Source organism: Leptospira perolatii, assembly GCF_002811875.1.
GTDB classification, from domain to species: domain Bacteria; phylum Spirochaetota; class Leptospiria; order Leptospirales; family Leptospiraceae; genus Leptospira_B; species Leptospira_B perolatii.
In genome coordinates this window covers 57,672-115,342 of sequence record NZ_NPDZ01000010.1, presented here as the reverse complement: position 1 = coordinate 115,342, position 57,671 = coordinate 57,672, and the positions used below count along the sequence as shown (strand labels likewise).

Annotated in this window: 53 protein-coding genes and 1 pseudogene (2 of these 54 cut by a window edge); 8 read left to right on the top strand and 46 right to left on the bottom strand. The window is 43.4% G+C overall.

The features are described 5' to 3' along the window. The 20 genes and pseudogenes from CH373_RS14785 to dapA form a co-directional block, all read right to left on the bottom strand. A pseudogene (locus CH373_RS14785) lies at nucleotides 1-760 on the bottom strand (CHASE2 domain-containing protein); its annotated part reaches 1,406 nt to the left of the window's first position; the annotation flags it as partial. Nucleotides 761-1,057: 297 nt separating this feature from the next. Further along, complete coding sequence (trpA, locus tag CH373_RS14780; RefSeq protein WP_100714257.1) at nucleotides 1,058-1,873, bottom strand: tryptophan synthase subunit alpha; 816 nt, start codon at nucleotides 1,871-1,873, stop codon at nucleotides 1,058-1,060. After that, the gene (gene trpB / locus CH373_RS14775) at nucleotides 1,870-3,084 is read right to left on the bottom strand and encodes a tryptophan synthase subunit beta (protein WP_100714258.1); all 1,215 of its coding nucleotides are present in this window, start codon (nucleotides 3,082-3,084) and stop codon (nucleotides 1,870-1,872) included. Before trpB ends, trpA begins: the two co-directional genes overlap by 4 nt. Nucleotides 3,085-3,093: 9 nt before the next feature. Then, nucleotides 3,094-4,839, bottom strand: coding sequence for a proline--tRNA ligase (locus tag CH373_RS14770; protein ID WP_100714259.1), 1,746 nt, complete (start codon nucleotides 4,837-4,839; stop codon nucleotides 3,094-3,096). A 9-nt stretch (nucleotides 4,840-4,848) separates the two neighbouring features. After that, nucleotides 4,849-6,546, bottom strand: a complete 1,698-nt coding sequence (locus CH373_RS14765) for a site-2 protease family protein (RefSeq protein ID WP_100714260.1) — start codon at nucleotides 6,544-6,546, stop codon at nucleotides 4,849-4,851. Beyond that, on the bottom strand, nucleotides 6,540-7,709 hold the full coding sequence (gene dxr, locus CH373_RS14760; RefSeq protein ID WP_100714261.1) for a 1-deoxy-D-xylulose-5-phosphate reductoisomerase: 1,170 nt from the start codon (nucleotides 7,707-7,709) through the stop codon (nucleotides 6,540-6,542). The genes CH373_RS14765 and dxr overlap by 7 nt, the downstream gene beginning before the upstream one ends. 7 nt (nucleotides 7,710-7,716) lie before the next feature. After that, nucleotides 7,717-8,631 carry a phosphatidate cytidylyltransferase gene (locus CH373_RS14755; protein WP_100714262.1) on the bottom strand — a complete coding sequence of 305 codons (915 nt, stop codon included), beginning with the start codon at nucleotides 8,629-8,631 and terminating at the stop codon, nucleotides 7,717-7,719. Next, nucleotides 8,624-9,349: an isoprenyl transferase gene (locus CH373_RS14750; RefSeq protein ID WP_100714263.1), complete on the bottom strand. Its 726-nt coding sequence runs from the start codon at nucleotides 9,347-9,349 to the stop codon at nucleotides 8,624-8,626. The genes CH373_RS14755 and CH373_RS14750 overlap by 8 nt, the downstream gene beginning before the upstream one ends. 1 nt (nucleotide 9,350) lies before the next feature. Beyond that, on the bottom strand, nucleotides 9,351-9,908 hold the full coding sequence (frr, locus tag CH373_RS14745; protein WP_100714264.1) for a ribosome recycling factor: 558 nt from the start codon (nucleotides 9,906-9,908) through the stop codon (nucleotides 9,351-9,353). Continuing rightward, entirely contained in the window at nucleotides 9,898-10,647 is a 750-nt protein-coding gene (pyrH, locus tag CH373_RS14740; RefSeq protein ID WP_100714265.1) for a UMP kinase, read from the bottom strand. Before pyrH ends, frr begins: the two co-directional genes overlap by 11 nt. Before the next feature lie 3 nt (nucleotides 10,648-10,650). After that, nucleotides 10,651-11,250 (bottom strand): translation elongation factor Ts, encoded by a 600-nt coding sequence (tsf, locus tag CH373_RS14735; protein WP_100714266.1) that lies wholly within the window; start codon nucleotides 11,248-11,250, stop codon nucleotides 10,651-10,653. A gap of 11 nt (nucleotides 11,251-11,261) precedes the next feature. Beyond that, nucleotides 11,262-12,179, bottom strand: coding sequence for a 30S ribosomal protein S2 (rpsB, locus tag CH373_RS14730; protein ID WP_100714267.1), 918 nt, complete (start codon nucleotides 12,177-12,179; stop codon nucleotides 11,262-11,264). A gap of 7 nt (nucleotides 12,180-12,186) precedes the next feature. Then, nucleotides 12,187-12,447: a hypothetical protein gene (locus tag CH373_RS14725; RefSeq protein WP_100714268.1), complete on the bottom strand. Its 261-nt coding sequence runs from the start codon at nucleotides 12,445-12,447 to the stop codon at nucleotides 12,187-12,189. A 22-nt stretch (nucleotides 12,448-12,469) separates the two neighbouring features. Continuing rightward, nucleotides 12,470-12,853 (bottom strand): bactofilin family protein, encoded by a 384-nt coding sequence (locus CH373_RS14720; RefSeq protein ID WP_100714269.1) that lies wholly within the window; start codon nucleotides 12,851-12,853, stop codon nucleotides 12,470-12,472. 10 nt (nucleotides 12,854-12,863) lie between these two features. Next, nucleotides 12,864-13,085: a tetratricopeptide repeat protein gene (locus tag CH373_RS14715; RefSeq protein ID WP_100714270.1), complete on the bottom strand. Its 222-nt coding sequence runs from the start codon at nucleotides 13,083-13,085 to the stop codon at nucleotides 12,864-12,866. A 4-nt stretch (nucleotides 13,086-13,089) separates the two neighbouring features. Continuing rightward, nucleotides 13,090-13,470, bottom strand: coding sequence for a holo-ACP synthase (acpS, locus tag CH373_RS14710; protein WP_100714271.1), 381 nt, complete (start codon nucleotides 13,468-13,470; stop codon nucleotides 13,090-13,092). After that, a complete protein-coding gene (locus CH373_RS14705; RefSeq protein ID WP_100714272.1) occupies nucleotides 13,467-14,513 on the bottom strand; it encodes a CdaR family protein in 1,047 nt (348 codons plus the stop codon). Before CH373_RS14705 ends, acpS begins: the two co-directional genes overlap by 4 nt. After that, on the bottom strand, nucleotides 14,506-15,342 hold the full coding sequence (gene cdaA / locus CH373_RS14700) for a diadenylate cyclase CdaA (RefSeq protein WP_100714273.1): 837 nt from the start codon (nucleotides 15,340-15,342) through the stop codon (nucleotides 14,506-14,508). Before cdaA ends, CH373_RS14705 begins: the two co-directional genes overlap by 8 nt. Before the next feature lie 11 nt (nucleotides 15,343-15,353). Continuing rightward, nucleotides 15,354-16,166 carry a 4-hydroxy-tetrahydrodipicolinate reductase gene (gene dapB / locus CH373_RS14695; protein ID WP_423789791.1) on the bottom strand — a complete coding sequence of 271 codons (813 nt, stop codon included), beginning with the start codon at nucleotides 16,164-16,166 and terminating at the stop codon, nucleotides 15,354-15,356. Between the two features lie 7 nt (nucleotides 16,167-16,173). After that, nucleotides 16,174-17,058, bottom strand: a complete 885-nt coding sequence (dapA, locus tag CH373_RS14690; RefSeq protein WP_100714350.1) for a 4-hydroxy-tetrahydrodipicolinate synthase — start codon at nucleotides 17,056-17,058, stop codon at nucleotides 16,174-16,176. A gap of 153 nt (nucleotides 17,059-17,211) precedes the next feature. On the opposite strand from dapA, the gene CH373_RS14685 reads away from it, so the two are divergent. Continuing rightward, entirely contained in the window at nucleotides 17,212-18,198 is a 987-nt protein-coding gene (locus CH373_RS14685; RefSeq protein ID WP_100714275.1) for an MraY family glycosyltransferase, read from the top strand. Here CH373_RS14685 and srpA read toward each other — a convergent pair. The 9 genes from srpA to CH373_RS14640 form a co-directional block, all read right to left on the bottom strand. Beyond that, nucleotides 18,192-19,286 carry a sigma factor sigX-regulated lipoprotein SrpA gene (gene srpA, locus CH373_RS14680; protein WP_100714276.1) on the bottom strand — a complete coding sequence of 365 codons (1,095 nt, stop codon included), beginning with the start codon at nucleotides 19,284-19,286 and terminating at the stop codon, nucleotides 18,192-18,194. The two genes, CH373_RS14685 and srpA, sit on opposite strands and share 7 nt — an antisense overlap. Nucleotides 19,287-19,424: 138 nt before the next feature. Continuing rightward, complete coding sequence (locus CH373_RS14675) at nucleotides 19,425-20,606, bottom strand: MFS transporter (protein ID WP_100714277.1); 1,182 nt, start codon at nucleotides 20,604-20,606, stop codon at nucleotides 19,425-19,427. 186 nt (nucleotides 20,607-20,792) lie between these two features. Continuing rightward, nucleotides 20,793-21,293 (bottom strand): tetratricopeptide repeat protein, encoded by a 501-nt coding sequence (locus CH373_RS14670; RefSeq protein WP_165778846.1) that lies wholly within the window; start codon nucleotides 21,291-21,293, stop codon nucleotides 20,793-20,795. A gap of 65 nt (nucleotides 21,294-21,358) precedes the next feature. Then, a complete protein-coding gene (locus tag CH373_RS14665) occupies nucleotides 21,359-21,826 on the bottom strand; it encodes a hypothetical protein (RefSeq protein ID WP_100714278.1) in 468 nt (155 codons plus the stop codon). After that, entirely contained in the window at nucleotides 21,823-22,803 is a 981-nt protein-coding gene (locus tag CH373_RS14660; RefSeq protein ID WP_100714279.1) for a PdxA family dehydrogenase, read from the bottom strand. The genes CH373_RS14665 and CH373_RS14660 overlap by 4 nt, the downstream gene beginning before the upstream one ends. 9 nt (nucleotides 22,804-22,812) lie before the next feature. Continuing rightward, entirely contained in the window at nucleotides 22,813-23,253 is a 441-nt protein-coding gene (locus CH373_RS14655; RefSeq protein ID WP_100714280.1) for a bactofilin family protein, read from the bottom strand. Nucleotides 23,254-23,420: 167 nt separating this feature from the next. Continuing rightward, nucleotides 23,421-24,230 (bottom strand): alpha/beta hydrolase, encoded by an 810-nt coding sequence (locus tag CH373_RS14650; RefSeq protein ID WP_100714281.1) that lies wholly within the window; start codon nucleotides 24,228-24,230, stop codon nucleotides 23,421-23,423. 227 nt (nucleotides 24,231-24,457) lie between these two features. Next, complete coding sequence (locus CH373_RS14645) at nucleotides 24,458-25,231, bottom strand: hypothetical protein (protein WP_100714352.1); 774 nt, start codon at nucleotides 25,229-25,231, stop codon at nucleotides 24,458-24,460. Between the two features lie 59 nt (nucleotides 25,232-25,290). Then, a complete protein-coding gene (locus CH373_RS14640) occupies nucleotides 25,291-26,592 on the bottom strand; it encodes a tetratricopeptide repeat protein (RefSeq protein WP_100714282.1) in 1,302 nt (433 codons plus the stop codon). Between the two features lie 59 nt (nucleotides 26,593-26,651). On the opposite strand from CH373_RS14640, the gene CH373_RS14635 reads away from it, so the two are divergent. The 6 genes from CH373_RS14635 (at nucleotide 26,652) to CH373_RS14610 (ending at nucleotide 34,374) form a co-directional block, all read left to right on the top strand. Further along, nucleotides 26,652-28,907 carry a transglycosylase SLT domain-containing protein gene (locus CH373_RS14635; RefSeq protein WP_100714283.1) on the top strand — a complete coding sequence of 752 codons (2,256 nt, stop codon included), beginning with the start codon at nucleotides 26,652-26,654 and terminating at the stop codon, nucleotides 28,905-28,907. A 107-nt stretch (nucleotides 28,908-29,014) separates the two neighbouring features. Continuing rightward, nucleotides 29,015-30,304 (top strand): citrate synthase, encoded by a 1,290-nt coding sequence (locus CH373_RS14630; RefSeq protein ID WP_100714284.1) that lies wholly within the window; start codon nucleotides 29,015-29,017, stop codon nucleotides 30,302-30,304. Then, on the top strand, nucleotides 30,283-31,596 hold the full coding sequence (locus CH373_RS14625; RefSeq protein WP_423789819.1) for a class I SAM-dependent rRNA methyltransferase: 1,314 nt from the start codon (nucleotides 30,283-30,285) through the stop codon (nucleotides 31,594-31,596). Before CH373_RS14630 ends, CH373_RS14625 begins: the two co-directional genes overlap by 22 nt. Continuing rightward, entirely contained in the window at nucleotides 31,559-32,449 is an 891-nt protein-coding gene (locus CH373_RS14620; protein ID WP_100714286.1) for a class I SAM-dependent methyltransferase, read from the top strand. The genes CH373_RS14625 and CH373_RS14620 overlap by 38 nt, the downstream gene beginning before the upstream one ends. 2 nt (nucleotides 32,450-32,451) lie before the next feature. Continuing rightward, nucleotides 32,452-33,255 carry a TrmH family RNA methyltransferase gene (locus CH373_RS14615; RefSeq protein ID WP_100714353.1) on the top strand — a complete coding sequence of 268 codons (804 nt, stop codon included), beginning with the start codon at nucleotides 32,452-32,454 and terminating at the stop codon, nucleotides 33,253-33,255. 3 nt (nucleotides 33,256-33,258) lie between these two features. Further along, the gene (locus CH373_RS14610) at nucleotides 33,259-34,374 is read left to right on the top strand and encodes a glycosyltransferase family protein (RefSeq protein WP_100714287.1); all 1,116 of its coding nucleotides are present in this window, start codon (nucleotides 33,259-33,261) and stop codon (nucleotides 34,372-34,374) included. Here the strand turns inward: CH373_RS14610 and CH373_RS14605 are convergent. The 8 genes from CH373_RS14605 to CH373_RS14570 all read right to left on the bottom strand — a co-directional run bounded on the left by CH373_RS14605 (nucleotide 34,369) and on the right by CH373_RS14570 (nucleotide 47,424). Then, nucleotides 34,369-34,941, bottom strand: coding sequence for an SLATT domain-containing protein (locus CH373_RS14605; RefSeq protein WP_100714288.1), 573 nt, complete (start codon nucleotides 34,939-34,941; stop codon nucleotides 34,369-34,371). The two genes, CH373_RS14610 and CH373_RS14605, sit on opposite strands and share 6 nt — an antisense overlap. Nucleotides 34,942-35,347: 406 nt before the next feature. Further along, entirely contained in the window at nucleotides 35,348-37,525 is a 2,178-nt protein-coding gene (mdoH, locus tag CH373_RS14600; protein WP_100714289.1) for a glucans biosynthesis glucosyltransferase MdoH, read from the bottom strand. Next, on the bottom strand, nucleotides 37,522-37,911 hold the full coding sequence (locus CH373_RS14595) for a hypothetical protein (protein ID WP_100714290.1): 390 nt from the start codon (nucleotides 37,909-37,911) through the stop codon (nucleotides 37,522-37,524). The genes mdoH and CH373_RS14595 overlap by 4 nt, the downstream gene beginning before the upstream one ends. Nucleotides 37,912-37,935: 24 nt before the next feature. Continuing rightward, nucleotides 37,936-39,540 (bottom strand): OpgD/OpgG family glucan biosynthesis protein, encoded by a 1,605-nt coding sequence (locus tag CH373_RS14590; RefSeq protein ID WP_100714291.1) that lies wholly within the window; start codon nucleotides 39,538-39,540, stop codon nucleotides 37,936-37,938. Nucleotides 39,541-39,702: 162 nt separating this feature from the next. Then, nucleotides 39,703-44,193 (bottom strand): glutamate synthase large subunit, encoded by a 4,491-nt coding sequence (gltB, locus tag CH373_RS14585; RefSeq protein ID WP_100714292.1) that lies wholly within the window; start codon nucleotides 44,191-44,193, stop codon nucleotides 39,703-39,705. A gap of 233 nt (nucleotides 44,194-44,426) precedes the next feature. Further along, entirely contained in the window at nucleotides 44,427-45,722 is a 1,296-nt protein-coding gene (locus CH373_RS14580) for a hypothetical protein (protein WP_100714293.1), read from the bottom strand. A 193-nt stretch (nucleotides 45,723-45,915) separates the two neighbouring features. Further along, nucleotides 45,916-46,236: a hypothetical protein gene (locus tag CH373_RS14575; RefSeq protein ID WP_100714294.1), complete on the bottom strand. Its 321-nt coding sequence runs from the start codon at nucleotides 46,234-46,236 to the stop codon at nucleotides 45,916-45,918. Between the two features lie 282 nt (nucleotides 46,237-46,518). Further along, on the bottom strand, nucleotides 46,519-47,424 hold the full coding sequence (locus tag CH373_RS14570; RefSeq protein ID WP_243393413.1) for a hypothetical protein: 906 nt from the start codon (nucleotides 47,422-47,424) through the stop codon (nucleotides 46,519-46,521). Between the two features lie 465 nt (nucleotides 47,425-47,889). On the opposite strand from CH373_RS14570, the gene ispG reads away from it, so the two are divergent. Then, a complete protein-coding gene (gene ispG, locus CH373_RS14560; protein WP_100714296.1) occupies nucleotides 47,890-49,893 on the top strand; it encodes a (E)-4-hydroxy-3-methylbut-2-enyl-diphosphate synthase in 2,004 nt (667 codons plus the stop codon). On the opposite strand, the gene CH373_RS14555 is transcribed toward ispG, so the two are convergent. The 9 genes from CH373_RS14555 to CH373_RS14515 all read right to left on the bottom strand — a co-directional run. After that, nucleotides 49,890-50,237, bottom strand: coding sequence for a hypothetical protein (locus CH373_RS14555; protein ID WP_100714297.1), 348 nt, complete (start codon nucleotides 50,235-50,237; stop codon nucleotides 49,890-49,892). The genes ispG and CH373_RS14555 overlap by 4 nt on opposite strands. Before the next feature lie 268 nt (nucleotides 50,238-50,505). Then, entirely contained in the window at nucleotides 50,506-50,697 is a 192-nt protein-coding gene (locus tag CH373_RS14550; protein WP_100714298.1) for a hypothetical protein, read from the bottom strand. Beyond that, nucleotides 50,681-51,478, bottom strand: a complete 798-nt coding sequence (locus tag CH373_RS14545; RefSeq protein ID WP_100714299.1) for a pentapeptide repeat-containing protein — start codon at nucleotides 51,476-51,478, stop codon at nucleotides 50,681-50,683. The genes CH373_RS14550 and CH373_RS14545 overlap by 17 nt, the downstream gene beginning before the upstream one ends. Nucleotides 51,479-51,537: 59 nt before the next feature. Further along, nucleotides 51,538-51,738, bottom strand: coding sequence for a 50S ribosomal protein L31 (rpmE, locus tag CH373_RS14540; protein WP_100714300.1), 201 nt, complete (start codon nucleotides 51,736-51,738; stop codon nucleotides 51,538-51,540). 21 nt (nucleotides 51,739-51,759) lie between these two features. Then, entirely contained in the window at nucleotides 51,760-53,169 is a 1,410-nt protein-coding gene (rho, locus tag CH373_RS14535; RefSeq protein ID WP_100714301.1) for a transcription termination factor Rho, read from the bottom strand. Between the two features lie 228 nt (nucleotides 53,170-53,397). After that, the gene (locus CH373_RS14530) at nucleotides 53,398-54,567 is read right to left on the bottom strand and encodes a helix-turn-helix domain-containing protein (RefSeq protein ID WP_100714302.1); all 1,170 of its coding nucleotides are present in this window, start codon (nucleotides 54,565-54,567) and stop codon (nucleotides 53,398-53,400) included. Between the two features lie 138 nt (nucleotides 54,568-54,705). After that, nucleotides 54,706-55,410 carry a PROCN domain protein gene (locus CH373_RS14525; RefSeq protein ID WP_243393411.1) on the bottom strand — a complete coding sequence of 235 codons (705 nt, stop codon included), beginning with the start codon at nucleotides 55,408-55,410 and terminating at the stop codon, nucleotides 54,706-54,708. Then, complete coding sequence (locus CH373_RS14520) at nucleotides 55,385-56,434, bottom strand: adhesin OmpL37 family surface protein (protein ID WP_243393410.1); 1,050 nt, start codon at nucleotides 56,432-56,434, stop codon at nucleotides 55,385-55,387. Before CH373_RS14520 ends, CH373_RS14525 begins: the two co-directional genes overlap by 26 nt. Before the next feature lie 164 nt (nucleotides 56,435-56,598). After that, nucleotides 56,599-57,671 carry the 3' portion of an LL-diaminopimelate aminotransferase gene (locus CH373_RS14515; protein ID WP_100714304.1) on the bottom strand. It continues 157 nt past the right edge of the window, so 1,073 of the gene's 1,230 nt are visible here — the last part of the coding sequence; its start codon lies beyond the right edge, outside the window; the stop codon is at nucleotides 56,599-56,601.

Here is a 57,671-nt window from a genome sequence, read left to right as displayed (position 1 = left end):
CTAGGTCTATGGATGGATAATATTCGGTTTCTTTGTACGGACCTGAGTTGTACAGTTTTGCGACGATTGGCATTCTGCGGTTTAAGCCGCTTTCGTCTTTTTTAATATTTGCAAATCCGAGTCCGGAGGATTTGTCTCCTACTGGCTCAATCGGAGGCTGAGGAAATTTCAACCAGCTCTGTCCGACATCTCCCGAATCCTGGACATTTTCTAATTTAAACTTTCTTAAAATATCGATTCGACTTTCTAGATTGATAATCGCGGATTTAGACTCGAGACTAGTCTCCATCGGGTAGTCGAACATTACCCGCGGATTACCAGTAAGCGCTTTTGCCATTTCGTCGGTCTGACCCGGTTTGTAATCCACAAAGAAAATGTCGAACATAAGGTGATTAGTAGTGGATTTGAACTTTTCAATCACACTTGCATAATATTTCCAAGGCAAAGGCCACTGACCTTCCAACTGCTCTAACGTATTGGTAGTGATTCCTATGATCTGAATGTCACGTCTTGCGTCTTCCGGAGGATTGTATTTGATATATTCGATCGTGCCTTCGTCCGATTCCTTTTCGCTCTTAGTGATCCCTCCTTTTACGAGGTTGAATCTCCATGAAACCGATGATTCTTCGAGATCCGAGGCAGGAGTAAATATTACATATAAATCAATTACGATCAGCGAAACTACGAATGCCAACCATAGACTACCTACTTCTTGCTTTTTCTTGACCGCTATCTTTTCCAGGAACTTGTAAAAGAAGTAAGCGGACTCGAAGATGAGAAATCCACCTACGAGTACAAAAGTAAACGCTAGCGTGGAAGTGGGATAGAGGGCATAGTAGATATAACAGGGAACTCCAAGAACAACGGATACGATGCCTAACCAATCCTGCCAAGTCAGCTTTAAAGGGGTCTTGGATTCGCTCATTTTTTCCTCCGGTCGAACTGGGAGGATTCTCCATACCGTTTCGGATCCGTCAATTTTCTTCCCATTTCTTTGGAAAGAAAATGCGAGGTTTCCGTTGTTCTACACTAGTTCGCAAAAAAGGAAAAAAAGAAATTAACCTGCTTGTTGTTCGAATCCTCGAAGAGAGCGAGAAACAGAAAGGGCGTACTCTTTTAATTTTACTTTGCACTTTTCCGGTTCCGAGCCGTTCTGTTCTATAATTCTCTGGACCGCGGACCCGATGATAATTCCATCCGCAAACGAAGAGATTTCTGCCGCTTGTTCGGGCGTAGAAATTCCAAATCCGGCGCAAACAGGGAGAGAAAATAATTTCTGCGCAGTCTGAATCCTTTTTTCCAATCCATCGGATAAAGTTGTTCTCTCGCCTGTCACCCCATAGGAAGTCACATAGTAGATAAAACCACTCGCAAAATCTCGGATTCCCTTCATCCTTGCAGCAGGAGTTGCAGGAGTGACCAAATGGATCAGATCAATTCCTCTTCGATTCAGCTCTTTCGTAAGTCCTTCAGTTTCTGGGGTATCGTATGGAAGGTCAGGGAGAATCAAACCCTGCACACCCGAAGCTTTGGCCCTCTCCCCGAATCTTTCGAATCCGTAATGAAAGATCGGATTAAAATAAGTAAGATAGACTAATGGAATATGAGGATACTTCGCGTGAATTTTTGCGGTCACATCCAAAATCTTGTCCATGGAAAAAGGATGAACTAACGCGCGCTTGAAGGCCTGCTGGATGACCGGTCCATCCGCCACAGGATCCGAAAACGGAATTCCGAGTTCTAAAATTCCGGCACCGCCCTCGATCAATGCACTCGCCCAGTCTACACAGGAATCGTAATCAGGATCTCCCAAAGAAATGTAAGGAATAAAAATACTTTTATCTTTTGAAAATGCACTTCCAATCGCGCTCAATGAATCCCTCCGTCTGAGAGTCCTGTAAGTCTAGCTACTTCGGCTACGTCCTTGTCTCCCCTTCCGGACAAACAAATCAAAAGATCCCTCTTTTTTCCTAAATCCTTGGCGAGAGATTTTGCAAAATGAAATGCGTGAGCAGTTTCTAAAGCTGGGATAATTCCTTCAATTCTGCACACTTCTAGAAAAGCATCCAGAGCGGCTTGGTCAGAAACCGTTTCATACTTTACTCTTCCCGAAGAATGAAAATACGCATGCTCGGGACCTACGCCCGGATAGTCTAAGCCGGCACTGACCGAATGTGCCGGAACTACTTGCCCGCCTTCATCTTGTATGACGAGAGTTTTGGTCCCATGCAAAAATCCGGGTTTTCCAAAAAGCATCGTAGCAGAGTGTTCGCCTGGAAGGTTTCCTTTTCCACCGGCTTCGACTCCGTACAATTTTACTTTTTTATCCTTTAGAAATCCGTAAAACATTCCCATCGCGTTCGAACCACCGCCTACGCAAGCGACGACCGCATCGGGTAATTTGTTATTTCTTTTTTTGAACTGCTTTTTGGATTCCTCTCCGATCACCGCCTGAAAGTCCCTTACAATCGTAGGGAACGGATGCGGCCCGATTACGGAACCAACAATATAATGAGTATTAGAAACATTTAATGCCCAGTCCCTCATCGCTTCGGAGGTCGCGTCCTTCAGTGTAGCGGTTCCGGAGGAAACTCCTACTACCCTTGCGCCTAACATCTGCATGCGGATCTCGTTTAATTTCTGACGTCTAAGATCCTCTTCCCCCATAAAAACCACGGTTTCAAAACCGAAGAGAGCTCCCACCGTGGCAGTTGCGACTCCGTGTTGGCCCGCTCCGGTTTCGGCGATGATTCTGCGCTTTCCCATTTCTTTTGCGATTAGCGCTTGTCCGATCGTATTATTGATCTTATGCGATCCGGTATGATTCAGATCTTCTCTTTTGAGCCAGATTCTTGCTCCGCCCCAAGCAGAAGTGAGCCTTTCTGCGTAGGTCAGCAAGGAAGGACGACCTATATAGTTCTTTCTGTAATACTCTAGTTCTTTTTGAAACTTTTTGTTTTTCTTAAGTCGGAGGTAGGTTTTTTCTAAATCCAAAAGCGCTTCGGTCAGAATCTCCGGAGCATATCTCCCCCCGAAATCACCGAAGTAACCTTCTTTTTCCGTAAAGCTGTGTTCCTTGACCATGATACCTTCCTAGGAGTTTTGCTCCTCTAGTAATTCTTGGAACAATTCTTGGCGAAGAGTTTCCACTCTGGAAATTAAATCGTCAAATCCCGAAAACGGCACAATTTCTTCTTTATCCTTCTTACGATTGTAGATCGAAATTTCTCCAGATTCGAAGAACTTTTTTCCGACAGTGATCCGAATCGGAAACCCGATGAGTTCAGAGTCCTTGAATTTGAACCCAGGACCTAGATCTCTGTCATCCCAAAAGACTTCGAATCCCTCATTTTTGAGTGCATCATAAAATTCTAAAGCTTTGGTTTCCTGCTCTTCGCCTTTTGCAATCGTGACCAAGGAAATTTCAAAGGGTGCGATGCTGATCGGCCAATAAATTCCTTTGTCATCGTTACATTGTTCGATCACGGTGGCCATGGTGCGATTGACCCCGATCCCGTAGCATCCCATGGTCAGAGTCTTAGCCTTTCCTTGTCGATCTAAAACTTGGATCTGGAAAGCTTTGGTATATTTATCGCCTAACTTAAAAATATGACCTACTTCTATTCCCTTTTCTGCCTTTAAGGGCTTGTTACAGTTCGGACAAGGATCTCCTTCTCTGGTCAAAGCGACATCGATGGATTTAAATTCCATTTTCAGATCTCTGCTCGGCATATAACCTTGGATATGCGCTCCGTCCTTTCCGGCACCCACTACGTAGGGACTGTCCTTACGAATCGAAGTATCGAGTACAATCTGGAATGGAGATTTGACATCCGAAGGTCCGATATAACCCGGAACTAAACCAGCCGCTTGCAAATCGGACTCAGGAACCATTTCTAGATCTGTCCACTTGAGAGCGCTCTTCAGTTTATTTTCATTCAGATCCAGATCTCCCCTCAGGAAAACGAGTAGAGATTCTTTTCCGTTCTTGACTGCGACTGCTTTGATCGTGTCCTCGGGACGAACTCCCATAAACTCCGCGACCTCATCGATCGCTTTTTTATTCGGTGTCGGAACTTCCTTTTTTTCACTCGGACCTTTCGGAAAGGAATCGTTCTGCAAGATGAACGGAGTTTTTTCACTGTTGGAATTATATCCGCAGGAAGAACACAAAAGCAGTGTTTCTTCTCCAATGGGAGAAACGACCATAAACTCTTCCGAGGCAGAACCTCCCATAGCACCGGAGTCCGCCTGTACTGGGATAGTTTTTAAACCGCATCTTTGAAAGATCTTTCGGTAGGCGGTCCTCATTTCCTGATAGGTTTGTTCCAGAGACTCGTCATCCAAATGAAAGGAATATGCATCTTTCATAATGAACTCTCTGGATCGGATCACGCCGAATCTAGGACGAATCTCGTCCCTAAACTTTGTATGAATTTGATACACGTTGACCGGAAGATCCTTGTAGGATTTCAACATAGGTTTTACTAAAACTGAAAATGATTCTTCGTGCGTAGGTCCGAGTGAATAATGCTGTTCATGACGGTCTGAAATCCGAAACATTTCTTTTCCCATGACTGACCAACGGCCTGACTGTTCCCAAAACTCGGACGGGGTCAGGATCGGAAGCTCAAACTCCAAGGCTCCAGTCGCATCCATTTCTACTCGAACGATGTTTTCGATTTTTTTCAGGATTCTAAGTCCGAGGGGCAAAAAGAAATACAAACCGGAAGAAGATTTTCGGATCAGACCGGCTCTGATCATCAGGCGATGAGACGCAACTACCGCGTCTGCTGGATTTTCTTTTTCTGTAGGAAGAATATATTTGGATGCTCTCATGTACTAACGCTATCGGAGGATATCGTGATAGGTGACGTAGAGCCCAAGTCCCAAAAGAAAAAAGAATCCGATTCTAAGAATTCCTTCCATGACCCTCTGAGGAAGAGGCCTTCCTGCCACCGCTTCGTATGCAAAAAATACGATATGTCCACCGTCGGCCACAGGAATTGGAAGTAAATTCATAATCATTAGAGCAATGGAAATGTTCGCAACAAACTCAAGATAGTCGAAGATTCCGGAACCCATAAAGTAGTTGGATGCTTTTACAATTCCTACCGGTCCAGCGAGGCTGTCCTTTACTTTCAAAATTCCGGTCAGTAGCATTCCGAGACCTTTCAAAGTGGCAGACACAAGCTTACCTATATCCGAGCCAGCTTGTACAAATGCCTCAAAAACGGAAAGTTTGCGGTTCATCCTTTCTTCGTTTACGTACATGCTCGCACGAAAACCCAAAAGTCCGATATTTTTGATATGAGGAGTTCCTTCCCAGGAATCTTCTCCCAACCGTATTTTAACTCTGGATCCGATTTTGCCTCGGATAGATTCCAAGAATTCGTCAAAGCTTGAGAAAGATTTTCCGTCGAGTCTCAGGTTCATCAGCTTGAGCTTGACTTCCGGGTCATAACTTAGAATAGAGCGGGAGCTAAGTTTCAGATCGGGGTACTTTTGGTCCTGCAAATCTCGGAGCTCCACCACAAATGCAGGAAGAACCGGCATGTTAACCTCTGTCTTTTCCCTCGACCAAGGATTGAGGAGAGGATACGTTTTTCTCTCGATCTCAAGTTTTACATTCTGCTTTTGGAATCTGCCCAGAGTTTCCTGCAATTGAGGAACAGTGTGCACCTCGTTTCCGTTTACAGAGAGAATTCTGTCCCCATCGTTCAGATAATCCAGGGCTCTGGATTGTAAAAGCGCGGCCCTTTCCTTGGCTTCTTGTCGGACCAGAACTTCCGGAGGCAAATCATTGCCTTCTGCGATCTTCTCCATTCGTTCTTTGTAATATTTGTCGGCTTCTTTGTTCTTATCCAGTTTGGAAGAGAACCAGTGGCCGACTCGATCAGAAAGATCAAAATCGGCTTCTACCCATCGATCTCCGGCGACGTCCATCCCGAGTCTCAAAAACTGAGGATTCGGATATACTGTAAAATGGTGCTTTTCCCCATTTCTATCTGCTTGGATCTGCACCGGTCCTTCTTTGGACAATCCGATTTGAGTAAATACTTCTTGAGCAGATTCTGTCTCTGCTCCGTTTACGGAAAGAATTCTGTCTCCGCTTCGTAAGCCAGCTTGGTACGCCGGAGAAATTTCATTGTAAGCAGGTTCTAAGTAAATTCGATTTCCGATCGGAGTATGTCCGAATAAATAGAGTCCGAAAAATATAGCAAAGCCCAAGAGCAAGTTGAAGAGCGGTCCTCCGATGACAGGGACCATTCTCTTGAGAGGCGGAGTCGAAAGAAATTCTCCTTTCTCTCCTTTTACATTGTTACCGTACTCGTCTCCTTTGAAAAGTACGTAGCCTCCGATGGGCAAACCGGTGACTTGAAAAGTTGTCTCTCCGATTTTCTTTTTCCAGATTCCTTTTCCATATCCAATAGAGAAAACCCTGGCTTGCACTCCGACTAACCAGCCCATTACTAGGTGGCCTAATTCATGAATAAAAATACAAAGGGCGAGCATAAACACCGCCCCGAAAATAAGGGTTAGCATAACGGTAGTACCTTCTTGTTTCGGGAATTTCTAATGAATTCCCTGGCATTGAAATCTGCTTTCAGATAACCTTCCAATTCGACCGGGTAAGTCACTTCGACGGATTCAAGAGCAGATCGGATCAATTCTGGAATATCAATAAATCGGACCTCTTTTTGCAAAAAGAGTTCCACGGCTACTTCGTTCGCCGCATTAAAAATCGAAGGTGCAGTTCCTCCGACTTTACCTGCCTCGTATGCGAGAGCCAAACCAGGATAACGTTCTGGATCCACATCCATGAACTCTAATTTTCCCCAATCGGTCGCCGGATAATATCTTAGCACTTTCGGAACCGTTTCCGGATAAAATAAAGAGTGAGCCACAGGAAAAATCATGTCTGGATAAGATGAATATACAAAACTAGCGCCATCTTTTGTTTCTACGATTCCGTGCGCGATACTCTGAGGATGGATTGTAACTCCGATTTTTTCGTAAGGAAATCCGAACAGGTAGTGAGCTTCGATCACTTCCAGGCCCTTGTTGATCATTCCGGCAGAATCTACGGTGATTTTCGGACCCATATTCCAAGTAGGATGCTTTAAAGTCTGTTCCACGGTGACCTTAGACAATTCTTCCAAGGGCAACGTTCGGAACGGACCTCCGGAGGCGGTCAAAAGTATCCTTTCTACCGAATCCTTTTTTACCGAAGACAAAAGTTGGTAGATCGCATTGTGCTCAGAATCTACAGGAACCAAAATAGAATTAGAATTTTCTAATAGATGATTAATATAAGGGCCGCAGGTAACTAGAGTTTCCTTGTTTGCGATTCCGATCTTCTTTCCCGCTTTGATAGCTTCTACGGTGGGCAAAACTCCTGCGGCACCTACCAGTGCAGTCACAACAGTCTCTATCTCCGGGATTTTTACCAATTCGCAAAGCGAAGATGCCCCATAGAGCACGGAAGTATTTTTGTATTTGGAACCTAGTTTCGTACGGTCGGCAAATTCAGAAGTGATACACAGGAATTCCGGTTGGAACTCCTCCACAACTTTCATTGCCTTTTCTAAATTCGAATGAACGCTGAATGAATGAAGATGAAACTCTTCGGGAAAGGCGCGGAGCACCTTCAATGTGGACTCGCCCACCGATCCTGAGGCACCAAGGATGCAGACGTTCCTAGCCATACTAGTGTTAGACTGCGAAGCCCAACGCTCCTTTGATCTGTAGATAGAAGTATAAGATCGGAACCGTAAGCAAAAGAGAGTCCGCACGATCCAATATTCCACCGTGACCCGGAATCAGATTCCCGGAATCTTTAACTTTTGCATCACGCTTCATTGCCGATTCCAACAAATCCCCGACGGTTCCGACCAGAGAAACCACTGCAGAAATGAGCAACACCTCCATTCCTGTGACCGGAGGCACAAAAGAAGTCGTTTTTTCCCAGATAAAGTTCAGCAAGAATACGGATCCTGCTGCAACGACGATCCCGGAAAAATATCCTTCCCAAGTTTTTTTAGGAGAAATCGCAAGTCCTGCGGGATTTCTTCCGAACCATCTTCCTCCGAAATAACCGCCTACATCCGTCATGAAAGTCGCGACCGAAACCAGAAAAATATAATAAATCCCCTGGTTCATTCCTAATAGCAGCATCAAATGCCCCAAAGGAATCGCGGAATAAAACACTCCGATAAATGTCGAGGACACAGAGAAAATAGCCCCATCCAAAGGTCTTCTTGTGATCTGCAAAACGAAACTACATAAGAAAAGCGTAATCAATGAAAAGGTAATCGCGTCAAAAGGTGGTACGAATAAAGAAATATTCTTATCGAAGAATGAAGGAGGTAAAAATTTGTTCTGTGACGCGATGAAACGGAAATAATAGAGGGAAAGTATGACCAAAAAGAAAAAGATCCCAGTACCTTTGAAAGGTCTTCCATTCGGTCCTCGATCGGCCAACCGGTAGAATTCGCTAATCCCAATAATTCCACCGATTGCCAAGATGAAATAAGTTTGAAGATAGTAGAAATCTTTGTAAAAGATCATAAACAGATACAATGCCACAAGCACTGCTGCCGAAAGGATCCGTTTCGTTGTTTCACCCATTCTCCAAACCTCCGAACTTTCTCGTACGTTTTTTGAACCAGTCCAAAGCTTCTTCCAGACTCTGCCTGTTAAATTCCGGCCATAAAGTTTCCGTAAAGAAAAGCTCCGCATAAGCGGATTGCCAAAGCAGAAAATTAGAAAGCCTTCTTTCGCCGGCGGTTCTGATCAGTAAATCTACGGAAGGAAGGGGGTGTGTATACAAATATTTTTCGAGTTCCTTGACGGAGATCGGTTTTTCAGGGGATACCTTTTTCTTCCAACGATCCGCGAATACTTTTTGCGCAGCTTGAAGAACTTCTTCTTGAGAACCGTAGTTCAAGCAAAAGTTTACATTTAGTTTTCGGTTTCGCTTTGTCTGCTCAACTGCATGATCTATTTTTGCGAGTACCTTCGAAGTGAGTCTCTTTCTAGAACCTGAGTGGTGAATTCGTATCCCTTTTTCGTGGATGGTCTGCAATCTGGAATCTATGTATTCCACTAATAGCTCGAAAATGGATTTGATCTCTGTGATCGGCCTCTTCCAGTTTTCCGTAGAAAAGGCATAGAGAGAAACGTTTTCGAGCCCTAAAGAAAGACTCGCGTCCATCAATTTGTCGATGGAATCTGCACCGGCCCTATGGCCCTCGGATCTGGAAAGTCCTCGAGAAGTAGCCCAGCGGCCATTCCCATCCATGATGACCGCCACGTGGCGAGGTAGGTTTGTTTTGAAAGAAGCCACTTTAGACTGTAGTGATTTCCTTCTCCTTTTCGGAAGTCACTGCGGAGATTTTATCGATATAAGAATCAGTTACTTTTTGGACCTGGTCTTGCAGGTTCTTTAGTTCGTCCTGGGACTTTCCTTCAGAGTGATGCTTCTTAATATCTTCCATCGCATCCCGACGGATATTTCGAACAGCGACTTTTTTCTCTTCGGATTTTGCCTTTACTAGCTTCGCTAGCTCTTTTCTCCTTTCTCCGGTCAGCTCCGGAATCGCGATCCGGATCACGCTACCATCGTTCGTAGGAGTCAGTCCCAATCCAGAAGCCTGAATTGCTTTTTCGATGTCCTTGATAATCGATTTATCATAGGGAGATAAGACTAGCAATCTAGGTTCAGGAACCGTAATATTTCCCAACTGATTGATTGGAGTTGGAGTGCCGTAGTATTCTACTTTTAGATCTTCGATCAAAGCAGGATTTGCCCTGCCGGTTCGAATGCTTGCAAAGTCTTTTCGAAGAAGTTCCACGGACTTCTCCATCTTTGCCTTCATAGCGTTTAGTACTTCCTCATTCGCCATCGATCCGTATATCCTCCGAATTCGAGATAAGGGTGCCTATATTCTTTCCTATGACCAGATCTTTTAAATTACCGCGTTTAAAAATGTCAAATACGATAATGGACATATTATTTTCCATGCAAAGGCTTAATGCAGTGGAATCCATTACCTTCAATCTGCGCTTGATAGATTCCATGAAGGAGATCCTACTGTATCTTTTTGCAGTAGGTTCTTTTTTGGGGTCGGCCGTATAAACTCCATCCACTTTGGTCGCTTTAAAGATCACTTCGCAACCGACTTCTACTGCCCTAAGGCTGGCAGTAGTGTCCGTGGTAAAATATGGATTTCCAGTACCACCCGCAAAGATAACGATTCTTTTTTTCTCTAAGTGGCGGACTGCCCTTCGTCGGATATAGCTTTCTGCAATCGAATTGATCTCGATCGCTGACTGAACCCGGGTATAGATCCCCTTTTTTTCGCAGGCATCTTGCAGTGCCAGAGCGTTCTGGATCGTAGCGAGCATTCCCATATAGTCCGCAGTAGCGCGATCGATTCCGGCCTTGGCGAGATTCGTGCCTCGGATAATGTTTCCACCTCCGACTACTAAGGCGATTTCCACGCCTAAGGAATGTACTTCTTGGATTTCTTCGGCGAGAGAGTGAGCCTTGTTTGTATCAATCCCGAATTCGCCTTCTCCGGCGAGTGCCTCACCGGAGAGTTTTATTAAGATTCTCTTATACTGAGCCGACTCTGAGCCCAAGGTCTACAGACCGCCTACCTGGTATCTGGAGAATCGAGCGATCGTGATATTCTCTCCGAATTTAGAAATGGATTCTTTGATCAAATCATCCACAGTCTTTGCATTGTCCTTGATGAATGCTTGGTTCAAAAGACAAACTTCGGAGTAGTATTTCTTGATTTTTCCCGGAACGATCTTTTCGATCTGCTCTGGTTTTTTGCCTTCTTCTTTGAGCTGGCTTTCGAGTACTTTCTTTTCTTTTTCGATCTCATCTGCTGGAACTTGTTCTTCGCTCACATACAAAGGAGACATCGCTGCGATTTGCATGCAGATCTCTTTTCCGAGAGTTTCGAAAGCTTCGTTTCTAGCTACGAAATCAGTCTCAGAGTTGAGCTCCAATAGCACTCCGATCTTTCCGTCTCCGTGGATATAGGAAACGACGCGTCCTTCTTTGGTTACGCGACCGGCCTTTTTCGCAGCCTTTGCGATTCCTTTTTCACGCAGCCAGTCCATGGACTTTTCGATATTGTTACCGTTCTCTGCGAGAGCTTTTTTACAATCCATCAGCCCCGCGCCAGTTCGGTCACGGAGCTCTTTAATCAAATCTGTGGTAGATGCTGACAAAGTCTTTCTCCTTACTCTTTCTTATCGATTTCGATTGTGGTAGCAGCTGATGCGCTGCCTTTGTCTTCGGAAGTAGCAGCAGGTGGCTCTTCAGTAGTAGTAGAAGAAGAAGCAGCTGCTGCAGCTTTCTTATCCAAATCTTCGTCCATGATGAACTTACCGCTTTCATCGTACTCACCTTGGTATTCCAGAGCAAGTGCTTCCGAATCCAGATCTTCGCTAAAGCGAGGTTGTTCTACGACTCCGCCTGTTCCTTCGATCACCGCATTCGACATTGTCTCCAAGAAAAGAGAGATCGCACGAATCGCATCATCGTTTCCTGGGATTGGATAATCGATCAGTTCAGGATCGCAATTTGTATCCACGACTGCGAAAATTTTCAGTCCGAGTTTACGCGCTTCCTTTACAGCGATTTCTTCTTTCTTAGGATCGATCACGAACAGAATTTCCGGAATCGTAACCATGTCTTTGATTCCGCCTAGGGTCTTACGAAGTTTCTCCATTTCTCTACGCAATGCGAGAACTTCCTTCTTGGTTTTTACTTCTTTTTCGAAAGTGTTATCTGCTTCCATTCCCTCTAGTTTTTTCAAACGAGCGATGGATTTTTTTACTGTATTCCAGTTTGTTAATAAACCACCTGGCCAGCGATTGTTGATAAAGAACATGCTGCAGCGGAGTGCTTCTCTTTCGATCGCTCCTCTGGCTTGCTTTTTAGTTCCTACAAATAAAACCTTTTTGCCGTCGTTAGTCAGTCTCTTGAGAGCATCATAAGCTTCTTTTGCCTTCTGAACGGTTTTTTGAAGGTCGATGATATGGATTCCGTTTCTTGCTGTGAAGACATACGGAGCCATTTTTGGATTCCATTTACGAGTCTGGTGACCGAAGTGTACACCGGTCTCCAATAGATTTTTCATGGAAATTACGGACATGAGTTGTTTACCCCTTTTTTAGTACGAAAAACAATGTCGCCACAAGCCCGAACAGGCTCGCAGGGGTAAATTGAATCTCGACTTTAATTACATACAGCTCTAACGAGAACGCTTCTTTGAGAAGCCCCTTGGAGAAGAAAGAAAGACCTAGTAGATGGTCTAAGATTACTCCGGCAACAGCGCCAACCAGGGTTCCCAGGATAATTGCTAAGGCGATTTTTCCGACTTTTGCACTATCCAACGGTCGTTTCGGGCTTGTGGATACCAATATTGCAGAAAGACCCGAGGGGTCAATCCTTATTAGGAAGGATCATTTCGCAGTTGCCTTCGAAGACCACTCCGTCCGCGATCTGCAACTTTGCTGTCTTGATGTTTCCGTTTACTTTTCCGCTCGGTAGCATTTCTAATCTTTGTGTCGCGATCACATTTCCGGTGATCTCTCCACCCACGATTACAGTCCCGGCTTTGATGTTCGCCTTGACCTTTGCGCCTTCGCTGATCAATAAAAATCCTTCAGATTCGATCTCGCCTTGGAATTGGCCAGAAATTTCCAAAGGTTTACGAAAATTCAGAATCCCGGAAAAGGAAGTTTCCTTTCCCAGAACGGTGGAGATGGCTCCGTATTCAGTAAGGTTACGAGCCGGTTTATGGCTAACGGTTGCTTTTTTAGTCATGATTCCTGGGTTACTTGGTTTTCATTTCAAAGACCCCATCCCAGTCATCGGGAGGAGGGTTTGCGATAAACGCTTCGCATCTGCCTATGTATTTTTTAGAAGGACCATCGTCAGGAGTGATTTCCAAGGCTCTCTTAAAAAGCTCTAAGGCTTCTCTGAACTTGCGATTTTTGTAAAGTTGCAGCCCATCGTTGTAGAACTTCATCGTTTCCTTAAATGATTCGGTAACCATAGACTCACTCCTTGTATAACACTACTACAGCAGTGGAATAATTCTCCGCGTGACTGATGGAGACGGAAACACCGCTATATCCTTTCTCGAGGAACAATTCTTTGGATTTTCCGTGAAGTACCAATTCTTTTTTTCCAAAATCCAAGCCGAAAAGCTCGATTTCCCTCATATCCAGAGAGACTCGGTCTCCGGGCTCGATCGCCTTGATAAACGCTTCTTTTACACAAAACCGACCGCTCAAATGAGGAACCGGATCCTTTCTTCTAGTACAGTATTGTATTTCCGACTCGGAAAAGATCTTTCTTAGAAATCTTTCTCCGTGCTTTACAAGCATTTCACGGATTCTGGTATTTTCTACGATGTCGTTTCCGACCGAGATCTTCATTCTTCCTCGGGAGAGGGCAAACTCTCTTCGGATCCCGTACCTGTTTCTCCTTCCGTTCCTTCTTCCCCTTCCGGTACTCCGTCAGGTAAAACTCTGTAAAGAATAGAAATCCGATCTGGAAAGAAACTTTGGATATCCACAGACTTCAAAGTAGGAGACTTTGTAAGTCGGACTTTTGCGAGTACAGGTTTGTTGTCCGGAAGGATTTTCTTTGTTTTAGGATCATATTTGTGGGAACAGACAACGGTTGCAGAAAGACCCTTGATGATCTGAATACTGCGCAGCGGAGTTTTGGATTGCAGTTTTACGGAGATCTCTTGCTCCGAAAACTCAGCTTCTAAATTCGGATCGAGTGTCTGGCACTTGACCGGAATTCCGAGAACAATGCTTTCTCCGGGTGTAGAAGAGTTCGCGATGATGTTTACTCGAACAGTCGCTTCCTTTAAGTTATCTCGATAATGCAAACCTGCCGGCAAATCAGGTAATTTGTATTTTACCGTAAAAGATTCCGTTTTGTCTTTCAGAGAAATTTGAGGCAGAGTAATTCTTCCGACCTTGTCCAGTTGGGAAGTGTTGCCTACTACTCCTACAGCAGCAGGCGAAATAAAATGGGATGCTTTCACATAGTCTTTCGGAGGATCCCCGGTAAACTTGACATCTATTCCTAGGTTCCGGCTAACATTCGACTCTACGATGATCTTTACTTTTTCTTTGAGCCTTGTGACCCTGAGTCCTGCAGGAACTCCACCAATTCGAGTCACGCTAACTAGATTCTCTCCTGGTTTTAATTCTCCACCTGAAACATAGGCTCTCAAGGAAGGAGTATAAAAATTCACGTATTCTCGAATTCCTTCCACCTTGACCGGAAAAGTAGTATCAGAACCTCTTGCAATCGTCAGACCGCCTGAAAGTTTCGGATAGTCTATCTTGATGTTTACTTCTCTAACAAGTATTTTAGAATTTTGTAAATTAATATAGAATACGATAGCGATCAACAAGGACGCCAGCTTTGCTTGCCAGTTATTTAACAACTTCTTAATCATTTTTATCCTCTGCAGAGGATTTGTCTTCGGACTCGGGTTTTCTCTCCGAAGTTGATTTTCTTTCTTGTAGGATGGTTCTGAGTAAGTTCTTTAATTCGAGCGGTTTGACCGGGTGCAACATTTCTCCGTCGTAGCAAACCGAAATTTCCCCGGTCTCTTCTGAAGTCACTACGACGACCGCGTCCGACTCTTCGGTAACTCCCAAGGCTGCTCTGTGCCTTGCTCCCATTTGCGGATCGTCCAAATTTTGGGACATCTGAGGGAAAAAAGCTCCTGCGCAGGCAATTCTGTTCTGTTCGATAATTACAGCGCCATCGTGCAAGGGAGAATTCTTTTTAAAAATCGTTAATAGCAGATTTGTAGAAAGGATCGCATCGAGTTGCACCGCTTGTTCGGAGATATCCTTCAGACTATGTTCTCTTACAATTGCAATCAAAGCCCCGGTCTTGGTTTTAGCCATCGACCTCGCCGCTTCTACGATCTCATCCAACTCGGTCACTTGTTTAACCAAAAAAAGCCGGAACAGTTTCAACCTCGCCATATCCCCCGTAATTTTTCGGAGCTCAGGTTGCAAAAGTACGATGATCGCGAATACCAATGCAGGTCGAATATTGTCTATAATCCAATCCAGAAGTTCAAATTCCAAATACTGGGCAATGATTCCCAGCAACCAGATAAGACCGATGCCGAGCAAAAGCTGTACTCCTCTGGTCCTTCGGATCGTGGAATAAAATTGATAGATAAGAAAGCTTACGATCAGAATATCTAAGATTACGTTGATTCCGAATTTATCGTTCTGGAATAGGGTAATGTTCTTAAAAAAACTCATCGTTACTGATTCTATAATCCTAATACTGCAAACATATCGTACAAGCCGCTGGGCTTTCCGACTAGAAACTCTGCGGCCTTTACTGAGCCGACAGCGAAAGTCTTTCTGTCTTGCGCTTTATGAGTAATTTCTACCCTTTCTTCCGGAGTAAAAAAATACACAGTATGATCTCCGATCACTTCTCCGGCGCGCAATGTATGGATCGCGATTTCTTTTGGGTCTCGTTCGGGAAGCGAATGAGAATGCCGGCCATAAATTACGTTGTCTTCTTTTCTAGAGAGAGTCTCTAATAAGATCGACTTTAGCTTGTCGGCGGTTCCGGAAGGAGCATCTTTTTTATGACGATGGTGTATATCCTGGATTTCGATATCTGCGAGTTCTCCCATTACTTTCGCGGCAATCTCTGTCAGTTTGAAAAGCAAATTCACTCCGATCGACATGTTGGGAGAATAAACGATCGGAATCTTCTTGGAAGCCTCTATTAATTTTTGCTTATGCAGGTCCGTCAGTCCAGTGGTTCCGACAACCAAAGGTTTGGAAGCTCGCACACATGCCTCTAACACTTCTAACAGAACTTCCCTTGTGGAAAAATCGATAACCGTATCACAGCTTTGGACCGCATTATTCAGATCATCCGAAAATTTGATTTCATTTTGCTTGAGTCCAGCGTGCAAACCGGAATCCAAACCCAGGAAAACGGATCCGTCACTTACGACCGCACTGGACAACTGAGAAATTTTGGAGGCGTACAAAACCTGTAGGATTGCCTTCCCCATTCTGCCGGAAGCGCCGACTACGGTGACAAGATTCTTTCCCTGCAAAATTGTACCCTCAGTCGTAACCTTTAGAAAGTAGATCAGAAATCGCTTTTTTTAACTTTTCTGCGCCAGGACCTTCACTCAAAGGAGTCATAGGCAATCGTATTTCTTGGGTGCAATATCCTTGCCAAGACATAGCCGCCTTGATCGGAATCGGATTCGTCTCTATGAATGCGAGACTGAATAATTCAAGAAAATCGTAATGTATTTTCCTTGCTGTCTCCAAATCTCCCTTACGAAAAGATTCGACCAGTTTTACGATACTTGCAGGAAACAAGTTAGTAACGACGGAAACCACTCCCACTCCACCAATAGACAGCAAAGGTAAAGTGAGATTATCATCTCCAGAAAGTACGGTCATTTTGGAACCTACGACCGAAATCAATTTCGCCATTTGTCCTAGGTCTCCCGTCGCTTCTTTCATAGATCGAATTTTCGGAAGCTGAGACAATCTAAGTACAGTTTCGGGTAGTAGATTTACCGAAGTACGTCCTGGAATATTGTAGAGCATGACCGGAACACTAGAATGTTCCGCGATCTCCTTGAAGTGAAGATACAATCCTTCTTGAGTAGGTTTGTTATAGTACGGATTTACCGATAGAACTCCATCCACTCCGTCCTTGCACGCAGCCTCAGTAAGTTCCACGGCTTCTCTTGTGGAATTGGATCCAGTGCCAGCGACTACCTGTACCTTACCTTGCACCGCCTTTACAGTCTCCCGAATCAGCTCGGCGTGTTCTGCGTGAGAAAGAGTGGGAGATTCTCCGGTGGTTCCGCAAGGAACTATCCCAGTAACTCCTCCCTTGATTTGCTTTTCCAAGATTTTGAAATACGAATCATAATCGATTTTACCATTCTTGAAAGGAGTGACGATAGCAGTGTATACGCCTTGAAACATATTTTGTAAAGTCCAGGCCTTGGCTTGATTTGGCAATAAAAAACCCGGATTTCGAAGTGCAGATCCATCTTCCATCTAACGAGGTACCAAGCTGCGACTTCCAGAGAGATTCTAGATTGCACTCAAATATAGGTGTCGGAAACTGACGGGCCAATGGGCTTAGAATCGGTGAATGTAGCGATTTACTTTGGAACCTTTCTACTATCCCTACTGCTGTGCTACTTTTACCTGAATTCACCTTCTCTCGGGATCTCCGACGTTGCGAACGAAAGGAGCATGCACCAAGGAATCACGAAAAAATCCGGGGGAATTTGGATCTATATTTCTTCGAGCATTTCTATTCTCATTTTTAGCAGTATCACTGGATCCGATTTCCCTCTTCATTGGTGGTCAGGACTCTCTTTTTTCTTTTTCCTGGGTTTGCTCGATGACCTAAAAGGACTCAGCCCTTACGTCAGATTCGGAGCAGAATTTATTTTCTTGTTTGCCTGGGTTTCCTGGAATCCGATTCCGATCGTACTTTTCGGCTTGGACTTGGGAAATTTTCCGGGGGGCCTGGGCGAAACTTTGTTAATCTCCTTGTATCTACTATTCTTTATCAATCTATGCAACTTCATGGACGGTCTGGATACGTATCTTGTAGGTTCTCTAGTCGCAATCGCAATTAGCTTTAGTATTTGCTATAAAGCTATATTACCGAATTATTATATGCTCTTATTTTCTGCTGTGTTCGGATTTCTGGCCTGGAACCTTCCCAAAGCAAAACTTTTCCTTGGAGATTCAGGATCACTTCCTCTGGGATTCGCGATGGGAACTCTTCCGTTTTTGCATCTTCAGGCACAAACAAAGATAGAATTGAGCTCGGTCTTTTTTTTGGCTCCGGTTTTCTTTACGGACGGAATTTTTACGATACTAACCAGAATATTCAAAAAAGAGAATATTTTCCTGGCTCATAGAGATCACTTGTACCAGAAATTCGCAGTGAAGACCACATCCAAAGGATGGGTTTCTTTTCTATTTGTACTCGCGAATTTTCCGTCTCTTCTTGTTTGGCACCTACTCCCCAGTCCAATTTCTTTTTTTGTAGGAGTAGGAATTTACTCTGGATTGTATTTCTTTTTGAAATACCGCATCTACTGAAAATTCAGCTGGATCGCCGGAAGATAGTATTTGATCTGCTTCGTAGTTCCATTCGGCCCGTCCAGTGTGGCGTCGTACGAAGTGGAACTTGTGTTCGAATCCCAGAAGAAAGCATTCGTCGGATCTACATCGATATAGAGATTATAAGCGTTACTTAAACTCTCTCCTCCGGAAACGATCAGAACGTAATCTCCAGATGCAGTCGTAATGTTATTGATCGGATTGTCTCTAGTTAAGAATGTTCCCGGACTATTATTAGTTGCCAATGGATAGCGCAAATTGTAGCCACCACCATATCCGATTTTTCCATTGGCCTCGTCGATTCCATAGCCTCTGGATTCACAAGTCTTCCCAGCCTTTAACACATCCAACATTTCGGACAAATACTCTGGACAATCGTTCTCGAGACCTGAGTTGGAAGTCCCAGCCATTCTCAAATCGGCATATACATCTGTAGCATTAAAACGGAAATTCGTGTTCACCCAGCGCAAATTCGGCTCTATAACTTGGGAATCAAAAACATAACGAATTACTGGGACCAAGACTCCAATTCTGTCATAACTTGCATCGGGTAATCTCGCCCAGTTCGCCAAGAATGCTTGCGTATTTCTAGCGGCCTCACTGTCTCCGATTACTACCGAATATGTACAGAATTCCCCTGGATGAGTTGGATTTTGCGGAATACATTCCAATAATGTAATAGACGCGTTACTCTCAGTTTCTTGACCGGAAGCTGGTCCTCCATTTGCTGGAGACTTCCACGCGATAATCTTATTCACTCCCAAGTATACTTCCACAGGAGTCAAAAATCGATCCGTGAATCCGTCGGAGATTCCATCTCCATAATCCGCAATATTAATCCCGCTGATATTCGTCGTGAGAACTCCGGTAGAGTAAGTGCTGGATGAGTTTAAACTAAAATTCCCACCGGACGCCTGCGTTCTGTAGCGAACTTGAATGCTTGGGAGTAGCGCCAACATTTGCAGCTCTGTTTGATGGTCTTTTCCTTTCCCTTGCTGGCAAGACATGGTAAAAATAACCAGAGAGTAAATAACGCAGAAAATTAGACTTGGAACTTTTCGAATCATAGGAGTAATATCCGTTACTCGTTGATAACAGACGAATCCAGTGAACTTTGCACTTCGTCAATAAATTTCTAACCAAAACGAATTTACTCTGTAGCGCTCTCTAAATTACAAACACTCGTGCTTCAAGTCGAAACTGGGTCAAAAGCTCTTACGAACTTCTCCCATTCTCCAGCTCATGTATACAAGAGATCCGAGCTCCATAAATCCAGCCCACACAAAGGTGGCAGAAATTCCAATTCGATCTGATATGAATCCAGCGATCACACCTGTGATTGCAGGAACTAGTAGAAATACCAGACTATAAACCGAAAGGATTCTTCCTCGTATAAAATTCTCGGTGTTTTGCTGAATCCCTGCGGGGATCAGAGTAATGACTACACCGGTAAAAAGACCAAACAGAAATAGCAGGAAAGAGGTTACGAACAGATTTGAGGAAAAGAAGGGCAACCCAGCGAAGAGCAGACTCATAAAAAAAGAAAGCCCAAATAGAATATGGCCCTTTCTTCTAAAACTATGAAACAGAAAAGTGGCTGTTCCACCGATTACCAGTCCTATCCCGAGCACCGTCAGCAATGCACCTCGGGAAGCTTCATTTAAATGTAATATTTCTTTGGCGTATTTCGGAAGCAGAATTTGGACTGGACCGACGAGCAGAACGACCGACCCCATCACTTGCAAAAACTGCCTGACAAGAATGGAATTTTTCAGGTAAGTAAATACCGCAGTAATTCCAGTTGTGCCGGTATGTTCCACACGATCCTTGGTGGAGATCGGAAGAAAAATTAATAAGGTCGCGCTCAACAAATAAGAGACCACAATCCCGATAAATACTTGTTTAAAAGGCAGAAACTCCTTGAGCGAACCCGCGATCAAAGGAGCAAGACCGTATCCGAATAAAACAAAAGTATTCATCCAAACACTATGAGTTCCGATCTTAGAATGATCTAATATATCTCCCAAAATCGCAAACCTGCCGGGCATAGCAAAAGCCAAACCTATTCCGGTCAAAAAGGAAGGTAAAAGCAAAAGGTATGGTTTTCCTACCCCGATCCATCCGTATTCCAAACCAATCACTGTGATCGTGGCACTAAGCGCCATTGTGAGCTGGGAGAACGCAAGCACCCATTTGCGCGAATATCTATCCAGAAAATTGCCCGCCGGAAAACTCAAAAACAAGAGCGGCATGCAAATAAAAAAGAAGACCCAACCGGAAAATGCATCCGACTCAGAAATGCTCTGAGAAAGGATTATGGAAGTATAATTGAACATATTTCCGGCAAGCATCCCTAAGATCGCGGAAAAATAATATATGAGGAGCACGATGCATCAAGAATTGCATCGTACCTTACTATAGCAAGTAGAATCGTAAAAATAGAAGGAAAAGAAATTTCTGAACGAAAGTTAATCTCGAATTGTATTACGGTCGGTCTTCTCACTCGCAAACTGATTCCGGAGCTGTAGTTTACAAGTATTCTCTATGTTCTCCAGTCTTTATACAGCTCGCTTTTAGTTGTAACGAGCCATCAATTTTTTCAAACCAAGTTTAGCAGGAGTATAATTTGGATCTAGTTCTAGCGCGGCTTCGAATTCTGCTCTTGCTTTTTCAAGATAACCTAAGTTTTCCCAGCAACATCCAGAATTGAAATAAGGGTAAGCGCGAACTTCGTATCTAGGCGCTTCCTTTGCTTTGTTAAACCAACGAATCGCATCTAGATATTTTTCCTGCTGGATCAGGTAAACTCCGATATCGTTGTAAGGATTTCCGAGCTTCGGATCTGTTTCGATCGCTCTAAAACAGTATTCGATGGCCTTGTCAGTTTTACCTGCAAGAGAATACGCCCAACCTAGGAATGTCCAGGCCTCAGCGGTTGGTCGGAGCGAAATGCTCTTTCTATAATAAAAAGAGGCTTTCTTCAGATCTCCTTCCGATTGAAATCGATACCCTTGTAGAAAATGACGTTTTGCTTCTTCATTTTCTCCGAATGCTTTTAGATAGATGGGATGAATCAAGACCGTCCTCCAGCTCCTATACTAATAACAGATAGGACGGATAGAAGTTTCGGGGGGCTTACTTATTTTATTCCGGAAATAGTGATCCACTCCAGAAATTTATTTCTCATAAATTCATCGATAGGGTTGGAAAATTGGTGGTACACTAAAAATAAAATCCAATAAATCATCGTCGCAGCGATTAGAATTTTCGCTGTATTATTCGCCAGAAAGGATGAGCCGGAATAGTATATTTTGATTACTGCAATAGGCCAAAAGAATAATAAAAAGAAATAGAATGCTCTTGGTAATCCGTAAATCCATGACAGAATTTCCCCTGGATAAGCTTTAGAGAGTCTGTCGTATGCCTCTTTTAACTCTGGAAAAAACTGGAAGAAATAGAATACGAATACAAAAAATAAACCAATCTTCCAAATGATCTCCACGTCATTTCGAAGCAATACTAACGTAAGTCCTACAAACCAAAGCAAGAAAATTGGAAATACAATTTGTTCTAACAGAGTATTGGAAGATTGTGACAGCAATATCATTCTTGATTTCCTAGGTTTTGTTTCCACTTTGCAAGGTTTTGGGTAACCCAATCCAGGCATTGGTGAAAACTCTTGGGATCTGCGATTTTTTTTCCTGCAATATCAAATGCGGTACCATGGTCGGGAGAAACTCTCGGAAATTCCAGTCCGAGAGTTAAATTGATCCCGAACTTTCCCTCCCACATCTTAAAAGGCACCAAACCTTGGTCGTGATAACATGCGAGAAAAAGTGAGTATTTGGAGCGAGTAGGTTCACTAAATGCTGCATCTGCCGGCAAAGGACCGGAAACCGGAAGACCTGCTTTTTGGAGCTTTGTGATCATAGGCATGAGAATCTTCTTTTCCTCATTTCCCACCTTTCCCCCCTCGCCTGCGTGAGGATTCAGTCCTAGGAATCCGATTTGCTTTTTTGGATCTAAAGGCAGGGAACGAATTGCAGAGATTAAACTAGAAAGATCTATTTTTTTCAAGTAGAAAGGCACTTTCACTAGGGGCACATGAGTTGTTAAGGGAAGTACATTCAGTTCCTTGCCCGACATTAACATAAAAGTTTTCTTATGGTACATTTCGGCCAAATATTCCGTGTGCCCGACGAATTTGGACTGCCCGGACCGAAGCACCCATTCCTTACTCAAAGGAAGAGTAACTAGACCTGCTCCGGATTCTTTTTGGATTTTGACTGCGCATTCCAGGGAGGCGAATGCGGATTTTCCGGAGGCCTTGGAAGGAACACCCACCTTCAGCGAATTTTGCTCCTCCTCGGAAAGTCGATTCGTGCAGTACGAATACATTCCCGGAGAAGAAGGAAAGGAAGGTTGGTCCACGGACTTCCACCCCGAGGGCAGAAACCGAGTTTGGGAATGAACGTAAAGAATGGAAAATTTCTTTGCGATAGATTTGAGCTTGGAACTAGAAATTTGAACCAGTTCGGGTCCAATCCCGCAAGGATCTCCTTCGGTGATTAGGATCCGATTCACGCAAGAGCTCTATGCTTCTTTTGCGTTCGGTTTTCCGAAGAGTTTCTCCAGGCTGAGAGAATCCTTGGAGTATTCCAGCTCGATTCTTTCTTTATTGGAATGCTTCAGGTCGCTAGAAATCATACATCGACCTTCGAGTGTGACTCCGTTTTGGATGATCAACTCCGGAGTACGGATATCTCCCAGAATCAAAGAAGTAGGAAGCAACATGACCCGGTTGCGCGCTGTGATATTTCCGATCACAATTCCTTCCACGATCACGCTTGCGGCCGTAATATTCGTTTTTACCTTTCCGGAAACTCCGATATAGAGCTGTTCTGCTTGTAATGATTTTCCTTCAAACTTACCATCAATTTTGAGAGATCCGTTAATGAAGAATTTTCCGCTGAAGTAGGAATTTTCACCGATCGTGGAGTTAGTGACTTCGGATGAGTTCTTTACAAGTGCCATGAATATTGGATCCTATGTTCTTTGAATTGCTATGAATTCCGATTAAATCACAAGCTAAACGGGCCACCTCCCTCAGGAAAGGAATTTTTGGGAACAGGGTTCGAATTTTTAAAAGAAAGGAATTCCGACAATGGAACCCGTTTCTTTTAAAAAACTTTCGGGATTTTTTAGGAATTCAACGGAACAGACTGTATATACGTATCGATCGCGTTGGCTACGCTCTCCCAACCTGCATCTAACATGAGTTCGTGACCCATTTCCGGAAATACGATCGGTTCGGTCCTGTATGCCTTTGCGGTTCTTTTGATTTCCCAAAGCGGAAATAGTTTATCTTTTTCTCCGGCGAGTACTTTGATCGGAGTCTTTATTTTTTCCGGATTTGGAAGACTAAAAGCAATCATTCCTAGAAACGCCAAATAGGATTCGTCCTGCAATCTAGCACAGTATTCCATAGCCTTTTCTTCGCTTAGATTGGGAGAAAATAGAATGTCCTTAGAAATCTTGGTCTCGCTGATGACGGGAAACAATGATAGATTTCCGATCACTTTCAATACTTGGATCGGATGTTTGGTAAAGAATTCCAAAGCGAATCTAGACACACCGTGAACCGGGACGGGAGCCAAAAGAATTGCTGCAGGAAAATTCCTTCTCTCCAATAGCTTTTGTACAATAAGGCCCCCCATCGAATGTCCGATTACAATAGGCGGATCCGGAATTTCTTTTAAGAATTCTTCGATATCGTTTACGTAATCTCCAATACTTGTCCAACGCAATTGCCCTTTGTTTTGGCTCTTCCCGTGCCCTCTTAAGCTAAGAGCATATACATCGTATCCTAATTTCTTAAAGTATGGAACAAAGTGTTCCTCCCAGCACCAAACTCCGTGCCACGCACCGTGAACCAATAGAATAGAATGCTTTTTTCGGGAGCCGGATTTTTTCTTTTTAGAAGCGGGAGAAATCGTTTCATACAAATTCATAGATTTTTGCCTGGAAAAACTTTTTCAAATTTAGATTTCCTTTTTTGTAAGGATTCAGATCAAACCTGAAGGTCGAATTCAAAATCTTCTTAGTTCGAAAGGTTTGGAAATAGATCCTCAAAGGATAAATTTCTTCAATAAAAAAGTGAATAAGGAATAAGTATTTTATGAAAAAATAACGTGACCAGCTAACATAACGTATGTTATGAGAAGTGCGTTTCTTTCTATTAATGCCGGATATTTGGAACGTTAATCCTGTCCAAAACTTCTCCGGTAAAATCCCGAAATTCTTCCAGGGCTTTCGGAATCGGCATACCTTCGAGCTCTGTAGCTTTTTCGAACCTAGAATTAAATGTGATCTTATCCTCGATATTCATGATCACACCGCCGCCTGACTTGAATTCTCCGATTACCTTAGTTAAGAATTCATTGAATTTCTGGAACATCTCAAAGGATTCCGCGATGAAAATGCGTGTTTGCTTATTTTTCATCCTGCTCAACTGTTCTCTGAATTCCTGCTTTTCCGCGGCTTGGTATTCTTCAATGGTTTCAGTGAGTACTTTAATATTCCTGCGAATATTCTCCATGTATTTGACCACTCCGTCCTTTTCGTTTCCATGAGAGAAATCGAAGCGGATATGAGTTTCGTTTAAGATCGGGAGATATTCTCGGTCCAACACATTGATCCAGGTTCCTATTCTATTTACTTCGGAATCATTGGAATTCGGAGAAATTTTCATGACCGGATACTTGGCTAGAATTTTGCCAGCGGCGTCCGGGTTTTCTTTGTAAATTCTGATTTGTTCTGCGGCGGTTTCCAGATTGTCTGGAATTCCTTCCGGAGAAATTTCCCGCATCCTATTTTTGTATTTATCTAGATCCCGACTGACTCGGTATTTTTGTTCGTCGTTCTTGGATAATCTCAGAATTTTCTCCAACTGATTGATCATCTTTTGATGCCGTTGGAGTTCTAGGATTTGTTCTTGGGTGATACCAGCCATATTCTGAAAGATAATATTATTTCTTAAGGAAAGCGAATGCAACTATTTTCGGTCGCATCTTACACTTCTCCCTTCTGGTAACGATCTAAAACTAGTCTCAGAAAATCCGAATCTGGAAATTTATAGACCAAGGACTTGAGCAATCTGACCCCTTCTGTAGCATTCCCGAGTTCCAACAAAGAAACCGCGCGTAAATAAACCATCTCTGGAGTGTACTGAAAACGGCCTGTTTTAGGAAGTCTCTCTAAAAAAGCGGAAAACCTTTGGTCTCTGAATTCCTTTACCGCTATCATTCTCTGAGTGAGATAGGATTCCGGAACTTTCTTTTCGATTTCGATCAGATCCGTATCTAGTTTGGTAGCTTCCGTGGAATTCCAAAGAGTTAATAGTTCGAAAGGGCGCAATGTATGCACCAATCCTTGTTTGGAATACAATTGGTATCTTTCAAAAAGAGATTCGTCTCCCTTTTCTAGAATGGATTCTTTCAGAGTGGAGCTAAGTTCTTCTCTTCCATTTTTCTTTTTTTCCTCTCGTAACCATTCTTTCACCTGTGAGGGTCTTCTGACCTTTTTGATTAAATTGTATCTGTTCCAAATAGAGTGACGAGTTTCAAAATCCTTCAGGAATAATTCCATCTCTTTGAAAGTAAATTCGCTCAGCCGACGAACGATCATCGAGTCCAGAACCTTTACGTTTCTGAGTCCTTGTGCTTGCATTCGGAAATAATAATAGGCTGTTCCTAAGAGAGCTGGTTCCTGTCCGGACACGACTAGGTCGTAGATCTCGATTTGTTCTTCCGGGGGAAGCCCTTCCAAAGAATGTTTTTCGATTAATCTCTGGACTCTGCTCCTTTTTTCCGAAGCCTCCGATTCCTTCTTTGGAAGCAATCCCAAATACGTCAGAAGCGCTCTGCCTTTAGATGCATCAGAGAAGTTAGATGGAAAAGAATTTAGTAATTCAAGATATTCTCCCAATCTATCTTCGCAGAGTAAAAATGCGGAGCAGATCGAAAACAAATCCTTATCGTAAAATACATGATTTTTGAGCTCTTCGTACAATTCCTCGAGAAATAGCCGAAGCAATCTTTCTTCCCTCTCTGTAATTCCCTCATCAGCTATCCAATCTTTTCTGGGAGATAAAAATGCAAAGCCTCCGAACAAGTCGGAACGGAAGCAATCCAGAGGATTGAGATGAGTGAGAACGCTTCCCCGATAGTTTTCTAAGATTTTTGTCTTTAGCCGGACTACTTCCGGAGACGATTTTGGAAACGGAATCTCCTTCTTTGTAGGAGATCCTACTTCGGAATCCGAATGAGATAGTGTGATTTCGGGCCAATCGTTCTCCCTGGAAATTACTTGCATGACGTACCTTCCTTTTTCGGTTGAAGCGATAGAACTGCATTAGAATAGTAAGGAATCATATGAAAAAGACGACTGTTACAGTCCTACTATTTATAGTTGTCGGCAATGCCTACGCCGACGCCGATCTAAAATACCTGATCAAATCGTATAGCTTGGAAAAAATCAGAAGAATCTTTCGGGATAGACCTGCCCGGACCGAATCGGAAGTGTATGCACTCGTAAAGTTCCACGAAAACCATCCCCAAGGAGACGCTAACGCAAAGTATAGATACCTTGTTTCCATTCTAAAGGGCAGAATGGTGGCCTCAGTGAGTAAGGAAGATCTGCTCGAAATCTTGAGGAACCCTCTCCCCTCCTCCAGTGCGATCACAAAGATCACTTTCTGGAAATTGTACGAGGAAATCGGAAATCACAACAGTTTATCCAGCTCAGAATTAATTTCTTATCTAAAAAAATTGCCCGTGGATAACGAGCCCATCTTTCGATTGAGCGTCGCGGAAATATTAAAAATTTACTATGAATCCGGACAATACAAAGAGGCAAAAGAATACGCCGAATCCTTTTCGGACAGAGAACGATCAGAGTATTTTGGATCACTTTCGAACTATCGATACGCAAAGGCACTATTCAAGCACGGAGATACGAGCAAGGCGGAGAGCATATTTTATAGCCTTATGGACGACTCCAAAACGCCTTCTTACACAAAGAAAGATATTTATACTGATCTAAGAACTTGGAAGGGAGAAGGTTTTTACCAAAGCCTGCCTTTAGACACAGCAATTCATTTCATCCAGTTTCTTTCGACGGGCGATCGGAAATCTTATATTTCTCATCATTCTCATTTTAGTTCCCACAATTTTGGTAACCTGGAAAAATTCAAGGCAGCCGCAAGATTGCTTTTGCAACACGACCCGGAACATATTCAGGCTCTGATCCAGAGGAACAAATCACTTGCACAAGCAGATCAGGATTTTGCCGCTTCCCTCTCCAGAGAACTCTGTAATCAGAATCTGGGCTCTTCGGCGCTTCATATATTAGAGAATTTGAATTTATCGAATACCGATGAAGTGGAATACTCTTACGCGAGAGCCCACAAAAAGCTAGGCAACAAAGATCAGTATTTTTCCAAACTCGTTTCTTCTTTGGAAAAAAATCCGTACAACCTTACAAGGCAAGACGAATTAATAGACCTCCTTACCGAAAACCATTCTAGGTTTATGGGAGACGCTTATTGGAAAGAGGCGCTTCGAAAAATTCCGAATCTGCCGGTGAAGGGAAGATTGGTGTACTGGTACATGCGCAATCTGAAATCTTCAGGTCGCAACGAGGAACTTTACGATTGGCTAAAGTCTTATTATCGCTCAATCCCTGGATCGTACTACACTAGAGTCATTCGCGAAGAGTTTTCCTCCGAGATTTCCAAGATCGGAATTTCAGATTATCCTCTTCGGAACAGAGATAGCCTGTTTCAGTATCTTTCCCTGACAGCAGGAGATCCTAAATTTGCGACTCAAATCTTGGGAAGAGATATGGAATTCGCTTATTTTCCAGAAGCCTTTCAATTAGATCTAAGAATCGATTCCGCACACAGTAGAATTCGTGGAAGTAGATACCTTCAATCTGCAAAGGAATATTTAGAAATCGGGGAATTGGGTTACGGTAATCTTCTAGTGGATCGCTACAAGGCGGCGAGTGGAATCGGAGAGGATGAAAAAGAGGAGATTTTGGCCGCTCTCGGAGAAATGACCGGGAACGAATATCTTACCGTCTACCACACTCGGTCCCTCATGAAAAAACTTAGAATTCCGGATGATGTGATTCTGCTTCCTGCAAAATTAGCTTCTAGAATTTATCCTCGTCCTCATCGGGATTTGGTCTTTAGATATTCGAACTCGTTCGGAATCGATGAGGACATCGTCTACGGAATCATGAGACAAGAATCTTTTTTTAAAGAAAATGCAGTCTCTATTTCGAATGCGCGAGGACTGATGCAAATCATGGGTCCGACCGGAAAAGGTTTGGCCAAGACTCTCGGAATCGGACCCTACTCTCTCTTTGATCCTGAAACTTCGATTCAAATGGGTGCCCGGTTTTTGAAATACCTGCTTTCTTCGAATAGCGAAAACCTTCAATGGGCTTCCATCGCTTACAACGGCGGACCTGGAAACTTGAGAAAATGGAAAAGGAACCACTACAAAGGGGACTTTAATCACTTTTTGGAGGATCTGCCCGTAAAGGAACCTAGAGATTATTGCAGAATCGTCTCTTCTAATTACTACAATTATCAAAATTTAAGACATTATAAAAATCGCTAGGAGCTCCACGAATTGCGCTCCCGGTATTTTTTGGATTGTCTAGAATTTCAGATTCGTAAGATAGTACTTAGTGAACTATTCAACTTTCAGTTGTCAGGAGATGAAAAATGGCAAATACCGCAATCCTAAAGATCGACGGAAAAGAATTTGAACTTCCGATCGTAGTCGGTACTGAAAACGAAAAAGCGATCGATATCTCCAAACTGAGACAGTTGACCGGATACGTAACTCTGGACAACGGATATTTAAATACCGGAGCTTGCACAAGCGCGATCACCTTCCTAGACGGAGAACAAGGTATTTTACGATATCGTGGAATTCCGATCGAACAACTCGCAGAACATTCTTCATTTACAGAAGTAGCCTACCTTCTCATCTACGGTGCGCTTCCCACAGACGCAGAACTAAAAAACTGGAATCAGGAACTGACCATGCACACCCTGATTCACGAGGATCTGAAAAGATTGTACAATGGGTTTCCAAAAGATGGGCACCCGATGGCGATCATGTCTTCCATGATCGGGTCTCTTTCAACCTATTATCAAGATTCTTATGATCCGGAAAATGCGGAACATAGACATATCTCGATGATTCGTTTATTAGCGAAATTTCCGACGATCGCTGCATTTGCTTATAAAAAATCTCTGGGACAGCCTACCATCCATCCTTTGAATCATCTCGACTATTGCGCGAACTTCATGAACATGATGTTCTCCGTTCCTAGCGAAGAATATTATATTGATCCGGAAGTAGTAAAAGCTCTGAACTTGTTACTGATCCTCCATGCGGACCACGAGCAAAACTGTTCTACTTCTACTGTCAGATTGGTCGGATCTTCTCTTGCGAATTTGTATGGAGCAATCTCCGCCGGAATCTGTGCTCTTTGGGGTCCTCGCCACGGTGGAGCCAACCAAGAAGTTTTGGAAATGCTCTTGGAAATTCAAAAGAGCGGTTTGCCTGTGAAAAAAATCGTAGAGAAAGCCAAGGACAAAAACGATGCGTTTAGACTTTCCGGTTTTGGTCATAGGGTGTACAAGAACTTCGATCCTAGAGCAAGGATTATAAAAAAAGCATGTGATTCTGTTCTGTCCAGACTCGGAGTCAAGGATCCGTTGCTCGATATCGCGAAAGAACTGGAAGAAGTCGCATTAAAAGATTCTTATTTCGTAGAAAGAAAACTCTATCCGAACGTGGATTTTTACAGCGGAATCATCTATCGTGCTTTAGGAATTCCTGTAAATATGTTCACAGTGATGTTCGCGATGGGACGTCTACCAGGTTGGATCGCTCAGTGGAAAGAAATGATCGAATCTCCCGATATGAAAATCGGTCGTCCTAGACAAATCTATACCGGCCCGACTGACACTTCTTACGAATCCTCGAAGAAAAAAGGCTGAAGGCAGGCACAAAATCCAGATTCCGAAGATACCAACTGAACAAATCTTCGGAATCGATTCTTCAAAAAGGACATCCCTGGATTTTATCGGGGAATCTTTCTTCTGCAGCTTCCATTTTTAAAGAAGGGGACTGGTTGGCTCTAGTTTCCGGATCCAACCAAGTTCTCGGTTTCGGAATCTTTTCTAACTCAGGTCCAATCGGAATTCGAATCTTACAGATCGGAAACGAATTCTCTGAGTCGAAGTTACGACAAACTCTTGAAGACGCGCTTACTCGTCGAAAGCCGCTTTCCGAAATGACGAACGCATACAGGATCCTTCACGGAGAAAACGACGGAATTCCTGGAATCACTGTAGACCGCTATGGAAAAACTTGGATTGTCCAAGTATACTCCGCTGGCTTGGAAAAGTTAGGCAGATGGTGCATTCGAATTTTGCAAAGTTTATGCTCCGAAGTAGGAGAACCCAAACCGGTTCGGATTCTTTTGCTTTCTCCCAATCGAATCGGATCCGGAAAAACAATTCGTCCTAGATTTTTGAAAGGTGAATCCGAATTGCCCATCGAGGAAGAAATCGAGCTTCGGAAGATTCCGTTTCGGGTAAAACTCCCGGGACAAAAGGGAGGATTATTTTTGGATGTCCGTAACCTTCGATCCGAATTCTTAAATCGACCGGAATTAGTGAAGGATAAACAGTGCGCGCATCTATTTTGTCATACTGGATTCACATCGATTTGCATGGGAGAAGCTGGGGCAAAATCCATTCTTTCGGCAGACGGATCGGAGGATGCTCTATTGGAATTTTCGAATCAATTTTCGAGCCCGACCGAGGGTTTAGAAAACTACGGATCGAAGAAAGATCGATTCGAATTAAAAAACTCCATCCAAGAATTCGGAAACCATTCACTGGTTAGAGCGGATCTTTTTAGAGAATGGGATTTTATGGAAAATCGAAAATTCGGATGTATTGTTTTAGATCCTCCGAATCTAGCCCCGAACCAAAAAAGCGTTCCGGGAGCAAAAAAGGCTTATAAAAACCTCATTCAAAAATGTTTGCAGCATCTATCTCCTGGAGGAAACCTAATCTTACTTTCCTGCTCTGGGCGATTATCCGAATCTGAATTCGAGAAGATCGGTCGACAAACATTAGATTCAGAAGGATGGAGCTCCAACAAGATAACGAAGCTAAGTCCCGAATCCGATCATCCTACAAAAAAGGAATTTCCAGAAGGAAGATACTTCAAGGTCCATATTTATGAAAACTGCACCCAAAAAACGCAGCAACGCTCCTAAAAGTTTAGGCGAATACGAATTATTAGATTCGGGCAATTTCCAAAAATTGGAACAAGTCGGCCCTTACAAAGTAATCCGCTCTTCTCCAGTCTCCGCTTGGCCTCCCACAAATCCTTCTCTTTGGAAAAACGCAAACGGGGAATACTTTCGAAATGAAAAAGGGGGCGGGAACTGGAAATGGAAGGATAAGCCGGAAGAGGAATTTTTAATTTCGGTTTTAGATTTTACAATTAAGATCAAATTCACTCCTTTTGGACACCTTGGATATTTTCCAGAACAATTGAAAAACTGGGAAAGAATCCAAAAACTATCTTCGCAATTGGCAGGAAAAGGAGAAGCGTTGAATCTTTTCGCATACTCCGGACTTTCCACCTTAGCAGTATTAGCTGGTGGAATGGACGCATGTCATTTGGATGCTTCCAAAGGAATGGTGGAATGGGCCAGAGAAAATGCGGAACTCTCGGACTTATCTGATCGAAAGGTTCGCTGGATCGTAGAGGATGTGCTGAAATTTCTAAAGAGAGAAATTCGAAGAGGAAAGAAATACTCGGGCTTTATTCTGGATCCTCCTACTTTCGGAAGGGGAGCCAGTGGAGAAGTTTTCAAAATAGAGAAGGACCTCCCTGAAATGATGGACCTCCTCATGCAGCTTTGTGGGAACAAACCGGATTATGTTTTTCTAACATGCCATTCTACGGGATTTAGTCCCTTGGCTCTGCGCAGGATTCTGGAAGGAAATATCCGAAAAGAAGGTACTTATATCACCGAGGAATTATCCATTCCTGAATCCACAGGAAGAAGTTATCCCGCAGGTTCAAACTGCATTTTTTATTCCAAGGGATTATCTCTTTGAAAATCGATCGTCCAGTGCTCGAGATCACTAGCTTTTCGAATGAAAAACTGAAGTATATCTCCGGATTAAAGGAAAAGAAGAACAGAGAAAAATCGGATCATTTTTTTATAGAAGGCTATAGAGAAATTTTGAGAGCGGATCTCTCTCGAAAAGTAAAATTCGAATATTTGTTGATTTCTCCAGAATGCTTTTTGGGAGAAAACGAATACGATCTGATTAACACGATTGGTGCAAAAGTCATTTCCGTTCCGAAAAGAATCTTCGAAAAAATCTCATATCGTGATAGACCGGACGGCTTGATCGCAACCGCCTCCGCACCCAACTTTAGATTGTCCGAAAAGAACTCAGATTTTGGAAGTGCACCATTACTGGTAATCGAAGGAGTCGAAAAACCCGGCAATTTGGGTACGATTTTGAGAACCGCCGAGGGAGCTGGATTTCAAAAGGTCTTAGTCGCCGATCCTAGATTGGATTTACTGAATCCGAACGTCATCCGGGCTTCCACCGGAACACTCTTCACTTTAAATGTATTTCAGTCACCAATAGAAGAACTTTATAATGTACTAAAAAAGCTAGATTACAAAACCTTTGCGATAACTCCAGAAGCAAAAGAAATCTACTGGGATGCAGATCTAAAGGGTAAGATTGCCCTTGTTTTCGGAAGCGAACAATACGGGCTAAGTGCTTATGCCAGAAGCCATAGTGACTCTTATATTTCCCTCCCTATGAAAGGAGAAGCCGACAGTCTAAACTTAGCGATGTCTGCCGGAATTCTTATGTATGAGGTTTTAAGACAAAACAAATAACTTATGGCAAAGATTCATATCGCTGCATATCTAAGCGGGCACGGCTTCGGTCACGTTAGCCGATCTCTAGAGGCAATATCTAGAATTTTATTCGAAAGACAAGACTGGGTTGCTACAATCATATCCACCAGAGCGGAAAATTTTGCCAAAACTCTGGAACCTGGCTCCAACAACTGGGCACAGGTGAAAGGTAGAATCAGATTTAGGCACGAAGAGTCAGATGTCGGAATCATTCAAAAGGACTCTCTTGGAATGGATCTTTCTGAAACTGAAAAGAAATTGTTTCAGTTTTCCAAAACAAAAGATTCCTTTATAGAAAAAGAAAGTAAGTTTTGCGCTCAGGAGAACGTAAACTTAATCTGGTCGGATTCCGCTTCCTTACCTTTTAGAGTTTCTCACCGAAACGGAATTCCTTCACTGTTTCTAGGAAGTTTTACTTGGGATTTTATCTATTCAAAATACGAGTCGAGTAACTTTGCCGATTTTGCTCAGGATCATTCCAAAGAATACTCGTTGTGCGATTTAGGACTGATCCTGCCTTTTTCTTGTCCTGTTACTTCCATCCGCAATACAAAAGAGATCGGACTACTAGGACGCAGACCTACACTTTCGAAAGAAGAAGCAAGAAAACAATTTGGATTCGAAGCAGACATCACCTACTTTTTGTTTTCGTTCGGAGCGTATGGAGTTGAGGCAAAAAATTTTGATTGGAAAAATTGGAATCCGGCATCTAAAAGACTAGTCACGAGCGGAACGGAAATGAATGGTCCAAGCCCTCAATCTCTGGGCGTGATTTCTATTCCATCCTGCCATTACCCGAATTTAATTCGGGCCTGCGATTACGTATTAACAAAGCCCGGTTACGGAATATTAAGCGAAGCATATTATGCTGGAACTCCTGTTATCTATACGGACAGGGGAAACTTTGCAGAATACGAAGCTCTCGTATCAGAGCTCAAAGCTAAATTCAAATCTGCTTATATTCCACACGAGTCTCTTTATTCCTTTCGATGGGATGAATACGCGGAAAAAGCAAGGCAAAATCTAACCACTCTCGATCCAAGGTTAGAAAGGGACGGAGTTCAAGAGATACTTGAAAAAATAGATTCACTTTTATGATTTTTGTCCGTTATGGTTTTGCGCCACTTCTTCCAAATGCTTGCTTCTCCAATCCGTTCTTCCCTGATCAAAATGCAGAGCCTTTTTGTAATCACTGTTGCTAGTAGGAAGGTGCTCGGCTTGTCGATTGATATCATTGTATCTTTTCTGTAAGTCCTCTAATCTTTCAGTCAACCTTTGCAAAGTCATCAAACCGTCCTGATAAGAACAGTAAACAAGTTGGCATTCTCTTTCGATCTCTAAGTAATCGTTTCCGACCTTTCGGTGCCCTTCAAACACTCTATCAAAATTATAGTAAGTCTGAAGAGCAGCGCCAAGTGCGGCGACCAATGCCAACAAACCTCCAATCCAATTTGTAAATTCGGGCAATTTGGCCGTTGTAGACACAAAGAGCACGGAACCGAGTGCTACATTAATTAAGATTACCGGAGTTCCGATAAAATTTCCGTACATTCGAGCTCTGTTTGCAGCCAAAAAATGTCTGTGTTTTCCGATATAACAATTTCGATAAAGTTCAAATAATAAAATAGCGGATGAAGATCTCGGCACCTGTTGCTTCTTTTTCATAATTCCTAATATTCTAAACTATCACTCAGACAAATATTTAACAGTAGATGTAAAGCGAAGAAACAATTTTAGCATTTTGGATCAAAATCGCAATCCTTTTAGAAAACCTAGCAAATAAAGGGAATCATAATAAAACTCTGTCGCTTACGGAGCGACTATAGTTTGCTAGATGATAGGATTTCGGAAGCAAAAAACCTAACCATGCTAGGCGAGAATTCCGGTCGCCGCACTTTTTAGTGAAAAGCCCCCGCCCTGCCTGGGCGGGGGCTGGAGCGGAGCGGCGGTACCCCGACTGCATTTCACAAAATCATCTTCTTCGCAATGAATTTTTCTTTCTCAAGTTTCTGTAGGAGCTCCTACAAAAACGAAGAACCAAAGCATTTTCATATGCTCTATCTTTGAAGAATCACAACCGAAACCATTGTTCGATTTGGCCTTCCCGAATTTTTTTCTGGTAATCAACGAATTTCTCTCTCCACCAGATCGGAAGTTTTTTTACATCTTCTTCCCAAAACCAACTGTGCAATTCGATTAAGGTTCTTCTGTCCCAAAGAATTCTGAAAATATCCTTTTCGGACATTTCCGAGGGGCCGCCTTTTTTTATCACCTCAGCGAGACTATCCATAAACTGAATTCGATTCTTGGATTCCTTTTTTCTAATTTTCAACCGAGAAGAATGGAATCGAAAAAGCAAAGGATCGACTATAGCAGCGAAAACTCCGTTTCCACCGTCAGCCTCGCCCAACACCGATCTATATTCTTTTTCTAGTTTATTAGAATCTTCCAATATAGGGGGACTTAGAGATTCTTCCGGAGTTTTTAGCAGTCCGTATTTTCTCCAAGCTTCTCCTGCAGAAATAGAAGATGCCCAGTAAGAAATAGGAAAAGAAAGAACCCAACCTAAAGTAATCGGCAATAACCAATAGAATAAGATCGGATAGTAAACGAACAGCCAGATCGATATTCCGGTCGCGTAGAATGCCTGAGGGAGCAACATTCTTGCCAGCGCAAGCGGCTCCACTTTCGCCTCGGGCTTTCGATTTTGAGGTCCCCATTCGATTTTTCTGTTCCAAAAGGTCGTCCATAAAAATCGAATATATTGTATCATATAAGCCGGAGCTAAAATTACGGACTGCAGGAATTCCCCGAAGAAAGAAACTACGAATGCCAAAATTCCGATTCCGCTTTCCTTTCGACGGAAGAACAATCCATCTAGGAAAAATAGAATCCGAGGCAGAAAAAGTACGCCTAAAGTATAAATCTGCAAACCATATGCAACGGGTAAATATATGGTTTCTTTAAAGTTCACCCAATCTTCCGGAACAAAAGCGAGCCTAAAATAGTCCATGTCAGCCATCGCTGTGATTACTGTACTAAGCAGCATCAGCGCCCAGAGGAGAGAACTAGAATAAGAAAGAATCCCTAACAAGATATGAATCCGACTCGAGATCCGCAAACCGTCCACAAACAAAAACCAAAAATGCTGCAAATTCCCTTGGCACCATCTATTATCTCTCTTTAATCCTTCCAAGAGATTGGGAGGGTATTCCTCATAAGAACCATTCAGGTCATAGGCAAACCAAACAGTATATCCTGCTTTTCTAATTAACGCGGCTTCGATCGTATCATGAGAAAGTATTTTTCCGCCTATCGCACCGCTCCCGGGAAGTCCAGGCAATCCGCAGTATTCCATAAAAGGTCGCAACCTTACGATCGCATTGTGTCCCCAGAACGGACCGGAAAACACCTGCCAATAATAAGAACCAGCACCAAAAATCGGATTGGACAGCCAGGTGCCAAATTGCGCGAGCCTTTGAAATAAGCTTTTTGCGCGAATAATTCTGGGGACGGTCTGAATCAAGCCAGCATTCGGAATTGCTTCCATTAGTTTAATTAAATTTAATACACATTCACCGCTCATCAGACTATCTGCGTCCAGCACAATCATGTAGCGATATCTCTTGCCCCAGCGTCTGCAAAAGTCTGCGATGTTTCCTGACTTCTTGTTTAGATTCACTCTTCGTTTTCTGTAATAAACTCTTCCTTTTGCTTCCGGCTTTCGAGAAAGTCGCGAAAATGCTTTTTCTTCTTGGATCCAAATATCTGGATCCGAAGTATCCGAAAGAACAAAAAAGTCCAGATTGTTTGCAAGTCCGACATCTGCGCAGGAATTCATCATCGACTCTAAGTTCGCAAATACTCTAGAAACATCTTCGCAATAGATAGGAAATATAACAGCAGTCGGCGGCAATTGATTCGATTCCACATTGCTATTTTCGAGCAATTTGGATACTCGAACCGGATCTCCACCCCGAATTCTCTGAAGGACACCGAAGATTCCGGTCGCCGCACCAAAAGAAAGAAGCGGAAACAAAAGAGAAAACAAAAATAGAGTCGCCCACTCTAAGGGAGAGATTCCATTAAAGGACAAGAATTTGTATTCAAGGTAGATTCCAAAAATGGAAAGCAACCCTATTGTTCCGATAAAACCTAACCTGCGATAGGTGAATTTTCTGGAATCGAAAGCGCTCTTTAGGACTCCCTCGGAGCGAATTGAAACTTTCATCACGTTTTCCAGGCTCATGAAAAATACCAGATAGCCAAAGAAATATATACGCTAAGCCAAAACACAACAGTAAGAACCAACGCAACCGGCTCCGGATCCTCTGAGGAAGAAGAAGTCGCCAGGTCGGCTAAGGGCCCAAAGTCGATCGGTCTCGGGACCATTGAACCAGGCTCCAAAGGAGGAAGTCCACCTTCTCTATCTTTCGCCATCTTTTCTCCCACTTCGGAAAGGAAGATTTCGAATGCGGGTTCCGAACTCAGTTTTGCTTTTTCAAAAACAGCAGAGAGAAGTGAATGAATTTCCAAGCTATCCTGCATCCCCATCCCGCGAAGATAGACTTCCAATCGATCCCACTCTTTGGAAGTGATGGAAAAGGGAAACTCGTTCTCGGTAGAACCATTCATACTAAGGTTTTCGTTTTCGGTCTTTTAGTAATTAGGCTCAAGAGTAAAGGTCCAGTTCTCCGAAATTGTCTCTTGGTTTATGGCTAACGCAGCCTTCAGTTCGGCGGGTCTTAAAACATTCTTTGTCAATACTCTGAAGGTAAGTCTCCAAACACCAGTCTCCTCTATTTTCTGGACTGAATAATCTACAAGTTCTGCATTTTCTCCTGTCTGAATCTTCGCTTGAAGATAAGCAAATTCATCTAAGGAATTTAATGAATCTCCCTTAAAGTCCACGTGGAATACCTTAAGATCTGGATCACCCTGAGACTCACCGATTCTAGTTGCCACAACTTTGGCTAAAGATTCCGGCAATGGATCGATATCTGGCCAGCGAACAGTATAAGAAAATTCGAATGGAGATCCTGGCTCTGGCAAATTTTCTGGAACCCAAAAGGCCCCTATATTATCGTCCGAATCTTGGATGGTCGGATTTTGCAGGAGCTGCACGGAACCTTTTCCCCATCCTGCTTCCGGTTCTACCCAAGCCGAAGGTCGAAGGTGATATTTCATTTCGCTATCTTGGTAGCTCTGAAAATCACGGTCCCTTTGGATCAAACCGAATCCTTTTAAACCTTCATCGTGAAAAGAGTGAACAGCAGTTCTCTTCGGATTATCTAAGGGTCTCCAGACCCATTCATCCTTACCAGTGTGGATCAAGAGTCCATCCGAATCGTGGGATTCCGGATAAGCCTGCCCCTTTGGAATTCCTCGGGTTTCGCTATACCAAAACATACTGGTCAATGGAGCGATCCCGACCTTGTCTACCTTCGTTCTCAAAATGATCTCGGCGTTTACTTTCACTGAGGAAATTTTTCCCGGAGTAATTTCAAACTCGTACGCACCTGTTACGGTCTTGCCGTCTAACAATGCATAGATGAAGATAGTCGAATCTGTTCTATCAGGTTTGACTAAGTAGAACTCTCGAAAGGAGGGGAAGTCTTCCGGATAATTCATTCCAGTGTTGATCGCGATTCCTCTAGCAGATAACCCATACCACTGCTTTTTAGAATTGATTCTGAAGTAGCTCGCGCCTTGAAATACCGCGAATTCATCTGTGTGTTCTTGGGTATTGATAGGGTAATGGATCTTAAAGCCCGAGTAACCTAGATTAGGTGGCAACTCCCCCACTCCCTTTAGCCTGGAAAGATCGAATGAGCTTGGGTCGTAAACGATTTCCCGAGCAAAATCTCCGCGGACTTCAAAGATCCGAACGTTAGTATTGTACAGATGCCCAGGATGAAAAAACTGAATCTGAAAAGGGTTCCCCTCTTTTTTCCATACTGATTTTTCAGGACGAAATACAATCTCTTTGTATTTGTTCCAAGGCAATCCCTGTAGAAAATCTGTTGTCGACAGCTTAGGAGGTTTATAGGTCTGCTTTGCCAGAAATCTGGCTTTGTTTTTTAGATTCGAAAAAGAAAATTTGAAAGTCGGAGGAAGAGTCGAGGGTGCAATTCCGTTCGCCTGTAGTACTAGATCTTCATGGGAAAAGTCGGATTCTTCGATCTCCTTTCTCTGTTGCCGGTCTGCCACCGCAAACAGTAGGGCAGTCGCAAAAAAAGCGAGAACGATATGTAGGCGCAACATAGCTCTTTCCGGTCACTCTGGGCCAGTTTCAATAATGGGAAAGATTCATGCAACCGGAAAGACTCGAATTGAAATTCTGCGATTACCTGAATTTTGCTTATAGGGGAATCAAAAACACCAGGCGACTGTCATAAAAATAGCGACCTGGTGTCTAAAGATCGATTACTTCGGAACTACCTTCACAAAGTATTGCTTAGATTGTTCCCAAGTCTTTACAATCTGATCTGAAAGTTCTGATCCGGTTGCCTTGGTATGCTCCGTGCACAAGGATTTGATCACCTCATAGTCCTCGTTCTCGAGATCTACAGTCTTCACATAATCTTTGTTAATCAAAGACTCAAGTTCCCAACCTTTCTGGAAGAAATAGGCCTTTCCTCCGGTCATACCGGCACCCATGTTCTTGCCTACAGTTCCTAAGCAAATGACGGTTCCACCGGTCATATATTCCAGGAAGTGATCTCCAGCTCCTCCTACGACCGCATCGGCGCCGGAGTTACGCACTCCGAACCTCTCTCCTGCTCTTCCCGAACAGAATAGTTTTCCAGAAGTCGCACCGTAAAGACAAGTATTACCAATGATCACGTTCTCATATGCTTTCAATTTGGAACGACGGTGTTTGCGAATCACAATGGTTCCGCCGCAGAGTCCTTTTCCTACATAGTCGTTTGCATCACCATGTAGAGTAATTTGCACTCCTTTGACGAGCCATGCTCCAAGAGACTGACCGGCAGTTCCTTCGAGAATCACTTCTAGTTTTCCTGGGAGTCCTTTCGAACCGTACTTGCGAGCAATAATACCCGAAATTTTAGCACCTACTGTTCTGTTCGTATTTCTCACAGAGTAGGATAGAGACATGGAAGTTTTTCCTTCCAACGCAGGTTCCGCATCTTTCAGGATACGATCATCTAAAACCTCGCCGACTGGTTCGTTTCTGACATAGCGATTCTTCTTTTGTTTCGCAGGATCGTATAACAACGGCAGACGAACAAGAATCGGATTCAAATCCAAACTATCAAGACGATCTTTTTCGTACCTGGTAATTTGTTTAAGTAGATCTGTTCTTCCGATAATCTCATCCATTGACTTGAATCCGAGAGCTGCGAGATAGTCTCTTACTTCCATAGCCAGAAGAGTCATCAGGTTTGTCACCTGGTCAGGAGTACCCTTATATTTTGCCCTGAACTTCGGATCCTGGGTTGCAATTCCGGTAGGACAGTTGTTCAAGTGGCATTTTCTTGCCATGATACAACCTATCGCAACCAAAGATGCAGTACCGATTCCGTATTCCTCGGCTCCGAGACAGGCTGCGATAATTACATCCCTTCCGGAAACGATTCCACCGTCTGTCCTCAGAACTACTCGATCTCTCAATCCGTTCATTACGAGAACTTGATGTGCTTCCGAAAGTCCTAACTCCCAAGGAGATCCTGCGTGCTTGATCGAAGTGATCGCTGCAGCTCCAGTTCCTCCCGCATGTCCGGAGATCAAAATGATATCAGCATTCGCTTTCGCGACACCAGCTGCGATGGTTCCTACGCCGGCTTCTGATACTAACTTCACGGAAACCTGAGCTTTATGATTCGCTTGTTTCAAATCATAGATCAGCTGAGATAAATCCTCGATCGAATAAATATCGTGGTGAGGTGGAGGAGAAATCAAATCCACACCCATTGGAGTATGTCGATTCGTCGCGATCTCTTCGTTATTCTTCTTAGCAGGAAGTTGCCCGCCCTCTCCCGGTTTTGCACCTTGGGCTATCTTGATCTCTAGCTCTTGGGCAGAGTTCAAGTATTCTGATGTAACACCGAATCTTCCGGACGCCACTTGCTTGATCGAAGAATTCGCCAAGTCACCTTTTGAATCTACTATGTATCTGGACGGATGCTCTCCACCCTCTCCCGAAGAAGATTTAGCCCCCAGTCGATTCATCGCAACCGCCAGGTCTGTGTGAGCTTCCGTAGAAAGAGCACCGTGACTCATTCCAGGAGTTAAAAAGCGTTTTTGGATCTCAGAAACAGTTTCCACTTCTGCGATTGGAACCGGCTTCCTTTCTACAAAGTCGAATAAGTCCCGAATATTGATCGGGTCGCTTTCTCTCAGAATTTTTGAAGCTTCCAAAAATGCTTCGTAGTCATTGTCTACAGCAGCTTTTCGAATAAACTTCACAACTTTCGGAGACCAACGATGCGGTTGATCGTCCTTTTCGGAAAGGAAGTCCTCTGGATTGATTTCTTTATAGAATGCCTGTTCGTGGTTACGAAGTATATTCTGTTCGATTCCACCGATTCCGATTCCGGAAATTCTGGAATACGTACCAGGGAAATACTTGGAAATCAAGGTTCTAGAAAGTCCAATCGCTTCGAAGACTTGACCTCCCACATAAGATGACATGATGGAAATTCCCATCTTGGACATCACTTTCAGTAGTCCGTCGTCTACACCGGCTCTATAATTTTTGAACAGCTCGGAGAGTAAAGGTTTGGAACCGTCTTCTGCATTGAAGTCTCCTCTTTCCCATAGATCTGTCAAAGTATCCCAGATCAAGTAGCTGTTTACTCCGGAAGCACCGTATCCCAATAGCACGGCCACATTATGAATTTCGAATGCAGAACCTGTTTCTACAAGTATGCTAATCGCCGAACGTTTTGCATTTCGGATCAAATGGTTGTGCACCGCGGCTACCGCCAATTCCATCGGAATCGGGGCACGTTCTCTGTTCAGCTTCTTATCGGAAAGTATGATAATATTCACACCTTCGTTGGCGAGCTTTTGCGCTTGCTCCAACAAACCGTCTAACGCGCGTTCTAGGTAATTGCGATCCGCTCCTGGCTCGTGGTGTGCTTCAAATGTAGCGTCCAAAGTTTGGATACGGTATTGCTTTCCGTCTTTTTCCCGAATTCTTTGCAAATCCTGGTTGGTCAAATACGGGTGAGAGAGTACCAAACAGTTCTGAGGCTTATCGTCTCCGAAAAGATTCATTTTCTTTACGAGTCTGGTATAAAGAGAAGTGACTCCCTTTTCTCTCATGTAATCGATCGGAGGGTTTGTTACCTGCGCAAATCTCTGGCGGAAGTACGTATATAAACCGATTCGAGAAAGCATCAGGATAGACAAAGGAGTATCGTCCCCCATGGAACCGATTGCTTCCTTGCCGCCTTGGGCTTGCGGTTTAATTACAATTTTCTGTTTGTACGGAGAATATGCAAAAAGGATCTGTCTTCTTTGCAAATCCTCTCCCCTAAAAGAAGCTGAGCTGGAAGCCGCTTCATCTATTTTTTGGTCTAAGTACTCTACGTTTTCTTTGGACCATTCTCTGTAGTCGTATTTCTTCTCGAAGAGTGTGTTGATATCGTCATTGAAGTAGGCTTTTCCTTCTTTCAAGTTGACCGCGATCATCTCTCCAGGACCTAATCTTCCTTTTTTTGCGATGATCTCTTCATCGATAGGAACCAGTCCGACCTCTGAACCCATGACCACGAGACCATCTTCGGTAACTACATAACGAGCAGGTCTTAGACCGTTTCTGTCCAGACCTCCACCGACCCAGTCTCCTTCCGCAAACGCAAGTGCCGCAGGACCGTCCCAGGGTTCAGTCAGAGTATTATTATATTCGTAAAAGGATTTTAGCGCCTCCGACATCTGGAAGTTCTTACTCCAGGCATTCGGAATCAACATCGCTTTCGCGTGTAGGACGTCCTTCCCAGAACGAACAATCGCTTCCATCGCGTTATCCAAACTAGCAGAGTCGGACATATTCGGTCTGATAATAGGGTGAATTTGCTTTTGGTATTCTCCCCATTTCTCGCATTCTAGCTCCGCCTCTCTTGCAAGCATCCAAATCCGATTTCCTACTATGGTGTTGATTTCACCGTTGTGAGCTAAAATCCGGAAAGGTTGCGCGAGTGCCCAGCTTGGGAAAGTATTTGTAGAATATCTTTGATGGAAAATACAATACGGAGATTCCATCTCTTCGCTGTTTAGATCTTCGTAAAATTGCGCGACCTGGTTTCCGTTGAATAATCCTTTGAAGACGATTCTTTCGGAAGACAGGGAACAAATATAGAAGTCTTCGCTCATGGAGAGTTTGTTTGCGTCTCTCATGAGTTTTTTCTGAATTAAGAATAACTTTGTCTCGAAATCCTCTTTGGACATTCCTTCCGGTTTGCCGATTAACACTTGTTCAATCTGAGGACGGGAAGAATTCGCTTTGGGTCCAAGGACCTCAGGATTTACAGGAACATATCTCCAAGCGTATAACTTGAAATCGAAATCCATCAATGCGGATTCTACGATACTTCTGCACACGTCTTGTTTATCGATATCTTCTCTGGGGAGGAAGATCATTCCCACACCAATGGAATCTTCGTCTGGACGACGGTGACCCATATCTTCGATGTACTTTGCGAACAGTTTCTTCGGAATACGGATCATAATTCCGGCACCGTCGCCGGTCTTCATGTCTGCATCTACTGCACCTCGGTGGGTTAAGCATGCCACCGATTTCAAACCCATTGATACGATACGATGGCTAGATTCTCCCTTGTAGGAAGCAACAAAGCCAACACCGCAGTTGTCGTGCTCAAAGGATCGATCGTATAGACCGTTTTCCTCTAAGTACTTTTGGATCTGTAACTGTTCGTTAAGTTTTACCATCCGCGAGTTTCCTCTTCTTGAATCCGGGGCATTGCGCGGCTCCGGCCCAGATAAGTTTGGAAATCCTATCTCTGATGCACTCGACGGCTGATTTTTCCGGCAATTTTCCGATTCTTACGACCAGTAAATTAACGCGCGGGTATATTGGAAACGATCTTTTTAAGCAAAGACAGCAAATCGAAACTTGTCTCAGTACTTAGACCGCACTTATTTTCCAGAGTTAAGACTGGTGTTTAGCTAGAAACTCTGACAGACAAAATCGGATTCAAGAATAGGTCGGAGAGTATCTTGCGGTGATTCGCATCCGGAATTCTAGAGAACAATTGCTCCATCTTATTCCGCAGAGACGAAAAGTCAGGATATTCATCCATTACTTTCAAAATATGAGGCCAGGCCTTGCGTACTAATTCGGCAATTCCAGGATTTGCAGCTCTCGCCTTATTCCAAGAAGACTCAAGGACGGTTCTGATTCTAAGAAAATCTCTGCCCAAGTCCAAAACCTTTCTCACTCTATGCGTGGAAAGGCCGGTTCGATTCGAGATCTGAGAAATCGTGCCTTCCCAATCCACCACTTCTCCTTTGGTTTCTTTTAACAAAGCAGTCTGTAACTGAACTAGCACGCTTTCTTCGGCGGGCAGCATGGACAGCCAACGCTTGTATTCGTCCACCTGTCCTGCTTTCTGGTAAGCCCTGACCTTGTTCACGTGATCCATATATTTCGAAAACGGAATACTTACCGGCGGATCGCTAGGTTCCGAATCTTCCTGAAATGAGAAATCTCCGGTAAAGTTCAAATCTTCCACATCGGAGAGTTCGCTTTCCGAAACTTCTTCATTTACGGGGATATCGTTGTCCGGCTCTAATTCCTCTTTCTTCAGAACCAAAGGCTTTCCACTGAAAAGAGAATTATATTTTGCTAATATTTCTTGTGTGATCGGAGTTTCTGGGCCTCTTCGAACAGGCGCTGCGACAGGCTTAGGCTTTCCTTCTTTTTGTGCTTTTTCTTCTTCCTTGATCAGCTCCGTAACCGCGGCTGCTTCTATCTTCTTTCCTGTGGCAGTATTTACCAAATAAAGATAAGCTTCTTCCTGTTCAAATTTATGACCCGCAGGAAAGATGAAACCTAAGCCGTCCAGGATTTCGTCCGTGATTTTAGAATATCTCTTCTTTTTAGGAGTCTTTTCCTGAGCGAGCTCCTGCTCGATCATCTTTGCCTTTACCTTGTTCAAAGAATTCAGGAAGTTCCGATTCATGAAGGAAGAAAGTTCCTGGGTGCTGATTCCTAGAAACTGGGCGAACTGAGGCAATTGGTCAAAAAAATGATCCGTTTTTTGAACATGTGTAACGATATAAGATCGAATCTTAGTTTTTAGCGCATCCTGGTCCTTAGCCGGAATCTTTTTTTGAGAAATGAGATTTCCAAATAATTGAATATGAGTGTGGAAATAACTGAGGAACTCCCCGTAGGAAGTAAGACCGAATTCTCCGTCCGCTTTTCTTTCTATGACCTTGCGCTCATCTGCCATAATTCGAAGTTTCGAGTCAAATTTTTACAACTATGTTCCAAGATTCAAGACTTAAAAAGAATCAAAGTGCGAAGGTTGGATTCGGAAATCGCGCAAGAAGGAGAAGCGGAGCAGGATTGCGCAGCGACCCGGAGCTAAAAACAGGAGGTTTCGGCGAAGGGCGAAGGCTGCGATTTCCGAAGCCCAGATTAAAGAACTATGGATTCGATCTAGAGATGCTCTCGCCCGTACTGGTAGTTTGAACGATGCGATAGCGCAAAAAAGTATTGCAAGTAGCCTCTTCGGAATACCGGACCAAATCATAGTCAGGGCGGGGAGATCTAAAGAAGGAAGAGTGAGCCAATCTTTCTTTGACTTCTCTGCTGATATGAGCTCGGGCCTCGTTCCTTCTTGGATAAAACGAGGGAACTACAATATCGTTTTTGTAGGATAATATATTATTTCTATAAATGGCAACAGTTAGGCGGATTCGATAGGATTTATTCTCCGACTCGTCTTTCGATTCCAAAAATTCCATACCGAGGCCTTTGCGTCGAAAATCTTTTCAGACTTTCTAAAACAAAGTATCGGAGTTCCGCCCCCCCGATCTCAAATTCGAATCTTAGAATTTTTTACCTTTTGGAAAATTTGCATTCTGCCGATAGAGGGGTCTCAAGAATGAACAGAGAGTCTAGCAAGAGTAGAAATGCGCTCCTTCCAGTAGAAATGCGTTACTTCGACCAAGTATTTCCTCCCAGCGACACCAAGTAATCTCTTAAACTCAATCGGAACTTGTTACGAGAATGCTTCCGCTTATAAATTAGGGGACAATCACCCTACCTCTACTAAAGTGATCGTTAAACGGATCTGTGGCGAAAGAATAGGCACTCACTTCCACGCACATGAATTCAAAAGTTGTACGATCTAATTTCGTGCTCGCGGTGTATGTTTCGACCGGGATTGGTTCATACTTTTCGAAAGCACCGAATGGTGCCGCGGGAATAGAAAACGAGATCGGTTGGGCAACGAAAACATCTGTATAAAGATATGCGAATGTATCTTGGGAAATCGTAAAGTTGGACTTAAATTCTACGTTATTTCCGTTCAAATTCGCCGTAGCGCATAACGTCCCACAGTTCCCTATGGTTGCAGGAAGAACTGCTGCCCCGGTGCAAAAATGAGTTTGGCCTACCTGTTTGACTTTGGAAGAAATTCCGAATTCGTTTCTTGCGACAATCAGCATCTTCAATTTTCGATCGGTAGGTCCTACCAAAACCGGAGGGTGCGCTCCAGGTTCGGCCAATTGTCCCGAGGTAACCGTCCAATGGGAGAATGAATTTACTACGGTATTGTTCGGCAGCAGGGCCATACTTTGGCCACCGATAAAGGCCGAGATTGTCGTATTATCATGAACCGATAGATTAAAATTAATGGCTTGGACGGAGAATAAACCGCTGAAGTTGGACCCGCTCGAGATATCTGAGCTAGCGATATCGGAATCTTGAAGATCCGGAGCATTTTGTGGCTGACCCGGAGGCGCAGGATCTCCAACCGGAACAGGAACTGGAGCATTTATTCCATCTAACAATAACTTTGCGGCGGTAAGTTCCGCTAAATTTTTTGGATTTTCCGAACAATATAAGATACAAGAGATCCCGAATATCGGCAGAATCCTTACTAAGCGTTTCCTTCTATTTAATAATTCCATAATGTTCTTATCAGACACCGGTCTCCAGCATGAGAGTCTAAGATAAATTTTTTCAAATGTATTTACTTTTGCTGGAGCAATTTCGGAATGAATGACTCTTTCCAAGGAGTGAACAATCGTCCGGTGGATTGGTCCGAAGGATCGATTCTAAGACTTCGCTTAAACTAAAACATTAAATGCTCATAAAAATTCATCAAAAGCTGTCGGGCGGAAATACTGAGTGCAGAAACCTTGCAGAAAAAAATCCGGAAAGGCCGCAAAGTAGAATAGAAGGAGAAATATCCTTAGGAAACAAAATTAAGAACAAAACGTAAGAAGCCGATATCTTTCAATTTGTTCCATTTACCTGCCTCTTTGCTTGTATAAAATACGAGGTAGGAACTACTGCAAATTCCGAAAAATGGATCAGATTCAGTGCATATTTCTAAAAAATCCGAAATGACAAGCGTTTTGCCCCCTCCTAAATGGAACCAAAGAGCACCCATGAACTTCCGCTATAACCATTCCCCATTCTACTACAAAAGACGCAGAACTAGAGAAGTCATGGTCGGTCCCATAGGAATCGGAGGAGACAATCCGATTCGAGTCCAATCCATGATTACTTCGGACACTTGCGATACCGAGGGATCGGTTCGACAAATCCTGGAGTTAGAAAGGGCGGGCTGCGAGATCGTTCGTTTAACAGTGCCATCCCAAGCGGATGCAGATAATCTACCCAATATTAGAAATGAATTAAAAAAGCTCGGCAGCAAGGTTCCACTGGTTGCAGACATTCACTTTACTCCGAGTGTTGCGATGAAAGCCGTCGAATGGGTCGAGAAAATTCGGATCAATCCTGGGAATTTCGCGGATAAGAAGAAATTCGCGGTTAGAGAATATACCGATTTAGAATACAAAGAAGAGTTGGAAAGAATCTCCGAGGTTTTTTCTCCTTTAGTCTTGCGATGCAAAGAACTAGGAGTCGCCATGAGAATCGGAACCAATCACGGTTCTCTCTCGGACAGAATCATGAATCGATACGGAGATACTCCCCAGGGAATGGTGGAATCAGCGATCGAATTCATCCGAATTGCAGAATCTCTAAATTACAAAGATATCATAGTAAGCATGAAAGCTTCGAATCCACAAGTGATGGTACAGGCGTACCGACTTCTTTCGAGTCGATTTTTAGAATTGCAAATGGATTATCCGCTCCACCTAGGAGTAACAGAAGCGGGAGACGGAAAAGACGGAAGGATCAAATCTTCGATCGGAATCGGTTCGCTTTTGGAAGACGGACTCGGAGATACGATTCGAGTTTCACTAACAGAAGATGCGATTCACGAAATTCCCGTAGCAAAGCTCTTAGCAGACAAATTTAACCACCAAAGATTTCCGGAAGGAAATGGAAACGGTTACGCAGAATTCAGAAATCCTTACTCGACACAAAGATTTTATAGCAAGCCTATCACTATCGGTAGCCAAACAATCGGAGATACCAATCCAGTCAGAGTGGAATCCGTTCTGCCTTTTACAAACAAGGACGAATTCGTCGCCAAAGTAGATAAGTTGAAAAAGTTCGCTGCAAACTCGTTGTTGGAACTAGAATTTATCTCCGTTTCCTATCCTATAGACCAGTTTGTCCGGGAAGAATTCATAGAATGTGCAAAATCGATTTCGATTCCGATTTGTGTCCAAGTAGACCAATTGAATTTGCTCTTCGGAGATGCATTAGAAGATTTGAAAGTATTTCCAAAAGTGGTGCTCGATCCTTTTCAACATTTTTCCAACGAGAACACTCTCATAGAATTTTTGAAAGAGAGAGAAGGAAAAGCCTCCACAGAACTACTGGTTCCGAGCTACCAAATCGAAACGCTCAAAGGACTTCCGGAGCTGCTCAAATCAGAAGGAATCGAATCCGTAATTTTCTCATTAAAAACCCAGCATATCCTGCACGATTATAGAAAATTGGCCAAGATCCTGAGCGACTTCGATTATCCGATCATATTGTACGGAGAGTTTCCGAATTTGGAAACCGCACTCTATGAATCCTCCATCGGAATCGGAGGTCTTCTAGTGGATGGAATCGGTGATGTGATTCGATTGAACGTTTTCCAAGCAGAGCCTGAAGAATCCCTGCAACTTGGATTTGATCTTTTACAGGCAACTAGGTTACGCTTAACAAAAACTGAATATATTTCCTGTCCTTCTTGTGGAAGAACCCTATTCGATCTTCAGAGCACCACCGCAAGAATCAAAGAGAAAACAGAGCACTTAAAGGGAGTCAAAATCGCTGTCATGGGCTGCATCGTAAACGGTCCGGGTGAAATGGCAGATGCGGATTTCGGATATGTGGGGGCCGGCCCGGGCAAAGTCCACCTGTACAAGGGTAAAGAAATCGTAATGAAGAATATTCCTTACGAAATAGCGGACGAAAAACTCGTAGAGTTAATCAAGCAATCCGGAATGTGGACAGAGCCGACCAAGCAAAAAGTAGAAGCAGGCTAAAAACAATACTTTGCTAATGTTGGATTGTTTGCATCCACGGCATATGCCATCGTGCAAACAGTTCCCTGATCCTTCACAGAGAGACTTGCCCACTCAGCTTGAAAAGCGGCATTGCCCGCAAGATCCGGACTTTTCATAGAATAGATCGCCGGATTTCCGTTATGTCCATTATTAGAAAGAACCACAACTAGAACGAACAACCTTTGCATGTCTTTGTCTTTTTGCTCTTGGTCATCGTCTTCGAAAAGTCCTCCGATAATCGGAATGTCATCGAGTATAGTACACTGTGTCGCCGAAAACAGTGACACCACAACAAACAAAATCGCTAAGAACTTCTTAATCATATTCGCACATCCAAATCTCATACACTAGAGATTAACAGTCGAATGATTTTAAACTTGCCGCTCGGATTTTGAAATTCAATTATTTCGGATTCTAAAAATAACTCTTTAGCGTTCGTTATAAAAGACTAAACCGTTTTACGTATCGACAAAATCGAAAAACGAATTAAGAAAACATAAAGTATCTCTGCCGCGTCGAGAGGAATTCATAAAAAGGAAACTGAGTCGATGTCCAATAGATTCTTCAGTATCTAATGGAAAGAAAAATAATTCAGTCGATCGGAGCTAAATCTGCGGATACCAGATTGTTCAAAGTGTGCGGAAAGCCTTCCCTATCATTGTAGAGAACTGAAATAGAATCACCGTTTACTTCTAAAATTTCCACCAATGAGCCGGTTAAGACGATTACCCCGTTCAGGAGAAAACTTCTTTTGACTAGTTTCATTTTATCGCCCGGCTTCATTCTTCTCCATATAGAGATCTTTTCCCTCTTTCGTCATTACAGAAAAGATATGAATTTGCTTTTGGTCGACTCTAGTTCCCACATCGTAGATCGCGTCTGTAAAATCAGCGCCTTCTATGTTTGCGCCTGCGAGTTTTGCCCACCGAAGGTCCGCTCCTCTAAAATTCGCGTTTTGAAGATTGGCTCCGTTTAGGAAGGCCCCTCTCAGCTTCGCGCCTTGAAAATTCGCTCCGGAAAAACTGGTATTCGTAAGAAAGGAGTGATTTAAATTCGAACCAGAAAAATCTACTCCGTCAAAATTCTCTTTTTCGAGTATGATCGAGGAAAGGTCTTCGCCGTTTAGGCTACCTTTTTCTTTTAAGATTTCTTTGGCTTTTACAGCGGTGATTCTTTTTTCTTTTGGAATCCCTTGTCCGGTTTCAAAATCCTGTATCGCCTGTCTTAACGCAGCGACCGCTGATTGAGGATAGTTCTTTCTTCTTTCCGGAAACTCAAAAAGTTTTTCGAGATCCTCAGCTTCTATCTTTTTTAATTCAGAGATAGACTTGCCTTTTGCGATCTCGGTTGCCATTGCCAAGGCCACGATCCCGAAACCGCAGCCAGTGGTAGTGTAGCTCGCATCTGTGACGACCTGGTTCTCGTCGATCTTTAAGTAAATGCGATAACCGTCTCCGCAGCCTACATTACGATAGTTCGAGACTACGGTAGCATCTTCCATTTCTCGGTAATTCAACCTTTGATCGTTGATTTCCTTATATCTATCGAAATCCATTACCTTCATGAGAAACTCTCCGGCAATCCTTTAGACAGAATGAAAACCGAAAACGGAAGACATCTTGCTTACTTCATTTTGTACTTTTTCTTGAACTTATCTACTCGACCGGTAGTATCCAGCAGTTTAGATTTACCCGTAAAATAAGGATGGCAATTCGAGCAAATCTCTACATGAATATCCCCTACGGTTGTGCGAGTCTCGTAAACAGCTCCGCAGGCGCAGCGGATTTTTGCCGGTGCATATTTGGGATGAATATCCGTTTTCATAAATTCCTCTAACCTCAGGGTCTAAGCGTTCATACTTGCCAAAAAGGCTTCGTTTGTCTTAGATTGCCGCATTTTATCCAGCAATAATTCCATGCTTTCGGTGATGCTCATGGGAGAAAGCACTTTTCGAAGCACAAACACTTTCTGAAGTGTTTCTTTCGCTAGAAGTAGTTCCTCTTTACGAGTTCCAGACTTATTGATGTCGATCGCAGGGAAGATCCGTTTGTCGGAGAGTTTACGGTCCAGATGGATTTCCATATTACCTGTTCCCTTAAACTCTTCGAAGATCACCTCGTCCATTTTGGATCCAGTATCCACAAGTGCGGTCGCAATGATCGTAAGAGAACCACCCTCTTCGATATTTCTCGCGGCTCCGAAAAAGCGTTTCGGTTTATGCAAAGCATTCGAGTCCACACCACCGGAAAGTATTTTACCGGAAGTCGGAATCACTTGGTTGTAAGCTCTGGCCAAACGAGTGATCGAATCCAAAAGAATGACCACATCTCTTCCGTGCTCCACTAGACGTTTTGCTTTTTCGATGACCATTTCTGCAACCTGCACGTGGCGGGTCGCTGGTTCGTCAAAGGTAGAACTTACGACTTCTCCTCGTACGTTTCTGGCCATGTCGGTCACTTCTTCCGGACGTTCATCGATCAAAAGTACGATCAGCGTAACCTCGGGATGATTTCTGGTAATCGCATTCGCTACGTTCTGCATCAGAATCGTTTTACCGGTTCTTGGAGGAGCTACAATCAAAGCCCTCTGCCCTTTTCCGATCGGACACATCAGATCGACGATCCTTGTATCTAACTGAGAAGGATCATGCTCCATTCTGAGTCTTTCATTTGGATAGAGAGGCGTTAAGTTGTCAAAAAGAGCTCGTTTGCTCGCGACGTCGGGGGTGTATCCGTTGACTGTCTCTACTCGAAGCATCGCAAAGAATCTTTCTGACTCTTTGGGAGGACGAATTTGTCCTTCTACCGTATCTCCAGTACGAAGACCGAACAACTTGATTTGAGAAGGAGATACATAGATATCATCCGGTCCCGGAACATAATTATAATCTGGAGAGCGAAGGAAACCATAACCATCCGGAAGTTTTTCCATAACTCCGGCAGCGTGGACCTGTCCTTCTCTTTCTGCCTGCGCTTGCAGTACCGCGAAGATGAGATTTTGCTTTTTCAGGCCGCTGGTATTTTCTACTCCAAGACCTTTGGCCACGTCGATCAATTCACCGATCGATTTTTTCTTTAAAGCAACCAAGTCAATAGGAGCAGGTGCAGGTCCTTCATAAGAACCTCTCCGTCTTTTTCTAGAACGAATCTCGGCTGTTTCGGGATCGTCTTCCGGAAAATCCGGTTCATCTTCGTTATAGTCGTTTTGATTGTCTAGATTGACTTTGGGCTTTGAATCTCGTCTTGCATTAGCCATAGAATACCATTGGATTCTGGACGTGAAAATATCTTCACTGGTCCAAGATTGTCATTTTGTAAGATTTACAGTGGGTTAAGAGAGTCCGGAAGATCGGTTATAGAGAACTGTGTACCGATTGCAACCAAACAAGCCTTCTCTTTTTCTTTGAACAGACTTGCGGGGGCCGGATTGGAGCTCTTAAGCTGGACTATGCTCCCTTCCGGTTCTATGTCAATCGAAAAGTATTCACTTTGCCTTTTTTTTAGCAGAAACCTTCTTTTTACTAGAACCTGACTTCTTCCGAACGGGGGATTTTTCTCTCAAACCTCTTGCTTTGGGTTTCGACTTTCCGTCAGAGGTTTTCTTTTTCGGCTTTTTATCCGGAACGTTTTTGGGTACAGAACTCGCAGCAGAAACAGATTCCTGCTCCTTAGGAGACTTTCTCCTGGGAATTGGTTGGTCACGGTTCATCGGAAATTTGGAAGTAAGATCCAAAAACTTAATTCGATTTTGTAATGTGGTCCTAGGAACTCCCAAATCCAGCGCGGCGTGAGATACGTTTTCCTGGTTTCTTTTCAAGGATTGATAAATATAACTTCCTTCTACTTCTTTCAGGATCGTCTCGAGAGGAAGTTTTTGTCGAAAGGCTTCGGCCACCGAAGGGAAAATAAACCCGTCCGCATCCTGATGATTCACCTTGGAAGAGGCCGGCGAAAAATGGTAAAGATATCCGACCGGTTTTCCTTTTTGATGTAAGATCGAAACTCGTACCAAACAATCCAAGTCTGGAAGAAAGGTTTGTACGGACAACTTACCTTCCTCTAAACGCAGTTCATGAGTCTTGAGATAGTTCCCGAGGAGCTCCTTGCTCATTTCTTTGAGAAGTTTTTCTGCGTGAAGTATGCTGTCCTTGAACCATTTCCGCGGAAGTATTTCGTTTTCAAACGTTTCGTTGTAAAATACGGAATGCCCGTCCAAATCGGTGGCAAGCAACCCATCGGGAAAATTCTGCAATAGAACTTCCATAAACCATTGAGTTTGCTTGGATTTTTCCTCCGGAGATTCCGGATCATTGCTTTCTTTTTTCTCTGGTTCTTTTGCAACCCAGGAAGATCGACTCAATTCTGCGAGTAATCTTGGCTTGTCCCAATCTTCCTTCCTTTCTCCTAGAGGGCTTAGTACCGGGATCGTTCTTTGCTTTTGAAAAAAAGCCAGAAGGGTTTCCGGGATTTCTCGAACAAGATATTCCTCCGGAATTCTAGAAAATTCTCGGTCGGCCAGGCTCAGGTCAGCCAACTCCATCAGAATTCTTTCTTTCGGAAGGAGTCCTAATAGAGCATGATTTTCTTCTTCCCAAACGGGGAGATGACTTGCTTGGGTATACAGAAAGTATTTATAAAGATTCTCTATCTTCATGAAGCGCGCATCTAACAGGAAAAGATTCTCCCTGAAATGACTTCTATTCCCCGCTCACCGGGAAAATTCCTCTCATTTTTTACTTTAGCGGTTCGGAAATGTAAAAAGTGGACTTAGGATAGGGACAAAAAGATCACTTTATCTGTGAGAAGTCAACCTTTCCCCTACCTTCTTGAACTCGATAGGAGGCGGAAGTTTACTAGTCTTCAAACTAGAAAAGGAATATTTTAAAGAACGTTTGTAAAGAACCAAGGCGTACAGATGATTTCCGTCTCTGCGAAACTTATTGCCGGACAACCATTCTTCTCTTGCCATATGAAAATACTGGTTTACCTTTTCCTCCTCTTTTGCGGTAAGAGGATGACGCTCTTCTGTATCTAGGCCGCGCAATTGCGTTTCTCTCGCAACATACTGTAACAATCTGTCGGAGGAAATTGCGGCGGTTTCGGACCACTTTCTCAGAGATTCTGGAAGTTTCTTTTCGATGCTAAGTAGAGAATCCGATTTTTCCTTTTGAGTCCCGGTCTTAAATGCAGATTCGACTTCTTTGAAAGAATTTTCTATTCTCCCAAAATCATTGACCAAATCCTTATCCGGAAAAGAATCTTTGATTTCTCTTAGAACTCTGACTTTCGAATCTATGGATTTTTTTCTCTCTCTAAAAGAAAGCGTCGAAGTGGAGTGAACTTCTGCCCAAGTGATGAACAGTATTAAGATTCCGGAAAGTAAGAACAATAACTTTAGGAACCATCGATTTTTTACCCTAAGAGAAGCGATTTCTGCAGGAGTAGGTAAATCCATAATCGAAAAACTGGCGTTACTGCCCAGTTCCTCCAGAGCCACCTGATCCCCCGGAATTTGCCGGAACCGGAGGTAGTGTCTCGATTTTATTCATGTCGTCGATTCGAATTTCATCATTACTCTTTTCTAAAAAAGAGATCCGAGCGTTCGTAATGAAACTGTAGTTATCATCATGAACTTCTAATAGATCGATTTCGTTGCCCTTTGCATCTCCGGGAGCAGATATCTTTTCTGTCAAAAGCTCGTTATCGATGTAGTCTATGAGGGTGTTCCGAATTCTGTCGTAGTCCGAGATATTTTCCTTTTCAGCTGCATTCTTGAAATCATCCAAGTTTACAAACTGATATTCCGGCTTATCTTCGTTCGGAGTTTTGGAAGAAATCATAGCCAGAAGCGCAAATCTTCTTGCCCTTCTCGCAATTTTGATCCCTTCTCCATGTAATAAAAGCTTTATCCTGTATTGGTAAGGAGAGGAATTGTACGCAGTAGTGAAATGATCTTCGGTAGATTTTAAGTCTCTGAAACCTAGCTTTAGAAGGTGCTGCGCAATCTTATCATTCGAGCGAATAATTACCGGAGATGCCGCTTCCAAAAGAATCCGAGCGGTCCGAATATATCTTTCATGAGTGACCTGAAATAGGTCCTTCATTTCTTTTTGCGCGGATTTTAGATTTTTGTAAGATAGGCTGTAGTTACTCTGGAAGTACCACATATTGCCATTAAAGTCGGACTGGTTTGCCTTTTTAAAAGAACGGTAATTTTCCATCGCATTCAGTTTGCGAAATATTTCCTCTTGTCCGGGTTGAGGAGTTGTTCCTTGACCAGCTTGGGCTTGTTCCGCTGCAGTCTGCCCGCTAGTTTGAGGTTTTGCAGCGCCTCCTTCTTCGAGAGGAGGCGCCATATTGCTAACGCAAATATTAATAAACTTTAAATTGTACTTATTTTCATCGATCAAGATGGCCAGATTGTTCTGATCTGGAGAAACAGCGCTTATCTTACTAAATAGCCCCAGGCTAACAAGCACTCCGATGGATAGGATGATATAAGGAAAACGTTCCAGATTCATAGTAATCTCTTATAATCTATCGGAGATTTCAAAGAAATTCCTATTTTTTTTTGAGCTCAGAAAATCGGAATCTCAGCCCCTTTGCGGTAAATTTGATCGTGTACTCGAAATCTTCCGGCAAAGCCACCCGCAGCCTCGAGCGCCCTCGCATTCTGTTTTGGATTTTAGGAAAGAGCGGAAATCCTTTGAATTGCCTCAGCTACATCCTCTTTTTTACCGAAGGCAGAAAGCCGGAAATAGCCTTCTCCGGAAGGACCAAAGCCGGAACCGGGAGTTCCTACCACCTGAGCCTTATCCAGTAGATGGTCAAAGAAGTCCCAGGAACTCATATTCTTAGGAGTTTTGAGCCAAATATAAGGGGCATTCACTCCTCCAAACACATCGTAACCAAGCTTACTCAGGCCTTCTCGAATCGCTTTTGCATTTGCCATATAATAAGCAATGGATTCCGCGATTTCCTTTTTACCCCGAGTAGAATAAACTGCTTCGGCGGCTTTTTGGGTCACATAGGAGACACCATTAAATTTCGTGGTATGTCTGCGGCTCCAGAGAGATTGAACTGAAACTTCCTTTCCATCCTTTGTAAAACCCTTGAGTTCGTTCGGAATCACGATATAAGCGCATCGTAGTCCAGTGAATCCAGCAGTTTTGGAAAAAGAGCGGAATTCAATCGCCACTTCCCTTGCACCTTCTATTTCATAAATCGATCTCGGAATTCCTTTTTCTGAAATGAAGGCTTCATAAGCAGAATCGAATAAAATAATACTCTTGTGTTTCTTTGCGTATTCTACCCAGGCTTTCAGAGTTTCCTTAGTGGCAACAGTTCCGGTAGGATTGTTCGGATAGCAGAGATAGATCAAGTCGGGAGCTTCCTTCGGAAAATCTGGATGGAATCCGTTCTCTCTGGTGGAAGGCATGTATATTAAATTTTCATAACGCCCGTCGGATCCCGAATCTCCGGTACGACCGGCCATGACGTTTGTATCTACATAAACTGGATAAACCGGATCCCCAACTGCGATCTTTGCATCATGGGAAAATATCTCTTGGATATTTCCGCAATCGCACTTGGATCCATCGGAAACGAAAATTTCGTTTTCTTGAATGTTTACGCCTAACTTTCCGTAGTCGTTTTCAGCGATTGCTTTTAATAAAAAGGAATAGCCTTGTTCTGGACCGTACCCGTGGAAACCTTGTGTGGTTCCCATTTCTTTTGCGGCGGAAACCATTGCATCCA

What these genes read in the sequence shown, in the direction of transcription:
- trpB (WP_100714258.1), bottom strand. Translation starts at nt 3,084, where the DNA reads ATGGTCAAGGAACACAGCTTTACGGAAAAAGAAGGTTACTTCGGTGAT.
- CH373_RS14770 (WP_100714259.1), bottom strand. Translation starts at nt 4,839, where the DNA reads ATGAGAGCATCCAAATATATTCTTCCTACAGAAAAAGAAAATCCAGCA.
- CH373_RS14765 (WP_100714260.1), bottom strand. Translation starts at nt 6,546, where the DNA reads ATGCTAACCCTTATTTTCGGGGCGGTGTTTATGCTCGCCCTTTGTATT.
- dxr (WP_100714261.1), bottom strand. Translation starts at nt 7,709, where the DNA reads ATGGCTAGGAACGTCTGCATCCTTGGTGCCTCAGGATCGGTGGGCGAG.
- CH373_RS14755 (WP_100714262.1), bottom strand. Translation starts at nt 8,631, where the DNA reads ATGGGTGAAACAACGAAACGGATCCTTTCGGCAGCAGTGCTTGTGGCA.
- frr (WP_100714264.1), bottom strand. Translation starts at nt 9,908, where the DNA reads ATGGCGAATGAGGAAGTACTAAACGCTATGAAGGCAAAGATGGAGAAG.
- rpsB (WP_100714267.1), bottom strand. Translation starts at nt 12,179, where the DNA reads ATGTCCGTAATTTCCATGAAAAATCTATTGGAGACCGGTGTACACTTC.
- CH373_RS14720 (WP_100714269.1), bottom strand. Translation starts at nt 12,853, where the DNA reads ATGACTAAAAAAGCAACCGTTAGCCATAAACCGGCTCGTAACCTTACT.
- CH373_RS14715 (WP_100714270.1), bottom strand. Translation starts at nt 13,085, where the DNA reads ATGGTTACCGAATCATTTAAGGAAACGATGAAGTTCTACAACGATGGG.
- acpS (WP_100714271.1), bottom strand. Translation starts at nt 13,470, where the DNA reads ATGAAGATCTCGGTCGGAAACGACATCGTAGAAAATACCAGAATCCGT.
- CH373_RS14705 (WP_100714272.1), bottom strand. Translation starts at nt 14,513, where the DNA reads ATGATTAAGAAGTTGTTAAATAACTGGCAAGCAAAGCTGGCGTCCTTG.
- cdaA (WP_100714273.1), bottom strand. Translation starts at nt 15,342, where the DNA reads ATGAGTTTTTTTAAGAACATTACCCTATTCCAGAACGATAAATTCGGA.
- dapA (WP_100714350.1), bottom strand. Translation starts at nt 17,058, where the DNA reads ATGTTTCAAGGCGTATACACTGCTATCGTCACTCCTTTCAAGAATGGT.
- CH373_RS14685 (WP_100714275.1), top strand. Translation starts at nt 17,212, where the DNA reads ATGGGCTTAGAATCGGTGAATGTAGCGATTTACTTTGGAACCTTTCTA.
- srpA (WP_100714276.1), bottom strand. Translation starts at nt 19,286, where the DNA reads ATGATTCGAAAAGTTCCAAGTCTAATTTTCTGCGTTATTTACTCTCTG.
- CH373_RS14665 (WP_100714278.1), bottom strand. Translation starts at nt 21,826, where the DNA reads ATGATATTGCTGTCACAATCTTCCAATACTCTGTTAGAACAAATTGTA.
- CH373_RS14655 (WP_100714280.1), bottom strand. Translation starts at nt 23,253, where the DNA reads ATGGCACTTGTAAAGAACTCATCCGAAGTCACTAACTCCACGATCGGT.
- CH373_RS14650 (WP_100714281.1), bottom strand. Translation starts at nt 24,230, where the DNA reads ATGAATTTGTATGAAACGATTTCTCCCGCTTCTAAAAAGAAAAAATCC.
- CH373_RS14645 (WP_100714352.1), bottom strand. Translation starts at nt 25,231, where the DNA reads ATGGCTGGTATCACCCAAGAACAAATCCTAGAACTCCAACGGCATCAA.
- CH373_RS14640 (WP_100714282.1), bottom strand. Translation starts at nt 26,592, where the DNA reads ATGCAAGTAATTTCCAGGGAGAACGATTGGCCCGAAATCACACTATCT.
- CH373_RS14635 (WP_100714283.1), top strand. Translation starts at nt 26,652, where the DNA reads ATGAAAAAGACGACTGTTACAGTCCTACTATTTATAGTTGTCGGCAAT.
- CH373_RS14630 (WP_100714284.1), top strand. Translation starts at nt 29,015, where the DNA reads ATGGCAAATACCGCAATCCTAAAGATCGACGGAAAAGAATTTGAACTT.
- CH373_RS14620 (WP_100714286.1), top strand. Translation starts at nt 31,559, where the DNA reads ATGAAAACTGCACCCAAAAAACGCAGCAACGCTCCTAAAAGTTTAGGC.
- CH373_RS14610 (WP_100714287.1), top strand. Translation starts at nt 33,259, where the DNA reads ATGGCAAAGATTCATATCGCTGCATATCTAAGCGGGCACGGCTTCGGT.
- CH373_RS14605 (WP_100714288.1), bottom strand. Translation starts at nt 34,941, where the DNA reads ATGAAAAAGAAGCAACAGGTGCCGAGATCTTCATCCGCTATTTTATTA.
- mdoH (WP_100714289.1), bottom strand. Translation starts at nt 37,525, where the DNA reads ATGAGCCTGGAAAACGTGATGAAAGTTTCAATTCGCTCCGAGGGAGTC.
- CH373_RS14595 (WP_100714290.1), bottom strand. Translation starts at nt 37,911, where the DNA reads ATGAATGGTTCTACCGAGAACGAGTTTCCCTTTTCCATCACTTCCAAA.
- CH373_RS14590 (WP_100714291.1), bottom strand. Translation starts at nt 39,540, where the DNA reads ATGTTGCGCCTACATATCGTTCTCGCTTTTTTTGCGACTGCCCTACTG.
- gltB (WP_100714292.1), bottom strand. Translation starts at nt 44,193, where the DNA reads ATGGTAAAACTTAACGAACAGTTACAGATCCAAAAGTACTTAGAGGAA.
- CH373_RS14575 (WP_100714294.1), bottom strand. Translation starts at nt 46,236, where the DNA reads ATGGAATTTTTGGAATCGAAAGACGAGTCGGAGAATAAATCCTATCGA.
- ispG (WP_100714296.1), top strand. Translation starts at nt 47,890, where the DNA reads ATGAACTTCCGCTATAACCATTCCCCATTCTACTACAAAAGACGCAGA.
- CH373_RS14555 (WP_100714297.1), bottom strand. Translation starts at nt 50,237, where the DNA reads ATGATTAAGAAGTTCTTAGCGATTTTGTTTGTTGTGGTGTCACTGTTT.
- CH373_RS14550 (WP_100714298.1), bottom strand. Translation starts at nt 50,697, where the DNA reads ATGAAGCCGGGCGATAAAATGAAACTAGTCAAAAGAAGTTTTCTCCTG.
- CH373_RS14545 (WP_100714299.1), bottom strand. Translation starts at nt 51,478, where the DNA reads ATGAAGGTAATGGATTTCGATAGATATAAGGAAATCAACGATCAAAGG.
- rpmE (WP_100714300.1), bottom strand. Translation starts at nt 51,738, where the DNA reads ATGAAAACGGATATTCATCCCAAATATGCACCGGCAAAAATCCGCTGC.
- rho (WP_100714301.1), bottom strand. Translation starts at nt 53,169, where the DNA reads ATGGCTAATGCAAGACGAGATTCAAAGCCCAAAGTCAATCTAGACAAT.
- CH373_RS14530 (WP_100714302.1), bottom strand. Translation starts at nt 54,567, where the DNA reads ATGAAGATAGAGAATCTTTATAAATACTTTCTGTATACCCAAGCAAGT.
- CH373_RS14520 (WP_243393410.1), bottom strand. Translation starts at nt 56,434, where the DNA reads ATGAATCTGGAACGTTTTCCTTATATCATCCTATCCATCGGAGTGCTT.